This is a genomic window from Alloalcanivorax marinus (assembly GCF_016906305.1).
In the GTDB taxonomy this organism is placed as follows: domain Bacteria; phylum Pseudomonadota; class Gammaproteobacteria; order Pseudomonadales; family Alcanivoracaceae; genus Alloalcanivorax; species Alloalcanivorax marinus.
This window is the reverse complement of sequence record NZ_JADDOL010000009.1, coordinates 112,267-157,365: the sequence shown is the minus strand read 5'-3', so window position 1 is coordinate 157,365 and position 45,099 is coordinate 112,267. Positions and strand designations below refer to the sequence as shown.

47 protein-coding genes (1 of these 47 only partly in view) are annotated in these 45,099 nt (G+C 67.4%); 28 read left to right on the top strand and 19 right to left on the bottom strand.

What is annotated here, in order from left to right; all coding sequences use genetic code 11:
• Positions 1–151 precede the first annotated feature (151 nt).
• Together clpA and clpS are read right to left on the bottom strand one after the other, a co-directional pair.
• Positions 152–2,416: an ATP-dependent Clp protease ATP-binding subunit ClpA gene (gene clpA, locus IM760_RS10090; RefSeq protein ID WP_204428833.1), complete on the bottom strand. Its 2,265-nt coding sequence runs from the start codon at positions 2,414–2,416 to the stop codon at positions 152–154.
• Positions 2,417–2,459: 43 nt separating this feature from the next.
• On the bottom strand, positions 2,460–2,855 hold the full coding sequence (clpS, locus tag IM760_RS10085) for an ATP-dependent Clp protease adapter ClpS (protein WP_204428831.1): 396 nt from the start codon (positions 2,853–2,855) through the stop codon (positions 2,460–2,462).
• Positions 2,856–3,064: 209 nt separating this feature from the next.
• Between clpS and IM760_RS10080 the strand changes: the two genes are divergently transcribed.
• Entirely contained in the window at positions 3,065–3,355 is a 291-nt protein-coding gene (locus tag IM760_RS10080; protein WP_204428829.1) for a cold-shock protein, read from the top strand.
• A 24-nt stretch (positions 3,356–3,379) separates the two neighbouring features.
• Here the strand turns inward: IM760_RS10080 and icd are convergent, their stop codons facing one another.
• Complete coding sequence (gene icd / locus IM760_RS10075; RefSeq protein ID WP_204428825.1) at positions 3,380–4,642, bottom strand: NADP-dependent isocitrate dehydrogenase; 1,263 nt, start codon at positions 4,640–4,642, stop codon at positions 3,380–3,382.
• A 108-nt stretch (positions 4,643–4,750) separates the two neighbouring features.
• On the opposite strand from icd, the gene IM760_RS10070 reads away from it, so the two are divergent.
• Positions 4,751–5,374: a pseudouridine synthase gene (locus IM760_RS10070; RefSeq protein ID WP_204428824.1), complete on the top strand. Its 624-nt coding sequence runs from the start codon at positions 4,751–4,753 to the stop codon at positions 5,372–5,374.
• Here IM760_RS10070 and IM760_RS10065 read toward each other — a convergent pair.
• Genes IM760_RS10065 through moaC form a run of 3 tightly spaced genes read right to left on the bottom strand, consistent with a single transcriptional unit; the run spans position 5,280 to position 6,499 of the window.
• Positions 5,280–5,747 carry a molybdenum cofactor biosynthesis protein MoaE gene (locus IM760_RS10065; RefSeq protein WP_204428823.1) on the bottom strand — a complete coding sequence of 156 codons (468 nt, stop codon included), beginning with the start codon at positions 5,745–5,747 and terminating at the stop codon, positions 5,280–5,282. The two genes, IM760_RS10070 and IM760_RS10065, sit on opposite strands and share 95 nt — an antisense overlap.
• A 1-nt stretch (position 5,748) precedes the next feature.
• Complete coding sequence (gene moaD, locus IM760_RS10060) at positions 5,749–6,003, bottom strand: molybdopterin converting factor subunit 1 (RefSeq protein WP_204428821.1); 255 nt, start codon at positions 6,001–6,003, stop codon at positions 5,749–5,751.
• A 4-nt stretch (positions 6,004–6,007) separates the two neighbouring features.
• Complete coding sequence (gene moaC / locus IM760_RS10055) at positions 6,008–6,499, bottom strand: cyclic pyranopterin monophosphate synthase MoaC (RefSeq protein ID WP_204428819.1); 492 nt, start codon at positions 6,497–6,499, stop codon at positions 6,008–6,010.
• A gap of 112 nt (positions 6,500–6,611) precedes the next feature.
• Between moaC and IM760_RS10050 the strand changes: the two genes are divergently transcribed.
• From IM760_RS10050 to IM760_RS10015, 8 genes are all read left to right on the top strand, one after another.
• Complete coding sequence (locus IM760_RS10050; RefSeq protein WP_204428817.1) at positions 6,612–7,079, top strand: NUDIX hydrolase; 468 nt, start codon at positions 6,612–6,614, stop codon at positions 7,077–7,079.
• A 2-nt stretch (positions 7,080–7,081) separates the two neighbouring features.
• Complete coding sequence (gene mnmA / locus IM760_RS10045) at positions 7,082–8,203, top strand: tRNA 2-thiouridine(34) synthase MnmA (protein WP_204428815.1); 1,122 nt, start codon at positions 7,082–7,084, stop codon at positions 8,201–8,203.
• The gene (gene hflD, locus IM760_RS10040) at positions 8,200–8,826 is read left to right on the top strand and encodes a high frequency lysogenization protein HflD (RefSeq protein ID WP_204428813.1); all 627 of its coding nucleotides are present in this window, start codon (positions 8,200–8,202) and stop codon (positions 8,824–8,826) included. The genes mnmA and hflD overlap by 4 nt, the downstream gene beginning before the upstream one ends.
• A gap of 109 nt (positions 8,827–8,935) precedes the next feature.
• Positions 8,936–10,306, top strand: a complete 1,371-nt coding sequence (gene purB, locus IM760_RS10035; protein WP_204428811.1) for an adenylosuccinate lyase — start codon at positions 8,936–8,938, stop codon at positions 10,304–10,306.
• A 1-nt stretch (position 10,307) separates the two neighbouring features.
• The gene (locus tag IM760_RS10030; RefSeq protein ID WP_204428808.1) at positions 10,308–11,435 is read left to right on the top strand and encodes a cupin domain-containing protein; all 1,128 of its coding nucleotides are present in this window, start codon (positions 10,308–10,310) and stop codon (positions 11,433–11,435) included.
• A 10-nt stretch (positions 11,436–11,445) separates the two neighbouring features.
• A complete protein-coding gene (locus IM760_RS10025; protein WP_204428807.1) occupies positions 11,446–11,877 on the top strand; it encodes a GNAT family N-acetyltransferase in 432 nt (143 codons plus the stop codon).
• A gap of 74 nt (positions 11,878–11,951) precedes the next feature.
• On the top strand, positions 11,952–13,313 hold the full coding sequence (locus IM760_RS10020) for a TrpB-like pyridoxal phosphate-dependent enzyme (RefSeq protein WP_204428806.1): 1,362 nt from the start codon (positions 11,952–11,954) through the stop codon (positions 13,311–13,313).
• A gap of 14 nt (positions 13,314–13,327) precedes the next feature.
• Positions 13,328–13,492 (top strand): hypothetical protein, encoded by a 165-nt coding sequence (locus IM760_RS10015; protein WP_204428804.1) that lies wholly within the window; start codon positions 13,328–13,330, stop codon positions 13,490–13,492.
• A gap of 9 nt (positions 13,493–13,501) precedes the next feature.
• Here the strand turns inward: IM760_RS10015 and trmB are convergent, their stop codons facing one another.
• On the bottom strand, positions 13,502–14,176 hold the full coding sequence (gene trmB, locus IM760_RS10010; protein WP_204428802.1) for a tRNA (guanine(46)-N(7))-methyltransferase TrmB: 675 nt from the start codon (positions 14,174–14,176) through the stop codon (positions 13,502–13,504).
• Positions 14,177–14,281: 105 nt separating this feature from the next.
• On the opposite strand from trmB, the gene IM760_RS10005 reads away from it, so the two are divergent.
• From IM760_RS10005 to IM760_RS09940, 14 genes are all read left to right on the top strand, one after another.
• On the top strand, positions 14,282–16,402 hold the full coding sequence (locus tag IM760_RS10005; protein ID WP_204428800.1) for a hypothetical protein: 2,121 nt from the start codon (positions 14,282–14,284) through the stop codon (positions 16,400–16,402).
• Entirely contained in the window at positions 16,399–18,141 is a 1,743-nt protein-coding gene (locus IM760_RS10000) for a toxin-antitoxin system YwqK family antitoxin (protein ID WP_204428798.1), read from the top strand. Before IM760_RS10005 ends, IM760_RS10000 begins: the two co-directional genes overlap by 4 nt.
• 84 nt (positions 18,142–18,225) lie before the next feature.
• Positions 18,226–19,011 (top strand): hypothetical protein, encoded by a 786-nt coding sequence (locus IM760_RS09995; RefSeq protein ID WP_204428796.1) that lies wholly within the window; start codon positions 18,226–18,228, stop codon positions 19,009–19,011.
• Positions 19,012–19,237: 226 nt separating this feature from the next.
• Complete coding sequence (locus IM760_RS09990; RefSeq protein ID WP_204428794.1) at positions 19,238–20,398, top strand: ABC transporter substrate-binding protein; 1,161 nt, start codon at positions 19,238–19,240, stop codon at positions 20,396–20,398.
• 3 nt (positions 20,399–20,401) lie between these two features.
• Positions 20,402–21,274 (top strand): branched-chain amino acid ABC transporter permease, encoded by an 873-nt coding sequence (locus tag IM760_RS09985; protein ID WP_204428792.1) that lies wholly within the window; start codon positions 20,402–20,404, stop codon positions 21,272–21,274.
• Positions 21,275–21,276: 2 nt separating this feature from the next.
• Positions 21,277–22,260, top strand: a complete 984-nt coding sequence (locus IM760_RS09980; protein ID WP_204428790.1) for a branched-chain amino acid ABC transporter permease — start codon at positions 21,277–21,279, stop codon at positions 22,258–22,260.
• A complete protein-coding gene (locus tag IM760_RS09975) occupies positions 22,257–23,045 on the top strand; it encodes an ABC transporter ATP-binding protein (RefSeq protein WP_204428788.1) in 789 nt (262 codons plus the stop codon). The genes IM760_RS09980 and IM760_RS09975 overlap by 4 nt, the downstream gene beginning before the upstream one ends.
• Positions 23,042–23,770 (top strand): ABC transporter ATP-binding protein, encoded by a 729-nt coding sequence (locus IM760_RS09970; protein WP_204428787.1) that lies wholly within the window; start codon positions 23,042–23,044, stop codon positions 23,768–23,770. The genes IM760_RS09975 and IM760_RS09970 overlap by 4 nt, the downstream gene beginning before the upstream one ends.
• A gap of 95 nt (positions 23,771–23,865) precedes the next feature.
• On the top strand, positions 23,866–25,092 hold the full coding sequence (locus IM760_RS09965) for an FAD-dependent monooxygenase (protein WP_204428786.1): 1,227 nt from the start codon (positions 23,866–23,868) through the stop codon (positions 25,090–25,092).
• Between the two features lie 13 nt (positions 25,093–25,105).
• Positions 25,106–25,873: a maleate cis-trans isomerase family protein gene (locus tag IM760_RS09960; RefSeq protein WP_275579275.1), complete on the top strand. Its 768-nt coding sequence runs from the start codon at positions 25,106–25,108 to the stop codon at positions 25,871–25,873.
• A gap of 10 nt (positions 25,874–25,883) precedes the next feature.
• The gene (locus IM760_RS09955; RefSeq protein WP_204428785.1) at positions 25,884–26,690 is read left to right on the top strand and encodes an alpha/beta fold hydrolase; all 807 of its coding nucleotides are present in this window, start codon (positions 25,884–25,886) and stop codon (positions 26,688–26,690) included.
• A 38-nt stretch (positions 26,691–26,728) separates the two neighbouring features.
• Positions 26,729–27,775, top strand: a complete 1,047-nt coding sequence (locus tag IM760_RS09950) for a 2,5-dihydroxypyridine 5,6-dioxygenase NicX family protein (RefSeq protein WP_204428784.1) — start codon at positions 26,729–26,731, stop codon at positions 27,773–27,775.
• Positions 27,772–28,392: an isochorismatase family protein gene (locus IM760_RS09945; protein ID WP_204428783.1), complete on the top strand. Its 621-nt coding sequence runs from the start codon at positions 27,772–27,774 to the stop codon at positions 28,390–28,392. The genes IM760_RS09950 and IM760_RS09945 overlap by 4 nt, the downstream gene beginning before the upstream one ends.
• A 98-nt stretch (positions 28,393–28,490) precedes the next feature.
• A complete protein-coding gene (locus tag IM760_RS09940) occupies positions 28,491–29,216 on the top strand; it encodes a TetR/AcrR family transcriptional regulator (RefSeq protein WP_204428782.1) in 726 nt (241 codons plus the stop codon).
• A 243-nt stretch (positions 29,217–29,459) separates the two neighbouring features.
• On the opposite strand, the gene IM760_RS09935 is transcribed toward IM760_RS09940, so the two are convergent.
• The 3 genes from IM760_RS09935 to IM760_RS09925 all read right to left on the bottom strand — a co-directional run bounded on the left by IM760_RS09935 (position 29,460) and on the right by IM760_RS09925 (position 33,451).
• Positions 29,460–31,619: a malate synthase G gene (locus IM760_RS09935; protein WP_204428780.1), complete on the bottom strand. Its 2,160-nt coding sequence runs from the start codon at positions 31,617–31,619 to the stop codon at positions 29,460–29,462.
• 160 nt (positions 31,620–31,779) lie between these two features.
• Positions 31,780–32,637: a tRNA 2-thiocytidine(32) synthetase TtcA gene (ttcA, locus tag IM760_RS09930; RefSeq protein WP_204428778.1), complete on the bottom strand. Its 858-nt coding sequence runs from the start codon at positions 32,635–32,637 to the stop codon at positions 31,780–31,782.
• Positions 32,638–32,650: 13 nt separating this feature from the next.
• Complete coding sequence (locus IM760_RS09925; RefSeq protein ID WP_204428776.1) at positions 32,651–33,451, bottom strand: SDR family oxidoreductase; 801 nt, start codon at positions 33,449–33,451, stop codon at positions 32,651–32,653.
• A 159-nt stretch (positions 33,452–33,610) separates the two neighbouring features.
• Here IM760_RS09925 and IM760_RS09920 point away from each other — a divergent pair, with 159 nt between their 5' ends.
• On the top strand, positions 33,611–34,147 hold the full coding sequence (locus IM760_RS09920) for a YecA/YgfB family protein (protein WP_204428774.1): 537 nt from the start codon (positions 33,611–33,613) through the stop codon (positions 34,145–34,147).
• A 3-nt stretch (positions 34,148–34,150) separates the two neighbouring features.
• Here IM760_RS09920 and IM760_RS09915 read toward each other — a convergent pair whose 3' ends face one another.
• The 8 genes from IM760_RS09915 to IM760_RS09880 all read right to left on the bottom strand — a co-directional run bounded on the left by IM760_RS09915 (position 34,151) and on the right by IM760_RS09880 (position 41,805).
• Positions 34,151–34,735 (bottom strand): hypothetical protein, encoded by a 585-nt coding sequence (locus IM760_RS09915; protein ID WP_204428772.1) that lies wholly within the window; start codon positions 34,733–34,735, stop codon positions 34,151–34,153.
• A gap of 29 nt (positions 34,736–34,764) precedes the next feature.
• Entirely contained in the window at positions 34,765–36,336 is a 1,572-nt protein-coding gene (locus IM760_RS09910) for a GMC oxidoreductase (protein WP_204428770.1), read from the bottom strand.
• Positions 36,337–36,451: 115 nt separating this feature from the next.
• The gene (modC, locus tag IM760_RS09905) at positions 36,452–37,498 is read right to left on the bottom strand and encodes a molybdenum ABC transporter ATP-binding protein (protein WP_204428768.1); all 1,047 of its coding nucleotides are present in this window, start codon (positions 37,496–37,498) and stop codon (positions 36,452–36,454) included.
• A gap of 13 nt (positions 37,499–37,511) precedes the next feature.
• Entirely contained in the window at positions 37,512–38,192 is a 681-nt protein-coding gene (gene modB, locus IM760_RS09900; RefSeq protein ID WP_204428766.1) for a molybdate ABC transporter permease subunit, read from the bottom strand.
• Entirely contained in the window at positions 38,189–38,914 is a 726-nt protein-coding gene (modA, locus tag IM760_RS09895) for a molybdate ABC transporter substrate-binding protein (protein ID WP_204428761.1), read from the bottom strand. The genes modB and modA overlap by 4 nt, the downstream gene beginning before the upstream one ends.
• Before the next feature lie 7 nt (positions 38,915–38,921).
• Positions 38,922–39,890: an oxygen-dependent tRNA uridine(34) hydroxylase TrhO gene (gene trhO, locus IM760_RS09890; protein ID WP_204428760.1), complete on the bottom strand. Its 969-nt coding sequence runs from the start codon at positions 39,888–39,890 to the stop codon at positions 38,922–38,924.
• The gene (locus tag IM760_RS09885; RefSeq protein WP_204428759.1) at positions 39,887–40,219 is read right to left on the bottom strand and encodes a BolA family protein; all 333 of its coding nucleotides are present in this window, start codon (positions 40,217–40,219) and stop codon (positions 39,887–39,889) included. The genes trhO and IM760_RS09885 overlap by 4 nt, the downstream gene beginning before the upstream one ends.
• A gap of 59 nt (positions 40,220–40,278) precedes the next feature.
• On the bottom strand, positions 40,279–41,805 hold the full coding sequence (locus IM760_RS09880) for a carboxylesterase/lipase family protein (protein ID WP_204428757.1): 1,527 nt from the start codon (positions 41,803–41,805) through the stop codon (positions 40,279–40,281).
• 125 nt (positions 41,806–41,930) lie between these two features.
• Here IM760_RS09880 and IM760_RS09875 point away from each other — a divergent pair, with 125 nt between their 5' ends.
• From IM760_RS09875 to IM760_RS09865, 3 genes are all read left to right on the top strand, one after another.
• Positions 41,931–42,254: a poly(hydroxyalkanoate) granule-associated protein gene (locus IM760_RS09875; protein ID WP_204428756.1), complete on the top strand. Its 324-nt coding sequence runs from the start codon at positions 41,931–41,933 to the stop codon at positions 42,252–42,254.
• 124 nt (positions 42,255–42,378) lie between these two features.
• On the top strand, positions 42,379–43,422 hold the full coding sequence (locus IM760_RS09870; RefSeq protein ID WP_204428755.1) for an AraC family transcriptional regulator: 1,044 nt from the start codon (positions 42,379–42,381) through the stop codon (positions 43,420–43,422).
• Between the two features lie 171 nt (positions 43,423–43,593).
• Positions 43,594–44,574 carry a malate dehydrogenase gene (locus tag IM760_RS09865; RefSeq protein ID WP_204428754.1) on the top strand — a complete coding sequence of 327 codons (981 nt, stop codon included), beginning with the start codon at positions 43,594–43,596 and terminating at the stop codon, positions 44,572–44,574.
• 82 nt (positions 44,575–44,656) lie between these two features.
• Here the strand turns inward: IM760_RS09865 and IM760_RS09860 are convergent, their stop codons facing one another.
• Positions 44,657–45,099 carry the 3' portion of a DUF805 domain-containing protein gene (locus IM760_RS09860; RefSeq protein ID WP_204428753.1) on the bottom strand. The gene runs 106 nt beyond the window's last position, so the window shows 443 of its 549 coding nt (coding positions 107–549); its start codon lies off the right edge, out of view — the gene reads right to left on this strand; the stop codon is at positions 44,657–44,659.

The following is a 45,099-nucleotide window of genomic DNA, read 5'->3' as shown; positions in this document are numbered from 1 at the left end:
GGGACGTACTCGCGGCGTTCCCGGAAGGCCCCCACACAGATCCGCGTCCCGGATAAATGCCTGCCGCATCGATCTCCCGTCAAAGCGCGATGAACCATAAAAAAGCCCGGCGCGAGGCCGGGCTTGGTAGGGGTCGAAGGACTTTGCCGGGTCAGCAGGTGGCTTCCTCTTCCGAGGCGTCCACGGTGAGCACCAGACCGTCGTCGCCGACGCCGATGTGCACCTGGCCACCCTTGCCGGCCAGTTCGCCGAACAGCAGCTTCTCCGCCAGCGGCTTCTTGATCTGCTCCTGGATCAGACGCGCCATCGGACGGGCACCCATGTCCTTGTCGTAGCCTTTCTCGGCCAGCCAGCGGCGGGCCTGATCGTCCACGTCCAGCACCACCGCTTTCTCGTCCAGCTGGGCCTGCAGTTCCACCAGGAACTTGTCGACCACGCCCAGGATCACCTCGGTGGTGAGCGGGTTGAACTGGATGATGCCGTCCAGCCGGTTGCGGAACTCCGGCGTGAACACCTTCTTCAGCATTTCCATACCGTCGGAGGACTGGTCCTGCTCGGTGAAGCCGATGCTGCGCTTGTTGAGCACCTCGGCGCCGGCGTTGGTGGTCATGATCAGGATCACGTTGCGGAAGTCCGCCTTGCGACCGTTGTTGTCGGTGAGCGTGGCGTTGTCCATCACCTGCAGCAGGATGTTGAACACCTCCGGGTGCGCCTTCTCGATCTCATCCAGCAGCAGCACGCAGTGCGGCGTCTTGGTGACCGCCTCGGTGAGCAGGCCGCCCTGGTCGTAACCGACGTAGCCCGGGGGCGCGCCGATCAGCCGGCTGACGGTGTGCCGCTCCATGTACTCGGACATGTCGAAGCGCACCAGCTCCACGCCCAGGGCGCGGGCCAGCTGCCGGCTCACCTCGGTTTTGCCGACCCCGGTGGGCCCGGCGAACATGAAGGAGCCGATCGGCTTGTTGTCCGCCTTGAGGCCGGCACGGGACAGCTTGATCGCCGCGGAGATGGTCTCGATGGCGTCTTCCTGGCCGAACACCGTCATCTTCAGGTCGCGCTCCAGGTTCTGCAGCACTTCCTTATCGGACGAGGACACCTGCTTGGGCGGAATCCGCGCGATCTTGGCGACGATGGCTTCCACGTCGTCCTGATCGATGGTGGCCTTGCGCTCGTTCTCGGGCCGCAGCCGCTGCCAGGCGCCCACCTCGTCGATCACGTCGATGGCCTTGTCCGGCAGGAAGCGGTCGTTGATGTAGCGGGCACTCAGCTCCGCGGCGCTTTTCAGGGCGGCGTCGGTGTAGCTCACGTTGTGGTGCTTCTCGAAGCGGCTCTTGAGCCCCTTGAGGATGCCCACGGTGTCCTCCACCGTCGGTTCCACCACGTCGATCTTCTGGAAGCGGCGGGACAGGGCCCGGTCCTTCTCGAAGATGGTGCGGTACTCGGTGAAGGTGGTGGAGCCCATGCACTTGAGCTCACCGGAGGCGAGCAGCGGCTTGAGCAGGTTGGAGGCGTCCATGACGCCGCCGGAGGCCGCCCCGGCACCGATGATGGTGTGGATTTCATCGATGAACAGGATGGCGTTGTCCTTCTTGCGCAACTCCGCCAGCAGCGTTTTCAGCCGCTTCTCGAAGTCACCCCGGTATTTGGTGCCGGCCAGCAGCGCGCCCAGATCCAGGGAGTAGACCACGGCGTCGAGCAGCGGCTCGGGCACCTTCTCTTCCACGATCATGCGCGCCAGACCTTCGGCGATGGCGGTCTTGCCGACGCCCGGCTCGCCCACCAGCAGCGGGTTGTTCTTGCGGCGGCGGCAGAGAATCTGGGCGGCGCGCTCAATCTCGAAGGCACGGCCGACCAGCGGGTCGATACGGTCGGCGCGGGCCAGTTCGTTCAGGTTGGAGGCGTAGCTTTCCAGCGCGCTGGCCGGGGCGCCTTCGCCGGCGGCCTCGGCGTCCTCGCGCTGTTCCGCGGCCGGGTCGCTGTCTTCCACCTGGGAAATGCCGTGGGCGATGAAATTGACCACGTCCAGACGATGCACGTCCTGGCTGTTGAGCAGGTATACCGCCTGACTCTCCTGCTCGTTGAAGATCGCCACCAGGACATTGGCGCCGGTGACTTCCTTGTTGCCGGACGACTGCACGCTGAACACGGCGCGCTGGAGGACCCGCTGGAAGCCCAGCGTGGGCTGGGTGTCCCGGTCTCCATCGTCGGACAGCAGAGGGGTGGAATCGTCAATGAACTGAGTCAGGGCCTCGCGCAGCTCTTCCAGATCGGCGCCGCAGGCGCGCAACACTTCCACCGCTGCCTCGTTGTCGAGCAGTGCCAGCAACAGATGTTCCACGGTCATGAACTCATGACGGTGGCTGCGGGCGTGGTGGAAAGCCTCGTTGAGAGTCAGTTCCAGTTCTTTGCTGAGCATAGGCTACCTCACTGCTTGGTGCCCTGTCCGTCGCCGGACGGCGTCAGGCGCGTTCCACCTGACACATCAGCGGATGCTGATGTTCGCGGGCATAATCGACCACTTGCGCGGCCTTGGTTTCGGCGATGTCCTGGGGGTACACCCCGCACACCGCCTTACCTCTCGTATGCACCGTGAGCATGACCCGGGTGGCCTGCTCACGGTCCATCCGAAAGAAGGTCTCCAACACCTCGACGACGAAATCCATGGGCGTGTAGTCGTCGTTCAGCATCATCACCTTGAACATCGGCGGCCGTTTGACCTTGGGCCGTGCCTCCTCGACGGCGGCGTCGCCGTGTCGGTCGGGCCCCTCGGGCTTTTCCGGGCCCAGCCAGCCGGCCCGCGGCGCGGACGCCGCCGCTTTGCTGTTTCGAGGTGTGGAGTCTTGATGCCTGTTCATAACCTTCTCTAACGGTTGTATACCCGCTGGCGTCAGCAGGCAATCAACAAATGAGGGGTATCACGACGTTTTTCAATCCCGGTCGCTCGGGGGTTGACACCCCGCGGGCCTTAAGGAACAGTTGTTCAAAAACCAACCTATTCTAACCGAGCCGGGGGTGGTTGTGGCCGATAACAACAACTTCGCAGCCAGCGGCCAGAGGGAGCACCATGCCAACGGGTACAGTGAAGTGGTTTAACAACACCAAGGGTTACGGATTCGTGCGCCCCGACGAAGGCGGCGACGATCTGTTCGTCCACTATTCCTATATACAGGAAGAAGGATACAAAACCCTGTACGCGGGACAAAGCGTCGAGTACGAACTGCGTGAGGCCAGCAAGGGCTACCACGCGGTCAATCTTAAACCCGGTGACGTGAAGAAAGGGGAAGCCCCGTCTTCCCGCCGGCCGGGCGAAGCACGGCGGCGGGATCAGGAAAGCAACGCCGTCTCCTCGCAATAAGGAGCGCGGCGCGGGCGGGCGTGGTCAGACGCCCATGTGCTCGATCACGGCATCGCCGAATTGAGAGCACTTGAGCAGGGTGGCGTCGGGCATCAGTCGCTCGAAATCGTAGGTCACGGTCTTCGCGGCGATGGCGCCTTCCATGCCATTGATCACCAGATCGGCGGCGTCTTCCCAGCCCATGTGGCGCAGCATCATTTCCGCGGACAGAATCAGCGAACCCGGGTTCACCTTGTCCTGGCCGGCGTACTTGGGCGCGGTGCCGTGGGTGGCCTCGAACAGGGCCACGGAGCCGCCGATGTTGGCGCCCGGCGCGATGCCGATGCCGCCCACTTCCGCCGCCAGGGCGTCGGAGATGTAGTCACCGTTCAGGTTCAGCGTGGCGATCACGCTGTACTCGGCGGGGCGCATCAGAATCTGCTGCAGGAAGGCGTCGGCGATCACGTCCTTGATGACGATGTCCTTGCCGGTGCGCGGGTTCTTCATGACCATCCACGGGCCGCCGTCGAGCAGCTCGGCATTGAAACGGTCACGGGCCAGCTCGTAGCCCCAGTTCTTGAAGGACCCCTCGGTGAACTTCATGATGTTGCCTTTGTGCACCAGGGTGACGGAATCCTTGTCGTTGTCGATGGCGTATTGAATCGCCTTGCGCACCAGGCGCTGGGTGCCTTCGCGGGAAACCGGCTTGATGCCGATGCCGCAGCCCTCGGGGAAACGGATCTGGGTCACGCCCATCTCCTCCCGCAGGAACTTGATCAGCTTGGTGGCCTCCGGGCTGTCCGCGGGCCATTCGATGCCGGCATAGATGTCTTCGGAGTTCTCCCGGAAGATCACCATGTCGGTGAGCTCGGGGTGCCGTACCGGGCTCGGTACGCCTTCGAACCAGCGCACCGGGCGCATGCAGGTGTACAGGTCCAGTTCCTGACGCAGGGCCACGTTCAGGGAACGGATGCCACCGCTTACCGGGGTGGTCAGCGGGCCCTTGATGCCCACGGTGAATTCCCGCAGCGCTTCCAGGGTCTCTTCCGGCATCCAGGTGTCGGGGCCGTAGACCTTGGTGGCCTTCTCGCCCGCGTACACTTCCATCCACGTGATCGCACGTTTTGCCCCGTAGGCTTTTTCCACGGCGGCATTTACCACTTTCATCATCACCGGCGAGATATCAACGCCGATGCCGTCCCCTTCGATATACGGAATGATCGGGTGGTTGGGGACATTCAGGGATAGGTCCGCATTAACGGTGATTTTGTCACCGTCCGCCGGAACCGTGATCTTTTGGTATCCCATCTACACTACTCCCTCTGAGAAAAACCGTAGTATTCGGTCGCCGCGCGAGTATAGCACCCAGGTGGTATTCTTGCTCGGCTTCGCGACCCCCGGAGAGCGATTTCGACCATGGCAAGGCTGATTTTGTTTAACAAACCCTTTCAGGTGCTCTCGCAGTTCAGCGATGACCGGGGGCGTCCCACCCTCAAGGACTACATCCCGGTGCCGGGGGTCTACCCGGCGGGCCGGCTGGACTGGGATTCGGAAGGGTTGCTGCTGCTCACCGACCACGGCGGGCTCCAGGCGCGCATCGCCAGCCCCCGGTTTCACCTGCCCAAGACCTACTGGGCGCAGGTGGAGGGCGCGCCGGAGGACGCGGACCTGGCGCCGCTGCGCCAGGGTGTCACTCTCAAGGACGGGCCCTGCCGGCCGGCGCCCACGCGGCTGATCGAGCCGCCGGATCTGTGGCCGCGCCGGCCGCCGGTGCGCGAGCGGCTCACGGTACCGGACCGCTGGCTGGAAATCATCCTGGACGAAGGTCGCAACCGGCAGGTGCGGCGCATGACCGCGGCGGTGGGCCACCCTACCCTGCGGCTGGTGCGCTGGCGCATCGGCGACTGGACCCTGGAAGGGCTGGCGCCGGGCCAATGGCGGGAAATTACCGTGCACCCTCCGAAGACGGCGCCATCCAGCGGGCGGCCGCCTCGGCGTCGCGCTCGCGGGCCTCGACCCAGTGCCAGCCGTCGTCGGTGAGTTCCTTCTTCCACAGCGGCACCTGGCTTTTCAGCACGTCCATCAGAAAGGCGCAGGCTTCGAAGGCGGCCTGGCGGTGCCCGGCCCAGACCACCACCCGGACGATCTCCTCGCCGACGCGGATTTCGCCAACCCGATGAATCATTTCAATGGCATTGAGAGGCCAGCGCTCTCGGGCGTGTTCGCCGATGCGCCGCAACGCGCGCTCGGTCATGCCCGGATAGTGCTCCAGGAACAGGGCGCGCACCTGGCCGGCTTCGTCGCGCACCCGTCCGGAGAAGCGCACCTCGGCGCCGCTGCGGCCGTCGCGGCCCTCGCTGGAGAGGCGCGATTCCAGTGGCTCGGCGGTGATCGCCACGTCGATACGGGTCATCTCAGCCCCCGGTGACCGGCGGAAACAGGGCCACCGTGTCGCCGTCGGCCACGGCGCTGTGCGGCTCCGCCAGTTGCTCGTTGATCGCCACCATGCGGCGGGGGGTGGCGTCCAGGGCCCGGCCCACCGCCGGATACTGTTCGCCCAGCCAGTCGCAAAGGGCGGCCACCGTGGTCACCGTCTCCGGCGGCGTCACGCGCAGGGAATCCTCGCCCACCCGCTCCCGCAGGGCGGCGAAAAACACCACTTCGATCATCGCTTCAGGCCTCCTCCCGCCGGAAGTCGCCGCTGCGGCCGCCGGTCTTCTCCACCAGGCACACCTGCTCGATCACCATGGCCCGGTCCACCGCCTTGCACATGTCGTAGACGGTGAGCGCCGCCACCGAGGCGGCGGTGAGGGCTTCCATCTCCACGCCAGTGAGTCCCTTGAGCTTGCAATGGGCGTCGATGCGCAGGGCGTCGTCGCCCTCCGGCTCCAGGGACACCTTCACGCCGCTGAGCATCAGCGGGTGGCAAAGCGGAATCAGGTCCCAGGTTTTTTTCGCCGCCTGGATGCCGGCCACGCGGGCCACCGCCAGCACGTCGCCCTTGGGATGCGCCTGGTCCAGAATCATGGCCAGGGTGCGCGGCGCCATGCGCACCCGTGCCCGGGCGTGGGCGGTGCGGGCGGTCTCCGCCTTGTCGCTGACGTCGACCATGCGGGCGCGGCCCTGGTCGTCCAGATGGCTGAAGGTATCATTCACGTATTGCATTCTCCGGGACGCGGCCCCACTCATTGACGCGCACCGTGGCTGTCACGGCGGCCGGCGGTGCGCTACCATCTGCGCCCGCTGACCGATCATAACCGCCCGGCTGGAGCCTTCGATGAACAGCTTCGAACCGCACATTACTGTGGCCACCGTCGTGGAACAAGAGGGCCGCCTGTTGTTCGTGCGCGAGATGAAGGGCGGCCAGGCGGTGCTCAACCAGCCCGCCGGCCACGCCGAATTCGGCGAGGATCTGATGCAGGCCGCCTACCGGGAAACCCTGGAGGAAACCGCCTGGCGGGTGGAAATCACCGACCTGTTGGGCTGGTACATCTTTCAGCCCAAGCCCGGCGGCGGCGTCTATTACCGCACCTGCTTCCTGGCCCGGCCCCTGGGCCACGACCCGCACCAGAAGCTGGACACCGGCATCCTGGAAGCGGTGTGGCTGACCCCGGAGGAGCTGGCGGCCCGCGACGGCGAGCACCGCAGCCCGCTGGTGCAGCGCTGCGTGGACGACTACCGGAGCGGCCGGCGACTGCCGCTGGACGCCATCTATCAACACCCCTGGCCCCTGCAACGAGGCTGACGATGTCCGATACCCTTGCCCGGGACCTGCCCCGGGATCCCCGCTCCACCCGCGTGATCGTCGGCATGTCCGGCGGCGTGGATTCGTCGGTGGCGGCGGCGCGCCTGCTCGACGCCGGCTACCGGGTCGAGGGGCTGTTCATGAAGAACTGGAACGAGGATGACGGCACCGACTACTGCACCGCCCGGGAGGACCTGCTGGACGCCATGCAGGTGGCCGGCGTGCTGGGCATCGAGCTGCACACCGCCAATTTCGCCGGTGAGTACTGGGACCGGGTGTTCGAGCATTTTCTGGCCGAATACCGGGCCGGGCGCACCCCCAATCCGGACATCCTTTGTAACAAGGAAATCAAGTTCGCCGCCTTTCTCGACCGTGCCCTGTCCCTGGGCGCGGACTACATCGCCACCGGCCATTATGCGCGGGTGAGCCACGACGGCGAGCGCGGCCGGCTGCTGCGCGCCGTGGACCACAATAAGGACCAGACCTATTTCCTGCACGCGGTGGGCGGCGACAAGTTCGCCCGCACCCTGTTCCCCCTGGGCGACCTGGAAAAGCCGGAGGTACGGCGGCTGGCCGCCGAGCGCGGCTTCGACAACCATAAAAAGAAGGACTCCACCGGCATCTGCTTTATCGGCGAGCGCCGCTTCAAGGATTTCCTGGAGACCTACCTGCCCGCCCAGCCCGGCGACATCGAGGACGACCAGGGCCACGTGATAGGGCGCCACGACGGCCTGATGTACTACACCCTGGGTCAGCGCCAGGGTCTGGGCATCGGCGGCCGCGCCGACGCCGGCGACGCGCCCTGGTACGTGGCCGGCAAGGATCTGGAGCGCAATGTGCTGGTGGCCGTGCAGGGCCAGGACCACCCGCTGCTGTTCAGCCGGGCCCTGACCAGCGCCACGGTGGACTGGATCGCCGGCGAGCCGCCGGCCCTGCCCGCCCGGCTCACCGCGAAAACCCGCTACCGCCAGGCCGACCAGGCCTGTCGGGTGGAAGACGCCGGCGCCGGCCGGGTGCGGGTCACGTTCGACGACCCCCAACGGGCGGTGACCCCGGGGCAATCGGTGGTGTTCTACGACGGCGACACCTGCCTGGGCGGCGCCGTGATCGAGGCGACGCAATGACGTTCAATCACGAGCAACAACAAATGCTGGCCCTGGCGGCGGTGTTCCAGGCCGCGGTGCTGGCCGACCGCATCGCCACCCGCGGCGACGCCGACAGCACCGCCGTGGAAGCCCTGCTGGGCGGGGTCATGGCCATGGACGCCGGCGACTTCGAGCAGATCTACCCGAACCCGGCGGCCCTGGAGGACGGCGTGCGCCTGCTGCGCCAGAGCCTGGGCCGGGAACACAGCCGGGACGCGGCGCGGCCGCTCAGCTACGCCCTGGCGCTGCTGCACCTGTCCTCCAAGCTGCGCAAGAACGACGAGGTGATCAGCCTGCTGCGCCACCGGCTGATCGCCCTGCAGGGCCAGCGCGAGCATTTCGACAGTCTCGCCAACGTCACCTTCTGCCATCGTCTGGCCGGCATCTACCTGGATACCCTGGGCACCTTCCGCTTCCGCATCCGCGTGCAGGGCGACCCGGCCAAGCTGCAGGACGAGGACAACGCGGCGCGCATCCGCGCCCTGTTCCTGGCCGGCGTGCGCGCCGCCTTCCTCTGGCACCAACTGGACGGCCGCCGGTGGCGGCTGTTGTTCCAGCGCAAGCAACGCCTGAAAATTCTGAACAGTATAAAAATCAGATAATTACCTTTCACATATAAAGTTATTTCGAGGTTACGAGACCGGCGCGCGATTCCCGGTTAATTACGGTATCATTGCGCCCGCCAACGGTTTCCCATTTCAGGAGTCCCCCATGTCCAGCCTTAATCCCCTCACCGCCATTTCTCCGGTGGACGGCCGCTACGCCGGCAAGTGCGAGGCCCTGCGCGCCATCACCAGCGAATACGGTCTGATCCGCTACCGGGTTCATGTGGAAGTGAGCTGGCTGGAACAACTGTCCCACGACAAGCACATTCCGGAAGTGCCGCTGATGAGCGGCAAGGCCGCCTGGCATCTGCGCGGCGTGACCCGGGACTTCGAGGAACAGCACGCCGAGCGCATCAAGGAAATCGAGCGCACCACCAACCACGACGTGAAGGCGGTGGAGTACTTCATCAAGGAGCGCATGGCCGAGCACGACGAGCTGGACGCCATGACCGAGTTCGTCCATTTCGCCTGCACCAGCGAGGACATCAACAACCTGTCCTATGCCATGATGCTGCGCGAGGCCCGCGACGCCCTGCTGCCCAAGCTGGACCAGATCATCCGCACCATCCGCCAGCTGGCCCATGGCCTGGCCGACGTGCCGATGCTGTCGCGCACCCACGGTCAGTCCGCCTCCCCCACCACCGTGGGCAAGGAAATGGCCAATGTGGTGGAACGTCTCAAGCGCCAGCGTGACCAGTTCGTGGCGGTGCAGATCCTGGGCAAGATCAACGGCGCGGTGGGCAACTACAACGCTCACTACGCGGCCTATCCGGACGTGGACTGGCCGGCCTTCGCCCGCCGCTTCGTGGAAAGCCTGGGCCTGACCTTCAACCCGTTCACCACCCAGATCGAGCCCCACGACTGGATCGCCGAGTATTTCCACGCCCTGATGCGCTTCAACACCATCCTGCTGGACTTCGACCGGGACGTGTGGGGCTATATTTCCCTGGGCTACTTCAAGCAGCGCGCGGTGGAAGGCGAAGTGGGCTCCTCCACCATGCCGCACAAGGTCAACCCCATCGACTTCGAGAACTCCGAAGGCAACCTGGGCATCGCCAACGCGGTGATGGACCATCTCGCCGCCAAGCTGCCGATTTCCCGCTGGCAGCGCGACCTGACCGACTCCACGGCGCTGCGCAATGTGGGCGTGGGCCTGGCGCACAGCCTGATCGCCTACGAGGCCGCCTTGAAGGGCATCGGCAAACTGGAAGTCAACCGGGAGCGGCTGGCGGACGATCTGGACCTTGCCTGGGAAGTGCTGGCCGAGCCGATCCAGACGGTGATGCGCCGCTATGGCATCGAGAAGCCCTACGAGAAGCTCAAGGAACTGACCCGGGGCAAGGCCATCACCCAGGAAAACCTGGCGGCCTTCATCGACGGCCTGGCGATTCCGGACGACGCCAAGGAACGTCTCAAGGCGATGACCCCGGGCAGCTACGTGGGCAACGCCGGCCAACAGGCCCGCGACGTCCAGTAACGTGGCCCTCACCCTGCCCCGCTTCACGCTGCCCCTGGCGCCGGAGGATTTCCTGGCCCGCCACTGGCAGCGCGCGCCCCTGTTCATGCCCGGCGCCGCCGCCGGGCTGGCGCACCCGGACGCGGACACCCTGGCCGGCCTGGCGCTGGAACCGGAGGTGGAGTCGCGGCTGATCCAGGGCGCCGGCGATGGCCCCTGGAGTCTGGAACAGGGCCCGCTGGAAGCGGAACGCTTCGCGGAGCTGGGCGAGCGCGACTGGACCCTGCTGGTGCAGTCCGTGGACCACTACCTCACCGAGGTGTCGCTGCTGCTGGACGACTTCCGGTTTCTGCCCGGCTGGCGGCTGGAAGACATCATGATCAGCTACGCCGCCGAGGGCGGCAGCGTGGGGCCCCATTACGACCAGTACGACGTGTTTCTGGTGCAGGCCGCCGGCCGGCGACGCTGGCAGCTGGGCCCGGAGTGCGACGAGAGCAGTCGGCTGCGCGGCGATGTGCCGCTGAAGATGCTGGCCGACATGCCGGTGAGCGAGGAGCACATCGCCGGCCCCGGGGACGTGCTCTATCTGCCCCCCGGGGTCGCTCACCACGGCGTGGCCCTGGACAGCGACTGCATCACCTGGTCGGTGGGCTTCCGCGCGCCGGACTACCGGGACCTGCTGGCGGAGATGGTGGCCGAGACCCTGGCCGACGCCGCGCCCACCCTGTACCGGGATGCCGGCCGGGTGGCGCCGGGGGATCCGGGCCGGCTCGAGGCCGGCGAGCGCGACGCCATGCTGGAGCAGGCGCTGGGCCTGTTCGACCGCGCCGCCGCCCGCAACGCCCTGGCCCGCTGGCTGAGCACCCCGCGTCAATCGGGACTTGATTTTCTGATCGACCCGGCGCACATTCGCGCCGCCGATTCCGACGCCGTCCTGGTTCGCCATGGCGGCGTGCGTCTCCTGGTGGCGGACGACACCGCCTGGCTCAACGGCGAGCCCTGGCCCCTGCAAGGCGGCCAGCTCGCCCTGGCCGGGCTGCTTGCCCGCCAACGCCGCTACACCGAAAAGGAATTGGCCGCGGTGCTCGACGCCGACGGCCGCGCCCTGCTGGACCATTGGATGGACCAGGGCTACTTTGCCGAGCTTTAACGAGAACGCCATGGGCTTTAGTTTTACCATCATCGAAACGTCCTGGGACGAACACCGCGATGAACTGAGCGCGCTGCGCGAGCGCGTATTCATCGGCGAACAGGGTGTTCCCGAGGAACTGGAATGGGACGGCGCCGACCACGCCGCCCGCCACTTCCTGGCGCTGGATGACCAACAACGGCCAATCGGCTGCCTGCGCCTGCTGGGCAGCGGCCAGATCAGCCGCCTCTGCGTACTGGAAACCCACCGCAACAGCGGCGTCGGCCGCGCCCTGCTGGTGGCCGCCGAGGAAGCCGCCCGCGCCGCGCGCATGGGCGAGATCTTCCTGTACGCCCAGACCCACGCCACCAGCTTCTACGAAACCGCCGGCTTCAGTGTGTCCGGCGGCATCTTCATGGACGCCCACATCCCCCACCGGCAGATGTTCAAACTGCTGGACTGAGCGCCGCCGCACTGGCGGCGCCCGTGAAAATCAGCATCATGGTGGGTCTACAAAAACCACTCGAAGGGGGAGTCATGACCGAAAGCACCAAATACCTGCTGTCCGAGGACCGGATGCCCCGTGACTGGTACAACATCATGGCGGACTTTCCGGAACCGATGGCGCCGGTGCTGCACCCGGGCACCCACCAGCCGGTGGGGCCGGCGGACCTGTCACCGCTGTTTCCGGACACCCTGATCGCCCAGGAAATGACCAGCGAGCGGCACGTGGAAATTCCCACGCCGGTGCGTGATATTTACCGGCTGTGGCGCCCCAGCCCGCTGATCCGCGCCCGCCGCCTGGAAAAGGCGCTGGATACGCCCGCGAAGATCTACTTCAAATACGAAGGCGTGAGCCCGGCGGGCTCGCACAAACCCAACACCGCCGTGGCGCAGGCCTACTACAACGCCGAGGCCGGCATCAAACGGCTCACCACCGAAACCGGCGCCGGCCAGTGGGGCTCGTCGCTGGCCTTCGCCGGCAGCCTGTTCGACCTGCAGGTAAAGGTGTTCCAGGTGCGGGTCTCCTACCAGCAGAAGCCCTATCGCCAAGCGCTGATGCGCACCTACGGCGCCGAGTGCATCCCCTCGCCGTCCGACCTGACCGAGTCCGGCCGCGCCATCCTGGCGGAGAACCCGGACCACCCCGGCAGCCTGGGCATCGCCATCAGCGAGGCGGTGGAACTGGCGGCCCGGGACGAGGGCACCAAGTACGCCCTGGGCTCGGTGCTCAACCATGTGATGCTGCACCAGAGCGTGATCGGTCTGGAGGCCATGGAGCAGTTCGAACTGGCCGGCGACGACCCGGACATCATCATCGGCTGCACCGGCGGCGGCTCCAATTTCGCCGGCATCGCCTTTCCGTTCCTGGGCGCGCAGCTGCGCGGCGGCCGCCGCCGGCGCATCATCGCCGTGGAACCGGCGGCCTGCCCCACGCTCACCCGGGGGCGCTTCGCCTACGATTTCGGCGATACCGCCCACCTGACGCCGCTCACCAAGATGCACACCCTGGGCTCCAGTTTCACGCCACCGGGCTTCCATGCCGGCGGTCTGCGCTACCACGGCATGGGCCCGCAGGTGTCCCATGCCCTGTCGCTGGGTCTGATCGAGGCGCGCGCCTATCAGCAGCTGGGCTGCTTCGAGGCGGCGGTGGAATTCGCCCGCCACGAAGGCATCGTGCCGGCGCCGGAATGCACCCACGCGGTCAAGGGCGCCATCGACGAGGCACTGCGCTGCAAGGAGGAAGGCAAGGCGGAGACCATTCTGTTCAACCTCTCCGGCCACGGCCATTTCGACATGCAGGCCTACATCGACTTCTTTGATGGCAAGCTGGAAGACGGCGACTACGACGCCGCCGGCGCCGAGGCGGCGCTGGCGCAGCTGCCCCAACTGGGCTGAGCGGGAGTACAGCGATGGCGTTTTTCGACGGGCTGATCGCCCTGATCGCGGTGGGACTGACGTTGATGGCGGTGGGTTTCGCCGGCCGCCAGTACAACTGGGGCGTGGCGCTGCTGGCGGTGGGCACCCTCTGCATGCTGTCCACCATTGCCTACAAACTCTATCTGACCTTTAACTGACCCGGCCTTTCACCGAGTGGAGGCCCCGGCCTCGGCCACCAGCTCCCAGAGCCGCTGGCCGCTGTTGCGGTACTTGTCCTCGAAATCGGTGAGCGGCGACGCGCCGACGTCCGGCTCCCCCAGGGTCGCGGCGCGGCCCGCCAGGGCCAGGGCGGCGGCCATCTCCCGGGCATAGAGCGCCCAGTTGGTGCGCAGCACCAGGGTGCCGCCCAGTGCCAGCAAATGCGGGAACACCGGGTGGCCGTGCCAGCGGCGCTTCAGATGGGCGCTCTTCGGCCAGGGGTTCGGATACAGCAGGTAATGCCGCCAGGGCCGCCAGCCGGCCTGCTCGGCGAGCCGCCAGAAACCGCCGCAGTCGGTGCGCAGCAACAGCACGTTGTCCGGTATATCGAAGCGCCGTGGCGCCCGCGCCAGACGGTGGGCGGACTGATCCAGCCCCAACACCAGTGCCTGCGGGTAGCGCCGCGCCAATTGCACCGAGGAGCGCCCGGTGCCGCAACCGGAATCCAGGATCAGCGGCCGGTCACGATCGGCCACCCACTCCCGCGCCCGCTGGAACGCGGCCCGGTCGTGGTCCGCCAGCGGCGCCCGCCACGGATGGTCCAGGTGGCGGCGCACGGTGACCTCCAGGGCCGGATGCAGATCGTCCTGATTGCTGGTCACGGACCGGCTGTTCCCCACCATCAGCTCTCTCTTTTTTTGCCGGGTGTTTTTCACAATTTTCGTTTACAGCGCCCCGTGACGCAGCGGCATTCGCTACACTTCGCAGCGTGACGGAGAGCTCTCATTATGCGGTTTTTACTGCCTTTTTTCTGCCTTTTCCTGCTGGCGGCCTGCCAGGACAATCGCGCCCCCGACGCCGATTACGAAGACGACTTTCTGCTCATCGCCCACCAGACCCTGAAGCGCGACGACAGCGACTATGAACAGGACATGCGGCTGCAGGCCGTGGTCCGCAACCGGGTGGACGACGACGCCGGCGGCGGCCTGTGGATCCGCACCACCCTGCCCTGGATGCGGCTCGGCAGCGGCGAACTGGACACCCGCAACCTGGCGATGCTGGGTGAGCGCGCCAAGCCCCTGCGCCGCTTTCTGGACACCGGCACGCTGAGCCGGGTGGAAGACGGCGAAATCACCGAAACCCGCATCGCCGACCCGGCGCTCCACCAGGAAATGGTGGAGCGCTTCGGCGACAAGGTGCAACAGCTGCTCGACCAGGCCACCGCCACCGCGGTGCCGCTGCCCGACGATCCGCGGCCCGGCGACACCTGGCAGGCCAGCGCCTTCCTGGGGGGCCTGCCCAAGGTCACCGCCGACTATCGGGTGCTGGCCCGGGACGGGGACCGGGTGCTGATCGCCCTGACCCTGGACGGCGACGGCGTCACCGGCCAGGCACGCATGATCGCCCGCTGGCCCTCCGGCATGCCCGAGGCCCTGCGCCTGCACAGCAGCCTGCCGCTGCCGCAACAGGACGCGCGCCTGGAGCAACGTCTGGTGCTGATCAGCCAGCAGCACTATCCCTATCCGGTGCAGGACTGGGACGTGGATCCGATGCAGGTGGAAATGTACACGGACCGCACCGAGCGCGATCTGCGGGAGCCGCGCATCCTGCCCGCGGACCGGCGCCAGCCGATGCGCGACGAAGCCTACGTGGACACCCTGCTCGACAGCCTCGAGCAGAGCCTGTTCTACCGCCCCGATGAGCTGGAAGAGACCCGGCTGCTCACCGAAGGCGATTGGACCCTGGCCACCCCGCTGCAGCAACAGGCCAGCTTCCACCTGACCGGTTTCGAGGGTGGGGCGCCGGACGGCCTGCTGCTCAACCGTCTGAGCGAGAGCGGCGGCTTCTACGGCCTGGCCTCGCCGATCCCCTCGGACATCGGCCGCGATCTGCTGGTGCTCACCGGGGACGGTCAGTTCGACGCCGACCAGCCGGTGAAGATCACCGGTACCGCGCGCGTCTGGACCGACGGCGAACCGATGACCCTGAAGCGTGACGACCCGGCACCGGACGCGCCGAAGATTCTCGACTGGCAGGACCGCCGCGTGGACCTGCGGTTGGGCGGCGATCTGGGCCACTGGCGCGCCCGCCCCCTGGACGCGGACGGCGAGCCCCTGCCCTACGCGGTGGTCTACCGGCCCGACCAGCAGGCGGACACCTCCGCCGAGGTCTTCGTGGGCCGCCTGACCCTGGGGCCGCCCCTGGACCACCTCACCCTGATCACCGAAGCGCCCATCGCCGCCCTGCGCCTGACACCACTCAAGGAAAGCCAGCGCCCGCTGACCTTCACCGTGCGGCCGCTGCCCGGGGACGGGCGGCCCGGGCTCCACCCCGGTGGCGTGCGGCACCAGCCGTCTCCGCTGCCGGAGGTGCCGGACGACACCGGGGCCCTGCTGGAGGGCCTGACCCTGGAAGGCCTGGACGACAACCGGCTGCGGGTCACCGGCCCGCCGGGCCTGCGGCTGTGCACCCTGACCCCGGAGGACGGCGCCGACTTCCACGGCACGCCCCTGCATTTCGTCTGGGACCAGGGCAGTGTCCGCGAGGACATCGACCCGGGCTTCGAGCTGCGCACGGAAGACGACAAGATCCGCTACTTCTACGGCCGCGAGCTGAGCTTCCAGGCGCGCTGCCCCACCGAGGTGGACACCGTCACCCTGACCCGCGAGCAGCCGGGCTGCGCGCGCTTCGACGGCGAGGACGGCGTGGTGCTCGGCGACGATTGCGGCGCTATCGAGGGGCTGGATTACGCCGCCCTGGACGACACCGGCCTGGCCCTGGAGCCGCTTGGCGAGGACGACCAGGGCGTGCGCCGTTTCTGGGGCACGGTGAAGGAAGTGCGGCTGCTGCGCGCCGACGGCGAGCAGCAGCGTGATCTGCGGGCCGACTTCCCGGAGGTGCCGGAATGAGCCTGACCACCACTCCCACCCGTGCCCGCCCCCGGCTGCGGCCCCTGGCCGTCCTGCTGACGCTGGGCGCCCTGCTGCTCGGCGCCGGTGCCCAGGCGGAGCGCCGCTACTTCAGCGAATACGGCTATCCAGTGGACAAACCGGACAACGCCTTCTACTACGTGGAGGTGCCCCTGCCGGAGAATCCGGACGGCCCCGGCTATCTGTACCAGGCCCACTACAAGGACGGCGACGCCCTCTACGCGGAAGGGGTGCGCGGCGGGCCCGGCAAGGACGACCCATGGCTCGGCGACTTCCGCTATCTGTACCCGGACGGCCAGGTCAAGGAGAAGGGCCACAACGATGAGCAGGGCCGCCCGGACGGCGAGCGGATCACCTACCATGAAAACGGCCAGGTGGAGAAATACAAACCCTACCGGGACGGCAAGATCAACGGCGTCGAAAAGCAGTACGACGAAGAAGGCAACCTGCTGCTGAAGCGGCAGGTCAAGGACGGCCGCCCGGACGGCATGCAGATCAGCTACTACGGCGACGACGACGGCGGCCCGGAGGGCGGTCAGATTTATGAGGAACGGCGCTACCGCGACGGCCGCTACGACAACTTCTACAACCGCTACGACCGGGACGGCAACCGCATCGGCCATGCGGACTTCACCGCCCCCGGGGTGTTGATGGCCTGGAACCGGCGCAGCGACGGCAGTTATTCGCGCCGCGAAGCCCACTTCTTTCGGGACGATCAGGGCCGCTTCCGGGACGGTGCGCCGCAGTGGCTGTCTCTGATGGCCGACCACAACCGGGACGGTTCGCCAAGCAGTGTCAGTCTGCGTTACCCGCAAAAGAACAGCCAGTGGCGGATCGGCTTCAACGGCGACACCGTGGTGAGGCTGGAACACTGGGTCAAGCGTGTGCAGCAAGGACCGGCCATCGCCCCGCTGGGCAACGGTGGCCGCGAACAGGGCCAGATGCGCGACGGCCTGCGCACCGGCACCTGGGAAGCCTACGACGACGACGGCCAACTGGTCCGGGTCATGCACTACAAAAAGGGCCGGCTGGACGGCGACTGGCGTGAACGCAGTGGCCCGGACGGCCAGCGCTGGACCCACAAACACTACAGCCAGGACCAGGAAGACGGGCCCTGGCGCACCGAGAACGCCGACGGCGAGGTGGTCGAGTCCGGCCACTACCGCCAGGGCCAGCCGGTGGGCGACTGGCATACCCTGGAGGACGATGGCCGGGTGCGCGACGCCCACTATGTCGACGGCGAGCTGGACGGCGACTGGACCCTGCACTCCGCCGACGGCGAGCTGCTCGCCGAGCGCCATTACCGGCGCGGCCAAAGGGTCGGCGAGTGGACGCAGTACGACGCCGACGGTGAGCTGTTGTCCCGGGTGCCCTACCGCGACGGCCGGCGCCACGGCGACGTGTTCGAGCGTCGCGACGACGGTGTCCAGGTGTACGCCCGCTTCGACCAGGATCGCCTGGACGGGCCCTACCGGGAAACCACCGCCGAGGGCTATCCCAGGCTGGAAGGCCACTACCGCGACGGCCAGCGCCAGGGCCGTTTCGTGGAATACAGCGAACAGGGCCGGGTGGAAGAGATCACGCCCTACCGGGACAACCAGCCGGACGGCGAAGGCTGGATCCGCGACCGCCAGGGCAAGCTGGTACCGGCGCGCTGGGAACAGGGGCGGCTGGTGTCGCCCTCCCGGTCTTCCGGGCGCCCGGGCACGCCACCGTGAGCGGCCCGGCGCTCTGTTGATCCCGCCGGGGTTGGGGCTATGATGGCTTTTCCCGCGCTTTTTTCAGCCAAAGGAATGCTGATCATGGCCCCTGCCCGCTCCGTCCCCGCGCACCGGTCGCCGCCGCTGAAATGGCTGGCGCTGGCGATCCTGGCCGCCTCAATGTGCGTTCTGCTCGCCCTGCCCCGCACCGGCCAGGCCCAGGCCCTGTCGATCCATGTAATCCAGCGCGCCGACGCCCAGGCCCTGGTGCCGGTGATCCGCCCCCTGCTCCCCGAGGGCGGCTATGTGAACGCCTATCAGGGCAAGCTGATCATCCGCACCAGCAGCGCCAACTTCGACGAAATCCTGGCCGCCCTCGGCGATATGCCGGAGGCGCCGCGTACCGTGTCCGTGCATCTGCGCCGCCGGGCCGGCGGTGAAACCGACGGTGGCGGTGTGCGGATCGGCCCCGGCGGGGTCAGTGCCGGCGCCGCCACCGTCACCCGTCAGCGCCAGGACGATTACCGCATCAACACCCTCTCCGGCCACGCCGCGGCCATCGGTCAGGGCACCCTTGTGGCGCTCACCGGCACCCAGTATCCGGCGCTGATGAGCCTGCGCCAGGGCATCGAGGTGCGCCCCATGCTCACCGGCGACGGCCGGGTGCGGCTGGACATCGCCCAGCGCTTCGAGCGGCCCGCCGGCGGCGGCACCGCCGAGCTTCAGGGCGCCGCCAGTACCCTGATGATGGTGCCCGGCCAATGGCAGCCCCTGGGCGCCATTACCGTCACCGAGGACAGCGCCGCCGCCGGCCTGGGCGGCGCCGATCGCCACAGCGAACGGCTCTCCCTGCCCCTGGAAGTGAAAGTGGAGCTGGAAGGCCAATAGCCCGCGTCCGCTCCTTGCCGCCGCCCCGCCCTGGGGCGGTTTTCGTTCCAATGCACCAAAAAATGCCTGGCGAGTAGCGTCGCCGCGCGCCGCAAGGGCGCCCTGCCGTCCCGTATTCTGGTCCGCAAATTGCTATGGAAGCCGCGGCGCTTGTAAATTTACTAACCGATTAATTAATATGTCGGTCAGTCGCGCTAACAACAAAATTCAACAGGAGATAACGACGATGAGAAAACTGATTCTGGCTCCCATCATGGCGACTGCCGTCATGGCCTCCGCCGCGGCTCCGGCCCAGGACACCGTCAAGATCGGGCTGATCCAGCCGCTCACCGGCTCGGTGGCCTACAACGGCACCGCCGACGCCAACGGCGCGCGGCTGGCCGTGAAGGAGCGCAACGCCGCCGGCGGCGTGCTCGGCAAGCAGGTGGAACTGATCATCGAGGACGGCCAGTGCAGCCCGGCCAACTCGGTGAACGCCGCCGAAAAGCTGATCCAGCGTGACCGGGTGGTGGCCCTGGTGGGCGCCTTCTGCAGCTCCGCCACCTCGGCGGTGATGCCGGTGGCGCGCAAGTACAAAACGCCGTTCCTTACCGGCGTGTCCTCGGAGGCCAGCCTCACCGAGAAGGGCAACCCCTACTTCTTCCGCTCCGCCGAGACCGACGCCCTGCTGGGCAAGGCGTTCTCCCGGCTGATCGTCGACAACCTGGGCCTCAAGAAGGTGGCCTATATCGGCGTCAACGACGACTGGGGCCGGGGCAGCGCCAAGGCCTTCGAGCAGGAGCTCTCCGGCCACGGCGTCGAAACCGCCATGATCGAATACTTCAACCACGGCGCCACCGACTTCTACACCCTGCTCACCAAGCTGCGCGGCTCCGGCGCCGACGGCGTGTTCGTGGCCGCCGAGACCCAGGACGGCTCCACCCTGGTCAAGCAGATCAAACAGTTCGGCATCGACATGGACGTGTTCGGTGTGGGCTCCTGGGCCACCAGTGACTTCATCAAGATCACCGGCGACGCGGCGGAGGGCATCTACGCCGCCGTGCCCTATGTGTCCAACCTGCCCGGCGAGCGCAACGAGCGCTTCGTGAAGGACTACAGCGCCGCCTACGACCATGCCCCCGGCAAGTACGCCGCCGCCGGCTACAACTCCCTGAACATCATGATGGACGCCATCGACCGGGCCGGCGGCACCGACGCCAGCGCCATCGTCGACGGGCTCCATGCCACCGACTACGAGGCCCCCAACGGCCGGTACCGGTTCACCCGCGACGGCCAGGGCTACGGCTTCGACGCGGCGCTGGTGCAAATCCGCGACGGCCACACCGACGTGGTCGCCACCACCCGCATCGCCGACCCCCGGGCGGACGGCGCCAAGGACGGACAATAATCCATGGATATGCTGTTGCAGTTTGTCGCCAACGGTCTGGTGTCGGGGGCGTTCTACGCGCTCTCGGCCCTGGGCCTGACGCTGATTTTCGGGCTGATGCGGGTGGTCAACTTCGCCCACGGTGAGCTGTACATGCTGGGCGGGGTGATGGGCTGGCTGGCCACCACCGTGCTGGGCCTGAACTTCTTCGCCGGGCTGGCGCTGACCCTGGCGGTGATGGGTGCCTGCGGCTGGCTGGTGGACCGCTTCCTGATCGAGCGGGTGCGCGACCAGGGCGAGGAGCCCAGCATTCTGCTCACCATCGGGCTGTCGATCTTTCTCACCAACACCGCCCTGCTGCTGGTGGGCACGGCGCCGCTGACCATCGAGGGGCCGCTGCCCAACAAACCGGTGTTCCTGGGTCCGGTGGTGCTCACCGAGCTGCGCGTGTTCGCGGTGGCCGCCTGCGCGGTACTGATTCTCGCCGCCCATCTGGTGATCCGCCATACCCGTCTGGGGCGCGCCATGCGCGCCACTTTCCAGGATCCGATGGCGGCCCGGCTGGCCGGCATCAACACCGCCCGGGTGTACGCCAGCACCTTCGCCCTGGGCACCATGCTGGCGGCGTCCGCCGGCATGCTGCTGGGCTCGATCTATTCCACCCACGTGAGCGCCGGCGGCCTGGTCAGTCTGAAGGCCTTCGTGGTGGTGATCCTGGGCGGCATGGGCAGCTTCGCCGGGGCCATCGTCGGCGGCCTGATCCTGGGCGTGGCCGAGGCCCTGTGGGGCGGCTACATCTCCACCGGAACCGTGGACATCATCGGCTTCATCATCGTGATCCTGACTCTGATCTTCAAACCCTACGGGCTGTTTTCAACCCAGGTGGAGAGGGCCTGAGCATGAAATTCGAACGCAATACCCTGCTGGTGCTGGGCCTGATCGCCCTCGCCTTTCCCCTGCTGGTGGGCAACCAGTACCTGCTGCACATCGGCATCATGGTGCTGCTCTACGCGGTGCTCGCCACCAGCCTCAACCTGATCGTCGGCTACGTGGGCGAGTTCTCCCTGGGCCACACCGCCTTTCTCGGCCTGGGTGCCTACACCGCCGCGCTGTTGTCCCTGCGGCTGGGGCTGCCGGCCTGGGCCACCATTCCGCTGGCCGGGGTGGTGTCGGCCCTGTTCGGGGTGGTGATCGGCGCCATCACGCTGCGCCTGCGCGGCCCCTACTTCGTGATCATCACCCTGGCCTTCGCCGAGGTGCTGCGATTGATCGCCAACAACTGGGTGGACTTCACCAACGGGCCCATGGGTCTGTCCGGGGTGGCGCAGCCGGCGCTGCTGGCCGACGCCTCGCCGCTGATGGCCAAGCGCTTCTACTTCTATCTGGCCCTGGGGCTGACCGCGGTCTCCCTGTACCTGGCCTATCGCTTCGTCTACTCCAACAACGGCCGCGCCGCCGTGACCGTGCGCGAGAACCGCTTCGTGGCGCAATCGGTGGGCATCCGTCCCTTTGTCTACGCCATGCGCGCCTTCGTGCTGGGTGCTTTCCTGGCCGGGCTGGCCGGGGGCTTCTACGCCCACTACATCACCTTCGTGGGCGCCAACGTGTTCGGCTTCGCCTTCATGGTGAGCATGATCATCATGGTGCTGATCGGCGGTAAGGGCACCCTGATCGGCCCCCTGCTGGGCGCCCTGCTGGTGACGCTGCTCACCGAGTACCTGCGCGAGTTGCAGGAGCTGCGGCTGTCCCTGTTCGGCCTGATCGTCATGGCGGTGGTACTGTTCCTGCCCAACGGCCTGATGGGCTTTCTCAACCACCGTCGCGAGCGCAACCCGAGCGACGCGGCCGACGGCGCCGCCCGCGCCCAGGGAGGTCCGGCATGAACCCGACCCAACAGGACGCGCCACTGCTCACCGTGGAAGGCCTGAGCAAGACCTTCGGCGGCATCAAGGCGGTGCAGGAGATCGACTTCCAGGTGAACCGGGGCGAGGTGTTCGGCCTGATCGGCCCCAACGGCGCCGGCAAGACCACCTGCTTCAACCTGATCACCGGCTTCTACACGCCCACCACCGGCCGGGTGACCTTCCAGGGCCACGACATCACCGGCCAGAGTCCCTACCGGATCGCCCGCCGGGGGCTGGTGCGCAGCTTCCAGAAAACCAATGTGCTGAAGCCGCTGACCGTGTTCGAGAACGTGCTCGCCGGCCATTACCTGAGCGCCCGCCAGAGCCTGCTGGCCACCTTCTTCCCCACCGCGCCGGTTCGGGCGGCGGAACGGGACGCCCGCGACAACGCCGCCCGGCTGGTGACGCTGCTGGACCTGGGCGCGCGCATGGACACGCCGGCCTACCGGCTTTCCTGCGGGGAACTGCGGCTGCTGGAAGTGGCGGTGGCGCTGGCCGCCCGGCCCACCCTGCTGATGCTCGACGAACCGGCGGCGGGGCTGAACAGCCAGGAGGCCATGCGTTTCGGGGGCATTCTCAAGCGGCTGCGCCGCGAGCAGGTGCCGTCCATCGTCATCGTCGAACACAACATGAGCCTGGTGATGGACGTCAGCGACCGGGTCATGGTGATGGACTTCGGGCGCAAACTGGCCGAGGGCAAGCCGGCCGAGGTGAAAAGCAACCCACAGGTGGTGGAAGCCTATCTGGGGAGGGCACGGGCATGACCGCGAGCAATCACAAAACCTTGTTGCAGGTGCGCGACCTGCACGTGGCCTACGGCAAGATCGCCGCCCTGCACGGCGTGGATCTGGCGGTGGGCGAAGGCGAAACCGTGGCGCTGATCGGCGCCAACGGCGCCGGCAAGAGCACCATCCTGCGGGCCATCTCCGGCCTGCTTAAGCCGAGCCGGGGCAGCATCGTCTGGGACGGCGACGAGATCGCCGGCCGGCCCGCCGAGAAGGTGGTGGCCGCCGGCATCGCCCACTGCCCCGAGGAGCGCCACGTCTGGCCGGCCATGACGGTACGCGAAAACCTGATCCTGGGCGCGTTCCTGGTGGGTTCCAAGCAGCGCGTGGAAGAGCGCGTGGGCATGGCCTTCCACCGCTTCCCCCGGCTGCGTGAGCGCTACAAGCAAATGGCCGGCACGCTCAGTGGTGGCGAACAGCAGATGCTGGCCATCGCCCGGGCGCTGATGTCCGAACCGCGCCTGCTGCTGCTTGATGAACCGAGCCTCGGCCTGTCGCCGAAAATGGCCGACGAGGTGTTCGAGGTGGTCCGCGAGATCAACGGCCACGGCGTCACCGTGCTGGTGGTGGAGCAGAACGTGCACAACGCGCTGGCGGTGGCGTCCCGGGCCTATGTGGTGGAAACCGGCACCATCAGCACCGAGGCGGACAGCGCCACCCTGCTGGAGGATCCGGAGGTGCTGAGCGCCTATCTGGGGGCCTGAGCGCGGCCCCCCTATCGATCAAGACACACAGGCGGCGCGTCCGTTGGCGTGGCTCGCCATAATTAATTAGTTGAATATTTAATAAGGAGTATTCCATGTCTGAGCAACTTCGTGTCGGCATCATCGGCGGCGGCATCGGCGGCGTGGCCCTGGCCCGGGCCCTGGGCCGTCGCGGCATCGATTTTCACCTGTTCGAGCAGGCCCCGGCGTTCGGCGAAGTGGGCGCCGGGGTGCAGATGACCCCCAACGCGGTGAAAGTGCTCAAGGCCCTGGGCCTCACCGAGGCCCTGGACGACATCGGCTTTCTGCCCGAGTCCATGCGCGGCATCAACTGGCAGACCGGCGAGACCCTGTTCCGCACGCCGCTCAAGGACACCTTTCCGCAGGTCTACGGCGCTGAGTTCTACCACGTGCACCGCGCCGATCTGCACGGCATTCTGGCCGCCGACCTGCCGGCGGACAAAGTGACCTTCAACGCCCGCTGCACCGGCATCGAGGAACAGGACGACGGCGTGCTGGCCCGCTTCGACGACGGCGGCGAGTTCAAGGCCGACCTGGTGGTGGGCGCCGACGGCATCCATTCTCCGGTGCGCGCCTCCCTGTGGGGGCACGACCAGCCCCAGTTCACCGGGCACATGTGCTGGCGCGCGCTGGTGCCGGTGGACCAGCACCCGCTGCCCTTCGTGGGCCCGGACGCCGCCTTCTGGATGGGTCCCAAAGCGCACGTGGTGACCTACTACGTGAAAGGCGGCCAGGCGGTGAACATCGTGGCCGTCACCGAGACCGCCGACTGGGTGGAGGAATCCTGGACCGAACCGAGCAGCACCGAGGAACTGCTGGCCGCCTATGAAGGCTGGAACGACGATCTGATCCGGCTGTTCAAGATGACCGACCCCAGCCAGACCTTCAAATGGGGCCTGTTCGACCACGACCCGCTGACGCGCTGGTCCACCGGCCGGGCCACCCTGCTCGGCGACGCCGCCCATCCGATGCTGCCGTTCCTGTCCCAGGGCGCCGCCATGGCCATCGAGGACGCCTATGTGCTGGCCGAGGCGCTGACTCACTATCAGGGCGACCCCGCCGCCGCCCTGCGCGCCTACGAGCAGGAGCGCCGCCCGCGCACCTCGGAAGTGCAGCTGCAGGCCCGTGAGCGCGGCCGCAGCTACCACCTGTCCACCCCGGAAGAACTGCGCAAGCGCGACGAAGCGTTCCGTGAAGCGCAGAAGAAAGACCCCAACGCGGTGGGCATCCGCGCCGAGTGGATCTACGAGTACGACGCCACCACCTGCGCCGAGCGATTCGACGCCACCGTCAGCGCCTGATCGGAGCCCAGCCATGCAAAGCGCGGATAAAAAGAACCTCTATCGCATCGGCCAGATCGTACCGAGCTCCAACATCACCATGGAGACCGAGATTCCGGCCATGCTCACCGCCCGGCAACTGATCCGCCCGGAGCGCTTTACCTTCCACTCCAGCCGCATGCGCATGAAGACCGTCAGCAAGGAAGAGCTGGCGGCCATGGACGGCGAGTCCGACCGCTGCGCCCTGGAACTCAGTGACGCCGCCGTGGACGTGATGGGCTATGCCTGTCTGGTGGCGATCATGTCCATGGGCCCCGGCTACCACCGGGAATCCCAGAAGCGCCTGCGCGAGCGCACCAAGGAAAACGGCCAGGAAACCGAAGTGGTGACCAGCGCCGGCGCCCTGGTGGACGCGCTCAAGGTGCTGGGGGCCAAGAAGGTCGTGGTGGTGGCGCCGTATATGAAGCCGCTCACCGAGATGGTGGTGGATTACATCCAGCGCGAAGGCACCGAGGTGCTGGAGTACCGCGCCCTGGAAATCCCCAACAACCTGGACGTGGCCCGCCACGACACCGCCAAGCTGCCGGACATCGTCGCCAGCATGGACTTCTCCGACGCCGACGCCATCGTGCTGTCCGCCTGTGTGCAGATGCCGTCCCTGGCGGCGGTGCCGAAAGTCGAGGCGCTCACCGGCAAGCCGGTGGTCACCGCCGCCATCGCCACCACCTACCAGATGCTCAAGGCCCTGGACCTGGAACCCGTCGTCCCCGGCGCCGGCGCCCTGCTGTCCGGCGCTTACTGAGGAGGGGCCCATGAGCGAATATCTTTACGGCGCCAACGTGCACGCCAACGGCATCCGCCAGCACTACCTGCGCTACGGCGGCAAGGGCCCGGCGGTGGTGATCGTGCCGGGCATTACCAGCCCGGCGGTGACCTGGGGTTTCGTGGCCGAACGTTTCGGCCGCCACTTCGACACCTATGTGTTGGACGTGCGCGGTCGCGGGCTCAGCGAAGCCTCCGACACCCTGGACTATGGCCTGGATGCCCAGGCCGACGACGTGGCCGCCTTCGCCAAGGCGCTGGGTTTGCGGCAGTACATGGTGGTGGGGCACTCCATGGGCGGGCGCATCGCCGTGCGCCTGGCCCGCCGCCATCCCGGCGCCGGCTTCGACCGGCTGGCGCTGATCGACCCGCCGGTGTCGGGTCCGGGACGGCGCCCCTACCCGTCCGCCCTGCCCTGGTACGTGGATTCCATCCGCGCCGCTCTGGAAGGGATGGACGCGGACGCCATGCGCGAGTTCTGCCCCACCTGGAGCGAGGAACAGCTGCGCCTGCGCGCGGAATGGCTGCACACCTGCGACGAACGCGCGGTGGTGAAAAGCTACGACGACATGCACCAGGAAGACATTCACCAGGACATGCCGCACATCCAGGTGCCGGTGCTGTTGATGGCGGCCGGACGCGGCGACGTGATCAGCGACGCGGACGTGGAGGAGATCGAAACCCTGATTCCCGAACTGCGCGTCACCCGCGTCACCAGCGCCGGCCACATGATTCCCTGGGACGACGAAGACGCCTTCTACCGCGCCTTCGGCGATTTTCTCGGCACGCCTCTTTGATTTTTCGTGCTTTGTTTTTTCGGTAAAGGAGTCCTGTCATGGCGGTCAGCGACACGCAAATGATCGACGCCTGGAAACAGGTTCTGACCCTCTCGCAACTGAAAGCCGGTGACATCGTCACCCTGTTGACCAGCGACGGTACCCACCCGCAGACCCTGCGTACCGCCCTGGTGGCGCTGGGTCAGTTGGGGGCCCGCGCCAACCGCCTGGAGCTGCCACCGGTGAACGGCGAGAAGTCGCTGAGCCGCGACCCGCTCGCCTATCTGGGCAGCACCCCGCTGAGCGGCAACCGGGCGGCCATCGCCGCGCTCAAGGAAAGCGATCTGGTGCTGGACCTGATGACCCTGCTGTTCTCACCGGAGCAGCTCGACATCCTCAAATCCGGCACGCGCATTCTGCTGGCGGTGGAACCGCCGGAGATCCTCGCCCGGCTGGTGCCCACGGAAGCGGACCGGGCCCGGGTCAACCGGGCCGCCGCCCGGCTGGAACGGGCTCGCGAAATGCACGTGACCTCCGCGGCGGGGACCGATCTGCGTTGCCCGCTGGGGGATTACCCGGTGATTCAGGAATACGGCTTCGTCGACCAGCCCGGTCGCTGGGACCACTGGCCCAGCGGCTTCGTGGTGACCTGGGCCAACGAGGGTCAGGCCCACGGCACCGTGGTGCTCGACCGGGGCGATATTCTGCTGCCGCAGAAATGCTACGTGCAGACGCCGGTGCGCCTGACCGTGCGCGATGGCTATGTGACCGCCATCGAGGGCGGCCTGGACGCGGACCTGCTGCGCGACTACATGGACGCCTTCGACGACCCGGAATCCTACGCCCTCTCCCATGTGGGCTGGGGCCTGCAGAAGCGGGCACGCTGGTCGACCCTGGCGCTGTATGACCGGGAAGCGACCATTGGCATGGATGCGCGCGCCTTCGAGGGCAACTTCCTGTGGTCCACCGGCCCCAACAACGAGGCCGGCGGCGACCGCACCGCCGCCTGCCACATCGACATCCCCATGCGCGGCTGCACCGTCTTCCTGGACGGTGAGGCGGTAGTGCGCGACGGCCGGGTTGTGGAGCAGGAGGCCGACGCATGAGCGACGATCAGGCGGTGTATCGACAACAGGGGTTCGGCGGGCGGCTGGGTCTGCACGGCCGGCCCGCGCTGCTGCTGGTGGACTTCGTCAACGGCTTCGCCGACCCGGACCGGTTCGGCGGCGGCAATATCACCGACGCCATCGAGGCCACCGTGCCGGTGCTGGCCGAGGCGCGCCGGCGCGGCTGGCCGGTGGTGCACACGCGCATCGTGTTCGCCGACGACGACGCCGACGCCAATGTGTTCACGCTCAAGGTGCCGGGTCTGCTGGGTCTCAAGGAAAGCGACCCGGCCAGCGCCATCGTCCACCGGCTTGCGCCGGTGGCCGGGGAATGGGTGCTGCGCAAGACCGTGCCGTCGGCGTTTTTCGGCACCGGCCTGGCGGCCTGGCTCACCCAGCGCGGCGTCGGCACCCTGGCGGTGGCCGGCTGCACCACCAGCGGCTGCGTGCGCGCCAGCGTGGTGGACGCCATGAGCCACGGCTTCCGGCCGCTGGTGCTGGAGGACTGCGTCGGCGACCGGGCGCTGGCGCCCCACCGCGCCAACCTGTTCGACATGGCCCAAAAGAACGCGGACGTGATGCCCTGGGCGGCGCTGTCCCGCCAGCTGGAGACCTGAATCGCGGCGGCGCCGGCGTGATGCAAATGGGGGGAACAGGCCCTAGAATACGCGGCGGCGCTGTATTTATTCACCTCTTTAATTCTTGCCGGAGTCCCATGCCCAGCCCCAAAGTCCAGGGCCGACGCGGTGTCGCCCCGAAGAAAAAAACCAAGGCCGCGGCCCGCAACCGCCCCGGTCGCCCGGAAGGCTCCAACGGCCAGGTCCGCGATCGCATTCTGGACGCCTCGGAACTGCTGTTCGCGGAACGCGGCTACGCCGGCACCACCCTGCGTGAAGTGGCCGACGCCGCCGAGGTCACCCAGGCGCTGATCAATTACTACTTCGGCTCCAAGTACGGCCTGTTCCAGGAGGTCTTTCTGCGTCGCGGCAAGCGCATTTCCGACCAGCGCCTGGAACGCCTGAGCGAACTGGAACGCCAGGGCCCGCTTCAGGTCGTCGACATCGTGCGCGCCTTCCTGATCCCCACCCTGGAACTGCGCGCCACCGTCTCCGGCCGCGCCTTTATCCGCCTGCAGGCGCGCCTGCACACGGAACCGCCGGAGATCTCCTACGAACTGCGCGACGAGGCCTACAACGAATCCACCAAGGCGTTCGTGGACGCCTTCCGCAAGGCGCTGCCGAACATCAGCGAACGGGACGCCCACTGGCGCGTGATCCTGATGATCGGCGCCTACATGTACGCCTTCTCGGACACCCACCGCCTCGAACAACTGGCCCCCGGCATCTGCCACCCGGAAGACTCCGAAGAAGTCCTCCAACAAATGACCGCCTTCGTCACCGCCGGCATGGAAGCCCCCCCTGTCGGGGTCGGACCACGATAACCCCTTGATATAGCTGGACTATGTCTTCCCGGCAGGTCGTTCAGAAGGCTTAAACAGAGGTTTTGCCGCCCTGAATGGCCGTCTTAGGACGGGGCGGCTGTCCTGTTACTCGTGCTTTTCATGCCCGAAAAGACGGCTCCAAGCAGCGAATGGCAGGTTTTGGAGGAGCAAAAACGAGGGGAATCAGGGGGTTACGGTGGTCCGACCCCAGAAAAAAGCCCGGCGGAGCCGGGCTTGGGGGGGTCAGGCTTCGCCTTTGAGTTCCAGGCGGCGGCGGTGCAGGACCGGTTCGGTGTAGCCGCTGGGCTGCTCGCAGCCTTTGAAGACCAGGTCGCAGGAGGCCTGGAAGGCCTTGCCGTTGAAGTCCGGCGCCATGTTCCGGTAGGTCGGGTCACCGGCGTTCTGCTGGTCCACCACCTCGGCCATGCGCTTCATGGACGCCATCACCTGTTCCTCGGTGACGATGCCATGGTGCAGCCAGTTGGCGATGTGCTGGCTGGAGATCCGGCAGGTGGCGCGGTCTTCCATCAGGCCCACGTTGTTGATGTCCGGCACCTTGGAGCAGCCCACGCCCTGGTCGATCCAGCGCACCACGTAGCCGAGGATGCCCTGGGCATTGTTGTCCAGTTCCTGCTGGATCTCCTCGTCGCTGAGCTCGCGGTCGAGCAGCGGGATGGTGAGGATGTCGTCCAGGGAGGCACGCTGGCGGCTGGCCAGCTGGTCCTGAACGTCCTGCACGTTCACTTCGTGGTAGTGCATGGCGTGCAGGGTGGCGGCGGTGGGCGACGGCACCCAGGCGCAGTTGGCGCCGGCTTTCGGGTGGCCGGCCTTGGTGGCCATCATTTCCGCCATTTCGTCCGGCTTGGCCCACATGCCCTTGCCGATCTGGGCCACGCCCTTGAGACCGCATTCCAGGCCGATGTCCACGTTCCAGGCCTCGTAGGCGTTGATCCACGGCATGCCTTTCATGTCGCCCTTGCGAGCCATCGGGCCGGCTTCCATGGAGGTGTGGATCTCATCGCCGGTGCGGTCCAGGAAGCCGGTGTTGATGAAGATCACCCGGTCCTTGGCGGCGCGGATGCACTCCTTCAGGTTCACGGTGGTGCGGCGCTCTTCGTCCATGATGCCGATCTTGAGGGTGTTGCGCTCCAGACCCAGGGCGTCTTCCACGCGCTCGAACAGCTCCACGGCGAAGGCTACTTCCTCGGGGCCGTGCATCTTCGGCTTGACGATGTACACCGAGCCGGTGCGGCTGTTGCGCGCGCCGTCGGTTTTCTTCAGGTCGTGCATGGCGGCCAGGACGGTGAACATGGCGTCCATGATGCCCTCCGGTACCTCTTCGCCCTTGAAGAGAATGGCCGGGTTGGTCATCAGGTGACCCACGTTGCGCACCAGCATCAGGGAGCGGCCCGGCAGCACCAGGGTGCCGCCGTCCAGGGCGGTGTATTCCCGGTCCGGGTTCAGCTCACGGGTCATGGTGCGACCGGCTTTCTCGAAGGATTCCTTCAGGTCGCCCTTCATCAGGCCCAGCCAGTTGCGGTACACCTCGACCTTCTCTTCCGCGTCCACCGCGGCCACCGAGTCCTCGCAGTCCTGGATGGTGGTGACGGCGGATTCCATCAGCACATCCTTGACGTGGGCCGGGTCCTCGGCGCCGATCGGGTGCTGGTCGTCCACCTGGATTTCCGCGTGCAGGTTGTTGTGCTTGAGCAGCACGCCGTCCGGCTTGGCGGCATCGCCCCGGTAGCCCTGCAGCTGGCTCTCGTCCTTCAGGCCGGATTCACCGTCCTTGAGGCGCACCACCAGTTTGCCGTCCTGGATCGCATAGCCGGTGCTGTCCTTGTGGGAGCCGCTGGCCAGCGGGAAGTATTTGTCGAGGAAATCCCGGGCGTAGGCAATCACCTTGTCGCCGCGTTTGGGATTGTAGGCGCCGCCTTTCTCGGCACCGCCTTCGTCGGAAATCATGTCGGTGCCGTACAGGGCATCGTAGAGGCTGCCCCAGCGGGCGTTGGCCGCGTTCAGGGCGAAGCGGGCGTTGCGCACCGGCACCACCAGCTGCGGGCCGGCGATGTGGGCGAATTCCTCGTCCACGTTCCGGGTGCCCACTTTGAAGTCACCGCCTTCGGGGAGCAGGTAGTCCAGCTCCTGCAGAAAGGTTTTGTACTCCGCCGGATCGATCGTTTGACCCTTGCGATCCAGGTGCCAGGCGTCGATCTTTTTCTGGATGTCCTCGCGCTTGGCGAGCAGCGCCTTGTTGCGCGGCGCCAGGTCGGCGAGGATTTTTTCCAGCTCGGCCCAGACGTGCTCCGGATCCACGCCGGTGCCCGGGGCGATCTCGTTGGCCACCAGATCATGGAGTTCTTTAGCGACGTCCAGGCCGCCTTTTTGGATGCGATCGGTCATGTGCTCCTACCTTTCAGGTCGAGAGTCGATACGAGGCCAGGGCAACGCGTGCTGGCCGGAAAGCGGCGGCATTTTACCGGAAACCCCGCCGTGAATCATGCGGTGGGACGCCGCCGTCGTGACGCATCGGTCACGGAAAATGAACGATCACCGTCGATCGTTATTGGAACAGGTTGACCACGTCCAGCCGGTGCGCGGCGGCGCCGCCGCGCTGCTGGCCGTCCTCCAGGTGTTCGAAGTCGAACAGGCGGGTATCGGCGAGCTGCGACGGCGCCACGTTGCCGATCGCCGAGAAGATGTTCTCGATGCGCCCGGGGAACCGCTTGTCCCACTGATTGAGCATGTCCTTGACCGCCTGGCGCTGCAGGTTCTCCTGGGAGCCGCACAGGTTGCAGGGAATGATCGGAAATTGCTTGAAGGCGGCGAACTCGACGATGTCCTTCTCGCGGCAATAGGCCAGTGGCCGGATCACGATGTGCTTGTTGTCGTCACTGCGCAGCTTGGGCGGCATGGCTTTCATCTTGCCGCCGAAGAACATGTTCAGAAACAGGGTCTCGACGATGTCGTCCCGGTGATGGCCCAGGGCGATCTTGTTGGCGCCGATCTCCTCGGCGAAGCCGTACAGGCTGCCCCGACGCAGACGCGAGCAGAGCGCGCAGGTGGTCTTCCCCTCGGGCACCTTCTCCTTGACGATGGAATAGGTGTCCTTTTCCAGGATGTGGTAGGCCACCCCTTCCCGCTCCAGGTATTCCGGCAGCACGTGCTCGGGGAAGCCGGGCTGCTTCTGATCCAGGTTCACCGCCACCAGCTCGAAGTGCACCGGCGCCGAGTGCTGCAGATTGCGCAGAATCTCCAGCATGGTGTACGAGTCCTTGCCACCGGACAGGCACACCATGATGCGGTCGCCTTCCTCGATCATGTTGAAATCGGCGATGGCACGGCCGGTTTCACGCCGCAGCTTCTTCTGCAGCTTGTTGAAACGGGTGCGTTGCTTGGCGTCCAGGGCGTCGGCGGTCATAGAACGGCTCGGATCAGGTCACCTTGATTTTGCGGATTACGCGACGGTACAGCGGCGGCGCCCAACGCTTCAGGTAGACGCCCGCGCCCTCGCGGCCGGCGATGATAACCTGATCGCGCCCGCGCTGCACGGCCTCCACCAGTTTGCGGGCGCACTCCGCCGGGTCCATGCCGTTGGCCTGGGCGTCGTCCAGGGTGCCCTGCTCGCTGCCGTCGCCCACCAGTGCATTGTAGGACAACCGGGTATGAATAAAGCCGGGCAGCACCAGGGTCACCCGCACGCCATTGTCGTATTCCTCCGCGCGCAGCGCCTCGAAAAAGCCGTGCAGGGCGTGTTTGCTGGCGCTGTAGGCGGACCGCTTGGGAGTGGGCAGCTCGCCCACCAGGGAGGTGACCACCACGAAGCGGCCGCCGCCCTGGCGCAGGAACGCCGGCAACACCGCCTTGGTCAGCGCCACGGTGCCGAAGTAGTTCACTTCCATCATGCGCCGATCCACCGCCAGGCTGGTGTCCCGGGCCAGGGCCCGCTGGGAGATGCCGCCGTTGTGCACCAGCTGGTCGATGCGACCGAAATGGTTCAGCACCCGCTCGGTGGCCGGCCCCATGGCCGCCTCGTCGGCCAGGTCCAGGGGCAGCACCAGGTGCTCCTCCGCATTGACCAGACCGGCGCGCACCCGCTCCAGCTCCGCCTCGCGGCGGGCGGAGAGCACCAGCCGGGCGCCGTAACGGGCGTATTCCGCCGCCGCCGCCTCGCCGATGCCCGAGGACGCACCGGTAATCCAGACTACCTGATCCGCTAACGACGACGAGGGCATGGCGGGTTCTCCTTGAACAATAATGAGTGATGGAAGGCCGGATAATCCGTATTGAAGAGCGAGAGTAGAAGGCCCGGCCCGCCCGGGCAAGGCCACGGCTGGGCGCGGCGGCGGCGAACGGGTATCCTGGCCGCCCGAGCCAGCCATCCCCAGGACATCATGACCGCCATCGCCAATCCCCAGCTCAAGGACACCATCACCCGCTATTTCGCCGACCAGGGCGAGGAAGCGCCTTCCTGGGTGGAAACCCACGGTCTGCTGTGCGCCTTCGCCGTGGGCCCCTACCAGGGCCCGGCGGACTTCGGCGAGGCCCTGGAAATGCCCCTGCCGGAGACCGTGGCGGCGGCCCTGGACGAACTGCGCGCGCGCCTGCTCACCGACACCCTGGCCGGCGAGCGCATCACCCTGCCCTGCCTGCTGGACCCCTACCAGGAAGACGACGGCAATGACCTGGCGTCCTGGTGCGCGGGCTTCCTCAGCGGCGTGTTCCTGCACGAGCAGCAGTGGTTCACCGAGGACGACGAAGACGACACCATGGCCAACTGGCTGCTGCCCATGATCCTGATTTCCGGCGTCGACGAGGATCCGGAGCTGGACGAAGTATGGCGCGACGAGAAACTGGTGCGCCAGATGGGCCGGGGCATCCCCGACGTGCTGGAAGAGATCCTGCTGCACTTCCAGGGCCCGGAAGGCTGACCCTCAGCCCCGCTCTTCCTCGACCAGGGAAAGATGCCCGGTGTCCGGCACCGCCGCCGGCGCCTCCCGCTTCAGCGTTTCGATCACGGCGCCGGGCTCGGCCATGGACAGATGGCCGGTGTCCGGGGCCGGCGGTGGCGCGGGCCGCTCCGAAGGGTCCATGTCCGCCCCCACCGGCGCCACCTGGAAGGGCCCGGTAAAACCGGTGCCGCCGGTGCGCAGAGTGCCCACGGTTTCCAGGTCGGCGCCTTCGGCGCCCCGGGCCAGGGTGTCCTTGGCAGCCTCGGTCGCCGCCTGACCGGCGCCTGAACCGGAGGCGGACGCTTCCTCCGACACTCCCCTAGCGGACGCCCCCACCGGCCGCAGTTCGCAGCGGGCGCCGGCCTGCCGCAGGGCCACCTGGAATTTGCGCGCGGTGGCTTCGTCCGCGTCTCTTTTGACCGTTCTCGGGCCACCCCCGAGCAATTGCCGCGCCTTGCCGTCCGGCATTTTGAACAGCCGCGCCAGGCGCGCCGCCACCTGCTCCGGGTCCGCGCCACCCAGCGTTTCGCCGGTCACCACCACGTGAAATCGGTTGTCGTCGTTCATGCCTGCTTTCCCGCTGTCTCGATGTTGCGTTAGCCCCGCCATTGCTCGGCGGCGTGTTCCGCCAGGGCGGCGATGGTGCGCGACGGATTGAGCCCCAGGGCCCGAGGCACCGTGGCGCCGTCCACCACGAACAGCCCCGGATAGTTGAACACTTCTCCGGCGTGGTTCACCACGCCCTGCTTCACGGTGTTGGCCATATTGCAGCCGCCCAGCGGGTGGGGCGTGACCAGGTTGCGGAACCAGCGCCAGGTGGCCGGCGTCATCGCCCGGCCGCCGGTGGCCTCGGTGAGCCGCAGGTGCCGGTCGGCCAGCCCCTGCACCGCTTTTTCGGCGAACCGGTAATCCCACTTCAGACGCAGCCGGTCCCTCTTCCACGGCGCGTACCAGCGCCGGCCCAGGGAAAAACGGCCGCCGGGGCCGTCGATGGCCTGGCCGAACCACAGCATCATGCCGGCGAAGGGATTGCTGTCGCGGCCGTATTCCAGCAGGGCCGCGCCCAGCCGGGTGCGGGCCAGACGCGGGTGCCGGCCGGCCCGGTCCAGCCAGTTGCCGAGCAGGTCGGGGATGCCGCCGTCTTCCACGAAATAGCGGGCCCCGCCGTCGCTGCCGTCCAGGTAATCAATGGCCGAGGTGATGGTGGGTCCGCGGGTGGGGGCGATGTCCCGGTCCGGGTAAAACGCTGGCGTCATGAAGTCGCCGTTGCTGGTCCAGCCCCGGCCCAGGGCGCGGCTCAGGCGCGGCAGGGTTTTGTACTGGTCGCGGCAACGCAGCAGCAGTTCCGTGGAGCCCACGCTGCCGGCGGCGACGATCACCCGGCGCGCACGCAGTCGGCGCCAGGCGCGGGCATCCAGGTCGCGCACGCCGATTTCGTAGTCGCCGCCTTCCATCGGCCGGATCCAGCGCACCTGCTGCAGCGGGCGCACGTCGGCGCCCTTCTGCTCGGCGCGGGCCAGATAATTCAGATCCAGGGTGTTCTTGGCCTGCACCGGGCAACCCAGGTCGCAGTTGCCGCAGTGCACGCAGGTGCCCTGCCGCTGGCCCTGTTCATTGGTCCAGGGTTTGCTGTGGCGGTAGTCGAAGGCGTCGTCCAGGCCGGCGTGCCAGTCCGGGTCGAAGGTGACGGCCTGGGGCACCACCCGGAAACGGTGGCCGTGGCCGAGCAGGTCGGCGGATTCGTGCATCAGGCGGGTGCGCGGGGTCCACTGCCGGTCCGGCAGGGTCTGCACATTGAGCATGCGTCCGACGGTGCGAAAATGAGGCTTGAGAGTGGCCAGGGTAATGGCGTCCGGCCAGCCCCGTTCGAACACCTGGGGCGGCGGTTCGATGCTGACGTTGGCGTAGATCAGGGAGCCGCCGCCGACGCCGGCGCCCAGAGCGATGCTCATGTCACCGAAGTAGCGGAAATCCAGCCAGCCGTTCTGCCGCTCGGGCTCGTCCTCGTCCCAGAACCAGTGGTCCTGGCTGACACTGGGGTAGTCCTGCGGACGCCAGCGCCGGCCGCGTTCCAGCACCACCACCTGTTCGCCGCGCTCCGCCAGCCGGCAGGCCATCACCGAACCGCCGAAGCCACTGCCAATGATCAGCGTATTGACGCTTTCCATCCTTGTTTCCCCCTGTCCATGGTGATCCCAAAAGGCGGTTTGCCGCCCGTTATTATTCCGTTCAGGATGCCGGCAGGTTAGCAGATCGCCGCCGCGCCGCGCAGCCGCCGCGCAGCTAGACCAGGGCGGCGGCTTTGATCTGGGCGTAGACGGTGCTGCCCGGGCGCAGATCCAGGCTGTCCCGGGACAGGGTGGACAGCCGCGCCAGCAGCCACTGCCCTTCGCAGTCCAGGCGCACCAGGCATTGCCCGTGGCCCAGGTCGCGCAGCCCGTCCACCCGGGCGGGCAGAATGTTGAGCACGCTGGAATCGCGGGCGGCGGTGAGGGTCAGGCTCACGTCCCGGGCCGCCACCTTGAGGCGTGGCGCGTCGCCCCGGGGGCCGTCGGCGGGCAGACGCAGCACCCGCTCGCCCAGGGCCAGTTCCAGCAGATGGTGTTGGGGATCGTAGTGGCGGTGACGGGTGTGCAGCACCACCGCCGCCTGGCCACCGGCGGCCAGGGGACCGTGCAGCCCGGCCAGCCGTTCGGTGAGTTCGCCCTGCTCGCGCAGGCCGCCCTGGTCCAGCCACCAGAGCTGGTCGCCCAGGGTCATCACCTCGTCCAGCTGATGGGTGACGTACAGCACCGGCAGGCGTTCGGCGACCCGGGCGATCACGGCCATCAGCGCCTGGCGGCGCTCGGCGTCCAGCGCCGACAGCGGCTCGTCCAGCAGCAGCAGATCCGGTTCGGTGAGCAGGGCCCGGGCCAGGGCCACGCGCTGGGCCTCGCCGCCGGAAAGGCCGGCCACGCCCCGCGTCAGCAGCGGCTGCAATTCGGTCAGGGCCACCACCTCCCGCCAGCGGCCGGCGTCGGCGCCGGAGCGGCGGGCGGCGAAGCGCAGGTTGCCGGCCACGTCCAGGTGAGGAAACAGGGTCGGTTTTTGCAGCATCAGCCCCACCGGACGGCGGTGCGCCGGCAGACTGCCGCCCTCGTCCTGCCACACCTGATCGCCGAAGCGGATCAGCCCCTGGCAGGGCTGCAACCCCGCGATGGCTTTCAGCAGGCTGCTTTTGCCGGCGCCGGAAACGCCGAACAGAATGGTCACGCCCCGTTCCGGCAACCGGCCGTTCACCGTCAGCCGGAAGTCACCGCGCCGCAGCTTCAGGTCCACCTGCAGACTCATGGCCGGCCCCCCATCAGGTCAGCGTCCCCGGCCGGCGCTGCCAGCGGAACAGCCCCCACAGCAACACCAGGGACATCAACACGAGCACCAGGGCGAGCTGGTGGGCCTGGCCGTAGTCGCCCACTTCCACGTGTTCATAGAGCGCCACCGAGGCCACCCGGGTTTCCCCGGACAGGCTGCCGCCGATCATCAACACCACGCCGAACTCGCCCAGGGTGTGGGCGAAGCCCAGCACCGCCGCCGACAGATAGCCCGGCCGCGCCAGCGGCAGCACCACATTGCGGAACCGGTCCCAGGGCGGCGCCCCCAGGGTGGCGGCCATGTCCAGGGTGTCCTGGTCGATGGCGAGAAAGGCGTTTTTGAGAGGCTGCAGCACGAACGGCAGGGAATACAGCACCGAACCCAGCACCAGGCCGGTAAAGGTGAACGCCAGGCTATGGGCGCCCCACAGGCCGGCCACCCACCCGCCGGGGCCGTTCGGGCCCAGCCACAGCAGCAGATAGAACCCCAGCACCGTGGGCGGCAACACCAGCGGCAAGGCCAGCAGCGCTTCCAGCAGCGCCTGGCCCCGGCGGCGACGGCGCGCCAGCCACCAGGCCAGCGGCGTGCACAGCATCAGCAACAGAGTGGTACTGATCAGGGCCAGCTTGACGCTGACCCAGAGCGCCTGCCAGTCCGCCGGCGACACCGTCACCGGGGCGCGACGCCGTAGCCGGCTTCCTCGATGCGCGCGCGGGCGGCGTCGCTGCCCAGGAACTCATAGAAGGCGCGCGCCTCGGCCCGATCCTTCAACAGCAAGCTCTGCTGCTCAATGGTCGGGTAAAGGTCGCCGTCCGGCAGCCACAGGCTGCCGCCGGCGCCGCGCACCTGGCTGAACGCCACGAAGCCGGCCCGGGCGGCGCCGCTGCTGACGAAGTGGTAGGCCTGGCCCACGTTCTCGCCCTGCACCACCTTGACCGACGCCGGCAGGGCCAGGGTATCCAGCACCGCCTGGCCGGCGGCGCCATAGGGCGCCAGGCGCGGGTTGGCCAGGGCGATGAGGCTGAGGTCGCCGCGTTCCAGCAGCGCCGGGCCCAGGTCCAAGCCCTGCTCCGGGCTCCACAGCGCCAGCCGGCCCAGAGCATAGACCCGGCGGGTGCCGGTCACGCCCAGGCCTTCTTCATCCAGTTCCATCGGCCGGCGGTCGTCAGCGGCCAGGAAAAGGTCGAACGGCGCGCCCTGCCGGATCTGCGCCGCCAGCTTGCCGGTGGACGCCACCGTGGTCTCGATGGTGACGTCGGGGTGATCCTTGCCGTACAGGGCCACCAGGGTTTCCAGGGGCTTGGCGAAATTGGCGGCCACCGCCACCCGCACCGGCTCGGCGGCGGAGGCGGCGACGGACAGGATCAGGCTGGCCAGCAACAACAGCACGCGCATTCGAACGTTACTCCTCGGGGCTCGGGCGTTTCTGGTCGGGGGAAGGATGGTCCCGGCCGCGCGGGTCGTGTCCCAGATGGGGCGCGCCCCGGCGCCGGGCCAGGTCGATCTGCTTTTGTCGTTCGGCGAAGCGCGCTTTCTGCTCCGCCGAGGATTCGTCATGGCAGTGCGGGCAGGACACGCCCCGCCGGTACAGCGGCGACGCCTTATCCTGTTCAGAGATCGGCCGGCGGCAAGCGTGGCACTGGTCGTACACGCCGGGTTTCAGGTCGTGGTCCACGGTGACCCGTTCGTCGAACACGAAGCACTCACCGCGCCACAGGGACTGCTCCTTGGGGACGGTTTCCAGGTATTTGAGGATGCCGCCCTTGAGGTGGTAGACCTCCTCGAAGCCCTGCTCCTTGAGATAGGCCGTGGACTTCTCGCAGCGGATGCCGCCGGTGCAGAACATGGCCACCCGCTTGTGGCGGGCCGGGTCCAGGTGCTCACGCACATAGTCCGGAAATTCGCGGAAGCTTTTGGTGTTGGGGTTGAGCGCGCCTTCGAAGGTGCCGACCTCGTACTCGTAGTCGTTGCGCGTGTCGATCACCAGGGTCTCCGGGTCGGCGATCACCCGGTTCCAGTCCTCGCCTTCCAGATAGGTGCCCCGGCTGCGGTTGGGGTCCACGTCCTCGACGCCCATGGTGACGATCTCGCGCTTGAGCTTGACCTTGCTGCGCAGGAACGGGTGGGCGTCGGTGAAGGATTCCTTGTACTCCAGGTCCGCCAGGCGCGGGTCCGCGCGCAGCCAGCCGACCACCGCGTCGATGCCGGCCCGGTCTCCGGAGATGGTGCCGTTGATGCCCTCGTGGGCGAGCAGCAGCGTGCCTTTGACGTCGTGCTGTTGCATCAGCGCCAGCAGCGGCTCGCGCAGCTGCTCATGGCCTTCCAGGCGGGTAAAGCGGTACAGGGCCGCCACCACGATGGCGCCACTCATCGGCCGAACTCCGGGTCGTGTTGGCTGCCGCCCCGGCAGTCCGGGGAGGCCGCCACCTCACCGCCCTGGGCGCGCCACTCGTCCGGCGTGAACAGGTGCAGGGCCAGGGCGTGCACCGGGCCGTCCAGTTCCTCACCGAGCAGGCCGTACACCGCCTGGTGGCGGCGCACCGGCATCTGCCCCTGGAACGCGTCGGACACCAGCACCAGCTTGAAGTGGGTTTCCGAGTTCGGCGGCACGCCGTGCTTGTGACTTTCGTTCTCGAGTTGCAGGTGGGCGACGGGCAAGGCGTCGCGCACCTTGCTTTCAATGGCCTGGGCCACGGTCATGGGGTGCTCCTTCATTACGGGCTATATTCTATGATACATAACGGTCTTTGGGTACCGCGCTAGCCGCGCGGTGCCGGGATCAGGTCCGCCCACAGGGCCTCGTCGTCGGCCTCGAACAGCGGTGCTTCCGGCTCGCCGGGGCCGTACTGCCGCACCGTGCGGCGCTCCCGCCAGGCCGGCCCGGCCAGGGCTTCGCCGCGGGCGAAGGCGCCCCAGTCGGCGCGCACCCGGTCCGACAGCGCCGCCGCTTCGGCGCCGCCGCCGGTGAGAAACTGCCCGGGCACGGTGTCGGTGACGCCGAACACGAACGGCACGTCCACCACATGGCAGGCGCCCATGGGCACGCCGAACTGATCGCTGGGCCAGGTGAACTGATAGCCCCGGGTGTCGGCGCGATGGGCGGCCTGTGCATCCAGCAGGCGCAAGGTGGGAACGCGGAACAGGCGGTCGGTTTCCATGGCGGAAAACCAATCCATGTTGCTGCGCGCCGGATCCGGGGTCACGGTGCGCCGGTAATGCGCCAGCACGCGCTCGCCGTTGCCCGGCAGGGCGCGCTCGAAGCGGCGCAGAATTTCCTCGTCGTCGTAGCCGCGCAGTTCCTCCACGCTGGGGAAGCCCGCCAGCGGCCCGGCGTACTGGAAGAAATGATACTCGTCGCGGCACACCCCGGCCATCAGCGCGATGTCCGCCGCCTCGCCGGCGGCGATGGCGTCCACCGGCAGACGCGGCAGCAGGTCGCCGTCCACCATCGGCAGGAAGTTCATGGCGAACTGCGGGGTGGTGTCGCGCAAGCCGCGCCGCACCAGGGTACGCAGGGCCTGGCCCTGGGCCTTGACCCAGGCCTTGGCGTCCGCCGCGCGCAGCTTGTCGGCGGCGCTGCCGTCGCCGGGCAGGGCCTCCACGAAGGCGCGGGTGACCTTGGCCACCTCTTCCGGGGCCAACGCGAAATCACCGCCGCCGGACTGGACGATGGCCCGCTGGAACAGCGGCCGTGCCCGGGGCGTGGCCATCAGGCTGGCGACGCTGAAGCCGCCGGCGGACTCGCCGAAGATCGTCACCTGGTCCGGCCGGCCGCCGAACGCCTCGATGTGCCGGTGCACCCACTCCAGCGCCGCCACCTGATCGCGCAGGCCAAGATTGGTGTCGGCCTCCAGCTCCGGCGCCAGCGCGCTGAAGTCGGCGAAGCCGTGGGCGCCCAGACGGTAGGCGGCGTTGACCACGATCACCTGCTGGTCGGCGGCCAGCCGCGCGCCGTTGTACAGCAACTGGGAGGCGGACCCGGCGATGTACCCACCGCCGTGATACCAGAGCATCACCGGAAAGGGCCCTTCCCCCTCCGGCACCCACAGATTCAGATAAAGACAATCCTCGCCACTCTCATCGATCCCCATGGCCGGATTACGCATCTGCAGGGACGGCGTCGGGTAGCGATCCGCGTTGTGCTCGCCGTCGCCGTCCGGCAGCGCCCGTGGCGCCTTGAACCGGTGCTCGCCCAGCGGCGGCAACGCGAACGGCACGCCACGGAATTCCCGGACACCGTCACCGGCCACCGACTGATAGCTGCCCTGGGGCAAAACGACTCGCATAGCTGATCTCCCAATGGTCCGGCCCGGCCGGAACACGTTGTTTAATTGTCGAACAATATCGCCGAACACCCGGCGGCGCCCCGGTACCATCGTTCCCACTTCATTTGGAAAAGGAGACCCTTTTCATGAACGAGACCCTGAATGACCTGAACACCGCCGCGGACAAGCTTAACAAAGCCGCGCTGGGCGCGATCAATCGACTGGCCGAATCCGGCCGCGACTGGTTCCGGACCCTGGTGGAAGCCGGCGAAAGCAAACGCGCCGAACAGGCCAAGGGCACCGGCAAGAACGCCGCCGCCCGCCAGGACAGCCCGCTGGACGAATGGCGCGTGCGTCTGGCCCACGGCCTGGGCCTGCCCACCCGCGAGGAAATGGAGAGCCTGGACAAGAAACTCAACCGCATCAGCCGCAAGGTCAACAAACTGGCCCGCGAGCAAAAAGAAGGCTGAAGGCGCCGGCCGGGCCGGGCGGCCCGGCCGATGACCCCCCCGGCGAACACTCCTGTCATTGACTTGAGTCGGTGCTTTGGCGTTTCCTGAGGGCTCCGGTGGCTTGCATAACAAAAAAGCGCCCATGGCCCACGCTGCTTCCCTGTCGTTCGGTTCCCTGACCGTCGCCTCGTTCTGGATCGAGCATCTGCTCGACGCCGCGTTGCACGCCGGCGTCGATCTCAGTGATGCCCTGGTGCGATTGGGCGTCGACGAGGCCGAGCTGGAATCCCCCCACGCCCGTCTGCCGCTCAAGGTGGAACAAAAGCTGCTGGAATACGCCGTGGCCCGCAGCGGCGACCCCCTGTTCGGCCTGCACATGGGCGAAGGCATCCGCCCCCGCTTCATGGGCGAGCTGGGCTACGCCAGCATGTCCAGCGCCACCCTGCGCGACGCCATCGAACTGCTGATTCCCTTCACCCGGGTCACCTCGGAGTTTTTCGAGCTGCGCTTCGAATGGCGCGACGACGATCTGTGGCTGATCTGGGACACCCTGGACAACACCGCGCTCAGCGGTCACCGGGTGGACGCCACCCTGGCCGGCGCGGTGGTGTTCGGCCGCTGGATCCTGGGCGAACACTACGACCCGCTGGCCGTGCACCTGATGCACGCCGACCCCGGGCGGCACGATGAATATCAGCGCGTGTTCGGCTGCCCGATCCTGTTCGACCAGCCACTCAACGCGGTGGTGCTGGACGCCCGGGTGCTGGACCGCCCGCTGCGCGACGCGGACCCGGAAGTGCACCGCCTGGCCCGCTCCCGGGTGCAGCGGGCGGTGAGCCAGTACCGCGCCCGCGACAACCTGCTCGAACAGGTGCGCCTGGAAATCCAGCAACGGCTGGTGGACGGCGTGCCGCAACTGGAGCCCATCGCCGAGCGCCTGGGCGTCAAACCCTGGACCCTGCGCCGGCGCCTGCGCGCCGAGCAAACCGACTTCTCCACCCTGCTGGAAGACGAACGCCGACGGCTGGCCTGCGACTGGCTGCGCCACAGCGACCGCTCGGTGAACCAGATCGCCCTGGACCTGGGCTACTCGGAACAGAGCGCCTTCAACCGGGCCTTCAAGCGCTGGTTCGGCGTCACGCCGGTGCATTACCGGGACCATCAGCAGGATCCTTCCGAACCCTGACGCCACCTTCCCGGCGACGATCCGTGCGCTCGCCCCGCCGCTCCTCTATAATGCGCCGCGTCCAGGGAACCTGGAGTCACTCCCCGACGATGGCGGCCGGTCCGGCGCCACCGCCGGGGAGTGATTCGGAGGCTCCTTCGCTTCTCCCGACGACTCCAAGGAGATTTTTTCATGAAAGCACCTGTACGCGTTGCTGTCACCGGCGCCGCTGGCCAAATCAGCTACTCCCTGCTGTTCCGCATTGCTTCCGGCGACATGCTCGGCAAGGACCAGCCGGTTATCCTGCAGCTGCTCGAAATCACCCCCGCCCTGGAAGCGCTGAAAGGCGTGGCCATGGAACTGGACGACTGCGCCTTCCCGCTGCTGGCCGGCATCGTGCAGAGCGATGACGCCAAGGTGGCCTTCAAGGACGCCGATTACGCCCTGCTGGTCGGCGCCCGTCCGCGCGGTCCGGGCATGGAGCGCAAGGATCTGCTGGAAGCCAACGCGGCGATCTTCTCCGCCCAGGGCAAGGCGATCAACGAGGTGGCCAGCCGCGACATCAAGGTGCTGGTGGTGGGCAACCCGGCCAACACCAACGCCCTGATCGCCCAGCGCAACGCGCCGGACATCGACCCCCGTCAGTTCACCGCCATGACCCGCCTCGACCACAACCGCGCCATGGCGCAGCTGGCCGAGAAGCTGGGCAAGACCGTCAACGACGTGAAGAAGATGACCATCTGGGGCAACCACTCCTCCACCCAGTACCCGGATCTGCACCACTGCGAAGTGGACGGCAAGAACGCCGCCGAGCAGGTGGATCAGGGCTGGTACGCGGACGAGTACATCCCCACCGTGCAGCAGCGTGGCGCCGCCATCATCAAGGCACGGGGCGCGTCCTCCGCCGCGTCCGCCGCCAACGCCGCCATCGACCACATGCGCTCCTGGGCGCTGGGCACCGATGAAGGCGACTGGGTGTCCATGGGCATCTACAGCGACGGTTCCTACGGCATTCAGGAAGGCCTGATCTACTCCTTCCCCTGCGTGTGCAAGAACGGTGACTGGGAAATCGTTCAGGGTCTGGAAGTCAACGACTTCTCCCGCGAGCGCATGACCGCCACCGAGACCGAGCTGGCCGAGGAACGGGACGCGGTGAAGCATCTGCTGCCGTAACCCTGTTCGCCGCCGCTCCGGCGGCATCCGGCGATAAAAAAGGCTCCCGTCCGGGAGCCTTTTTTTTGGGCCAGAGCCGCGTTCAGTAGCTTTGATACATGGCCGGGTCCATGCCCGCGCTCATGGAGCCCATCAGCGCGCCCAGGCCGACGAAACCGCCGAGGAACAACACCAGCAGCACCACCAGCGCCACGATCACGCCGGTGCTGTTGGGGGCCGGCTTCGGGCCGTAGTTGTTGGCGCCCTTGGAGCCGGGCACGAACAGCAGCATGATGGCGATCACGAAGTTGGCGATCGGCACGAACATCAGCAGAATCAGCCAGCCGCTCATGTTCATGTCATTGAGACGGCGAATGCCGTAGATGATGCTCATCACGGTCATGAAGATCCCCACCACCGCCACCACCAGCATCATCAGAATCATCATCGCGCCGCCGCCGGACGGGTCGACGCCCAGCCCCGCCGCCATGGCCAGCCCCATGGCCACGTACAGGATCATGGTGAGCGCCATCACATAGACGAAAT

Excerpts from the sequence above, each read along its gene's own strand:
- clpA (WP_204428833.1), bottom strand. The coding sequence starts at position 2,416 with ATGCTCAGCAAAGAACTGGAACTGACTCTCAACGAGGCTTTCCACCAC.
- clpS (WP_204428831.1), bottom strand. The coding sequence starts at position 2,855 with ATGAACAGGCATCAAGACTCCACACCTCGAAACAGCAAAGCGGCGGCG.
- IM760_RS10080 (WP_204428829.1), top strand. The coding sequence starts at position 3,065 with ATGCCAACGGGTACAGTGAAGTGGTTTAACAACACCAAGGGTTACGGA.
- icd (WP_204428825.1), bottom strand. The coding sequence starts at position 4,642 with ATGGGATACCAAAAGATCACGGTTCCGGCGGACGGTGACAAAATCACC.
- IM760_RS10070 (WP_204428824.1), top strand. The coding sequence starts at position 4,751 with ATGGCAAGGCTGATTTTGTTTAACAAACCCTTTCAGGTGCTCTCGCAG.
- IM760_RS10065 (WP_204428823.1), bottom strand. The coding sequence starts at position 5,747 with ATGACCCGTATCGACGTGGCGATCACCGCCGAGCCACTGGAATCGCGC.
- moaD (WP_204428821.1), bottom strand. The coding sequence starts at position 6,003 with ATGATCGAAGTGGTGTTTTTCGCCGCCCTGCGGGAGCGGGTGGGCGAG.
- moaC (WP_204428819.1), bottom strand. The coding sequence starts at position 6,499 with ATGCAATACGTGAATGATACCTTCAGCCATCTGGACGACCAGGGCCGC.
- IM760_RS10050 (WP_204428817.1), top strand. The coding sequence starts at position 6,612 with ATGAACAGCTTCGAACCGCACATTACTGTGGCCACCGTCGTGGAACAA.
- mnmA (WP_204428815.1), top strand. The coding sequence starts at position 7,082 with ATGTCCGATACCCTTGCCCGGGACCTGCCCCGGGATCCCCGCTCCACC.
- hflD (WP_204428813.1), top strand. The coding sequence starts at position 8,200 with ATGACGTTCAATCACGAGCAACAACAAATGCTGGCCCTGGCGGCGGTG.
- purB (WP_204428811.1), top strand. The coding sequence starts at position 8,936 with ATGTCCAGCCTTAATCCCCTCACCGCCATTTCTCCGGTGGACGGCCGC.
- IM760_RS10025 (WP_204428807.1), top strand. The coding sequence starts at position 11,446 with ATGGGCTTTAGTTTTACCATCATCGAAACGTCCTGGGACGAACACCGC.
- IM760_RS10020 (WP_204428806.1), top strand. The coding sequence starts at position 11,952 with ATGACCGAAAGCACCAAATACCTGCTGTCCGAGGACCGGATGCCCCGT.
- IM760_RS10015 (WP_204428804.1), top strand. The coding sequence starts at position 13,328 with ATGGCGTTTTTCGACGGGCTGATCGCCCTGATCGCGGTGGGACTGACG.
- trmB (WP_204428802.1), bottom strand. The coding sequence starts at position 14,176 with ATGGTGGGGAACAGCCGGTCCGTGACCAGCAATCAGGACGATCTGCAT.
- IM760_RS10005 (WP_204428800.1), top strand. The coding sequence starts at position 14,282 with ATGCGGTTTTTACTGCCTTTTTTCTGCCTTTTCCTGCTGGCGGCCTGC.
- IM760_RS10000 (WP_204428798.1), top strand. The coding sequence starts at position 16,399 with ATGAGCCTGACCACCACTCCCACCCGTGCCCGCCCCCGGCTGCGGCCC.
- IM760_RS09995 (WP_204428796.1), top strand. The coding sequence starts at position 18,226 with ATGGCCCCTGCCCGCTCCGTCCCCGCGCACCGGTCGCCGCCGCTGAAA.
- IM760_RS09990 (WP_204428794.1), top strand. The coding sequence starts at position 19,238 with ATGAGAAAACTGATTCTGGCTCCCATCATGGCGACTGCCGTCATGGCC.
- IM760_RS09985 (WP_204428792.1), top strand. The coding sequence starts at position 20,402 with ATGGATATGCTGTTGCAGTTTGTCGCCAACGGTCTGGTGTCGGGGGCG.
- IM760_RS09980 (WP_204428790.1), top strand. The coding sequence starts at position 21,277 with ATGAAATTCGAACGCAATACCCTGCTGGTGCTGGGCCTGATCGCCCTC.
- IM760_RS09975 (WP_204428788.1), top strand. The coding sequence starts at position 22,257 with ATGAACCCGACCCAACAGGACGCGCCACTGCTCACCGTGGAAGGCCTG.
- IM760_RS09970 (WP_204428787.1), top strand. The coding sequence starts at position 23,042 with ATGACCGCGAGCAATCACAAAACCTTGTTGCAGGTGCGCGACCTGCAC.
- IM760_RS09965 (WP_204428786.1), top strand. The coding sequence starts at position 23,866 with ATGTCTGAGCAACTTCGTGTCGGCATCATCGGCGGCGGCATCGGCGGC.
- IM760_RS09960 (WP_275579275.1), top strand. The coding sequence starts at position 25,106 with ATGCAAAGCGCGGATAAAAAGAACCTCTATCGCATCGGCCAGATCGTA.
- IM760_RS09955 (WP_204428785.1), top strand. The coding sequence starts at position 25,884 with ATGAGCGAATATCTTTACGGCGCCAACGTGCACGCCAACGGCATCCGC.
- IM760_RS09950 (WP_204428784.1), top strand. The coding sequence starts at position 26,729 with ATGGCGGTCAGCGACACGCAAATGATCGACGCCTGGAAACAGGTTCTG.
- IM760_RS09945 (WP_204428783.1), top strand. The coding sequence starts at position 27,772 with ATGAGCGACGATCAGGCGGTGTATCGACAACAGGGGTTCGGCGGGCGG.
- IM760_RS09940 (WP_204428782.1), top strand. The coding sequence starts at position 28,491 with ATGCCCAGCCCCAAAGTCCAGGGCCGACGCGGTGTCGCCCCGAAGAAA.
- IM760_RS09935 (WP_204428780.1), bottom strand. The coding sequence starts at position 31,619 with ATGACCGATCGCATCCAAAAAGGCGGCCTGGACGTCGCTAAAGAACTC.
- ttcA (WP_204428778.1), bottom strand. The coding sequence starts at position 32,637 with ATGACCGCCGACGCCCTGGACGCCAAGCAACGCACCCGTTTCAACAAG.
- IM760_RS09925 (WP_204428776.1), bottom strand. The coding sequence starts at position 33,451 with ATGCCCTCGTCGTCGTTAGCGGATCAGGTAGTCTGGATTACCGGTGCG.
- IM760_RS09920 (WP_204428774.1), top strand. The coding sequence starts at position 33,611 with ATGACCGCCATCGCCAATCCCCAGCTCAAGGACACCATCACCCGCTAT.
- IM760_RS09915 (WP_204428772.1), bottom strand. The coding sequence starts at position 34,735 with ATGAACGACGACAACCGATTTCACGTGGTGGTGACCGGCGAAACGCTG.
- IM760_RS09910 (WP_204428770.1), bottom strand. The coding sequence starts at position 36,336 with ATGGAAAGCGTCAATACGCTGATCATTGGCAGTGGCTTCGGCGGTTCG.
- modC (WP_204428768.1), bottom strand. The coding sequence starts at position 37,498 with ATGAGTCTGCAGGTGGACCTGAAGCTGCGGCGCGGTGACTTCCGGCTG.
- modA (WP_204428761.1), bottom strand. The coding sequence starts at position 38,914 with ATGCGCGTGCTGTTGTTGCTGGCCAGCCTGATCCTGTCCGTCGCCGCC.
- trhO (WP_204428760.1), bottom strand. The coding sequence starts at position 39,890 with ATGAGTGGCGCCATCGTGGTGGCGGCCCTGTACCGCTTTACCCGCCTG.
- IM760_RS09885 (WP_204428759.1), bottom strand. The coding sequence starts at position 40,219 with ATGACCGTGGCCCAGGCCATTGAAAGCAAGGTGCGCGACGCCTTGCCC.
- IM760_RS09880 (WP_204428757.1), bottom strand. The coding sequence starts at position 41,805 with ATGCGAGTCGTTTTGCCCCAGGGCAGCTATCAGTCGGTGGCCGGTGAC.
- IM760_RS09875 (WP_204428756.1), top strand. The coding sequence starts at position 41,931 with ATGAACGAGACCCTGAATGACCTGAACACCGCCGCGGACAAGCTTAAC.
- IM760_RS09870 (WP_204428755.1), top strand. The coding sequence starts at position 42,379 with ATGGCCCACGCTGCTTCCCTGTCGTTCGGTTCCCTGACCGTCGCCTCG.
- IM760_RS09865 (WP_204428754.1), top strand. The coding sequence starts at position 43,594 with ATGAAAGCACCTGTACGCGTTGCTGTCACCGGCGCCGCTGGCCAAATC.